Raw genomic sequence first — 57,671 nt, 5'->3', positions numbered from 1 at the left:
ATAACTCTTCTATGAGTAAATACAGCTCTTTAGGCGCCAGTAATGGCCGCAGCGGATCGACGCGTCTGTCTTGATAGCGATGTTCGACTTCTTGCAGATGGGCGCGCGCCGACTTTTCGATATCGCCTAAGGTGACGAGTTGAGTGTCCTTGGGCAAGTAATCGAATAGGGTGGCGGTGTCATCAAAAAACAGCGGTAGATAGTTTTCGATCCCCGCCGGCATCAAATTACGGCTCACTAGCTGATAAACCGATTCTGGCTCTTTGACTATGACCTCGAAACGGCGTCGGTATCTTTGCCTAAACCCTTCTATGGCCGAACTGTCTGTTGGGAATTCCTTCGCGGGCAATAGGCGAATCGAGTCAACAGGTTGCAATGAGCGTTGTGTTTCTGGATCAAAATGGCGAATGGTTTCCACTTCTTCATCGAATAGCTCGATGCGCAGTGGCATATTCATCCCCGTTGGGAAGATATCCAGAATCGAACCGCGAATGGCAAACTCGCCATGTTCATACACTTGCTCCACCGAATGGTAGCCAGTGTCGGTTAAATGCTGGCGTACATCGTGTAACTTGTAGCTATCCCCCTTTTTGAGCACAAACACGTTGGCGCTTAAATAGGCCTTAGGCGGCAGGCGTATCATCAAGGTGGTGACGGGCACGATAACGATATTTTGCTCAATCTGAGACAGCTGCGATAGCGTTTCGAGTCGCTGGGAGATTAAATCCTGATGGGGCGAAAAACTGTCGTAGGGCAAGGTTTCGCGGTCAGGGAATAATCTGACCTTAATGCCTGTTTTACTGAGCAAATAACTCAGCTCTAACTCTAAGCTTAAGGCACTTGGCGTGTCACTGGTGACGACTAAGGTCGTTCCCTTATGTTGACGCGCTAAATTGGCGAGTGTAACGGCTTGGCAAACGCCGCCCACGGTGGACAGAGTCTGAATTTGAGTGCCATTTTTGACGGCTGGCGGCGTTAGGGCTGATATGTGAGTCATTGGCGTACGATAAACTGATTCATTCACAAAGAGTTGCAGACATTGTAGAGACTTGATGGCGTAGGTGCCAGAGAAAAGTCAGCGGCTATTGACGCTCGTCTCTGGCGAGTTTGCGTAACTTGAGTTGTTTCTGTTGCACATTGAGGCTGGCTTTGACTAATTGCTCCACGTCAGATTCAAGAATTTGACTGAATTCAAAGTCGGTTTGCCATTGTAGATGTTCAGGTTGAGTATGTTGCTCTGTACTGTCATTACTACTCATATCGCCTGCGGCTTGTGCTATTTTTTGTGCTTGAGTGGCGATGACTTTGCCAAAACAGAGAATGGCAACTAATTCGTCGTGAATAAACAGAGTTATTTTATAGTGGGAGCCAATGTCTAAGGCTGTTGGGGTGAGTAATCTCAGGCCACTGCCACCAAATTGGTTACCAAAGCATTTTTCGCCCTCTTGGGTTTCTTTCTCTAATACATGTTGCAGCACTAGATCTACTTTGCGGGATTGCAGCTTTAAAAAATCCACGACAACTTTTGCCTCGTTATCTAAATGGCGCAGCTGTAGCAAGCAGTTAGCTTCGAGTGTTTTGACTTCGCTGAGCAATTGAATGCCTAATGATTGCATTGATCTCAATGCCATTTCTGAGGGTAATGGCTGGGAACTCGGCCATTGGCTTAGGTAGGCGGTAAAGTGGTGAGGCACACTAAAATACGGATTGGTGTCAGTGAACAAGGCTTGCCTCTTTATTTATAGGACCAATACCCCTATTATCGTGCCCATCTTCATGATTTAGCAAGTTCAGCACACAGGACGTAACCCTCTTTCAATGAATCCAGGATTCCCTTTCTATATTGGTTACCGTTATTGGCGGGCCAAAAAAGCGAACGCGTTCGCGTCGTTCATTACCTTATTTGCCGTTTCGGGCATTTTTTTAGGCGTTGCAGCCCTGATCGTTGTCAGTTCAGTGATGAATGGCCTTGAAGGCCAACTTAAGCAACGTATCTTAGGGGCAGTGCCACAATTAACCCTTTATAGCGAAGCGCCATTAGTCGATTGGACAAAGCAGGCGAGTGCGCTTAAAGCCTTACCGGGCGTGTTAGGCGTTACACCGAGCGTATCGACGCAGGCCATGGTGCAATCTGCGTCGAATATTCGCGCTGTGCAGGTTTATGGGGTGTTTCCCGAATTAGCGCAAAAGTTATCCTCCGTTGCGCAGCACACTTACTCAGGTGCATTTGAACAGTTGGCGAGTGGCGACTTCAAGGTGATTTTAGGATCTGAGCTCGCACGGCAACTCAAAGTCGCTCCCGGTGATACGGTACGATTATTGAGTGGTGATGGTGTGGTGTACTCCCCATTAGGCCCTGTGCCGAGTCAACGTAAGTTCTTGGTATCTGGCATTTTTGAAATGGGCTCTCAGGTTGATGCTGGCGTTGCATATATCCATTATCAAGATGCAAAGCGTTTGATGCGCCAACCGAGTGAGGCTATTGATCAGCTTAGACTCTATTTAACCGATCCCTTTAGCGCGCCCGCTTTAGCGTCTAAAGTGCAGGATGTTCTCGCTAAACAAGATATTAAGGTAACAACCAGCGATTGGCGTGATACCTATGGTCACTTGTTTGGTGCGGTAAAAATGGAAAAGAACATGATGTCACTGATGCTGAGCCTGATTGTGGCCGTGGCCGCATTCAATATCGTCTCGGCGCTGGTGATGATGGTGGTCGATAAAACCACGGATGTGGCAGTGCTAAAAACCCAAGGCGTAACCACGCCCGCCGTGATGGGCATTTTTGTGGTGCAGGGTTCGCTCAATGCAGTACTTGGTTTAGTGCTTGGGCTCGCGGTAGGTATACTTATCACTTTGAATCTGAATGGCATTATGACGACATTAGGCATTTCGATTTTAGGTGCAGGACAGAGTTTGCCAGTAAAATTGGAGTTGATGCAGTTGTCAGTGATCGTGATAGGCACACTATTGGTCACCTTGTTGGCGACCTTATATCCCGCGCTGCGTGCGGCCAGTGTGCAACCTGCAACTGCGTTGAGATACGAGTAACCCCGTGAGCTTTTACGAATAGTCGTCACCCATGGGCATTCATCCGTGAGTGATGCTTGCCAAGATGAAAATAATTTAATGCATTGATTTAATGAAATAAATCGGTGCCAAAGCATGTTTAAGAGAGAACTTCAATGCAAGACGTGTTACTGCAAGTGCAGAGTGTCAGTAAGAGTTACCATGATGGCGCCGTGACCACGCAAGTGTTGTCTAATGTCGATTTGCAGGTGTTTAAGGGCGAGCAGTTGGCGATTGTCGGCAGCTCAGGCTCAGGTAAGAGCACACTGCTGCATATTATGGGGACTTTGGATGAGCCAACCGTGGGCAAAGTCTTGTTGCTAGGCGAAGATTTATACCAAGTGTCTAGTGCGCGCCAAGCGCAGATCCGCAATCAAGATCTCGGCTTTATCTATCAATTCCATCATTTATTGCCTGAATTCACTGCGCTAGAAAATGTCGCTATGCCGGCATTTATTCAAGGTAAAGACCGTAAACATGCACTCGCCGATGCCAAAGTCTTATTGGAGCGGGTAGGGCTAGGCCATCGCATGACTCACATCCCCGCCGAATTATCGGGCGGCGAACGTCAGCGTGTCGCTATCGCAAGGGCGTTGATTAATAAACCTAAGTTAGTGCTGGCCGATGAACCTACGGGTAATTTAGATGCTAACAGTGGCGATGCGGTTTATGAGTTGATCCGCGAGCTGGCCGATCAGTTAGGTACGGCGTTTGTGGTGGTGACTCATGATCATAAATTGGCTGCCCGTATGGACCGTCAACTGATGATGAAAAACGGTTACTTGCAATTAGCGGCGGAAACCCAAGTATGAAAGGACCGTTAGCCCTATCCATTGGTTGGCGTTTTTATCGCGCCCGCCAATCCAACAGTTTTATTAGTTTTATTTCCTTTGCATCGACTGCCGGTATCGCTTTAGGTGTGGCGGTATTGATCATAGTTCTGTCTGCAATGAATGGTTTTGAGCGCGAGCTAGAGCAAAGATTACTGGGTGTAGTGCCGCAGGCGGACATTGTCGGGGTGGACGAACCTATCGTCAATTGGCAGAGTGTTGCGCAAGGTGCGCTACAAATTGAAGGTATTCGTGGTGCAGCCCCCTTTATTCGCATGCAAGGTTTAGTGCAGAAGCCTGGTGGTTTTCAAGGCTTAGCTGTGGTGGGGATTGATCCGAAAGAAGAAACGAAGGTTTCAACTTTGTCACAGTTTATGAGTGATGTAAGCTGGCAGAGTTTGAGCCAAGATGAGAATCATATCGTCCTTGGCGAGAGCTTATTGACTAAGTTGGGGCTTGAGGTGGGTGATACGCTGGCCTTATATGTGCAGGATATCGATCCCGACGCGGCAGGCAGTTTACGTGCGGCGAAGAGCCATCGTTTTGTGGTGTCAGGCACCTATCATCTGGGCGGCGAGCTTGAACTGACAACCGCTTATATTCCATTGCAATACGCGGCGCAGATCTTGAACATGAATAACGGTGTAACGGGTGTGCGTATTAGCGTCGATAAAGTGTTTGATGCACCAGTAAAAGTGCGCGAACTCGGTTATGCGCAAAAGCAGTCTGTGTATATCAGTGACTGGACCCGTACCCAAGGGCATTTATATCAAGATATTCAGTTAGTTCGTACTGTGATGTATTTAGTTCTAGTGTTGGTGATTGGTGTGGCCTGCTTTAACATCGTCTCCACCTTAGTCATGGCGGTGCGGGATAAAGCGTCCGAAATTGCGATTTTGATGACCATGGGCCTGAGTCGTTTGGCTGTGATGGGGATTTTCATGGTGCAGGGCGCGTTAAATGGTCTGCTTGGCTGTGGTCTTGGCGGCATTATCGGCGTGAGTGTGGCGCTGAATTTAAGTGCGATTGCGAGCTCAGTTGAGCAGTTACTCGGTATTCAGCTGCTCTCGGCCGATGTTTACTTTGTCGATTTTTTACCGTCTGAGTTGCATGTTTCGGATGCAGTACTGGTGATTGTGATGGCGTTTATGATGAGTTTAATCGCGACTTTGTATCCCGCTTGGAAGGCGAGCCAAATTGCACCAGCACAAGCGTTAGCGGGTAGATAACTGGATAAGTGGCTGTTTGTCCTGTTAGCCGATTTGGGCTGAAATCAGTGCAGATGTTTTCAGGGCACTCCTTTCTTCCCAATGACTATTGCTTAATTACTATACTATTTCTAAATACGATATTGTGGCGACTGAGGACTTGATGACTCGAGTACTTAAGGCTTTAGAATGAAAGCCACATAAACAAAAAGGCCAGTGGGCGCTCTTAAAGAGATTACCACTGGCCTTTTTTGTATCTATTTTATGCGTTTATTTAAAGCTAAGCGTTAATCTCGATTAACGTTTCAAGCCTTCGTTCAATAATGGACGCATGATCTTCACTAATTCTGTGGTCACCTTAGGTGAGCCAGCAACTATGTTGCCCGAAACCAAATAGTTATGGTTGCCAGTAAAATCAGTCACTGTACCGCCTGCTTCGCGGCAAATCAGATCGCCAGCAGCGATGTCCCATGGCTTTAAGCCGATTTCAAAGAAACCGTCCAAACGACCCGCGGCAACATAGGCTAAATCTAATGCGGCAGAACCTGCGCGACGTAAGTCAGCACATTGGCCGAAGACTTCGCCGAAAATAGCCATGTAAGTTTCAGTGTGTTGACGCGCCTTGAATGGGAAGCCAGTACCAATCATGGTAGGCGCTAATTCATTCACGTTGGTAACACGCAGACGGAAATCATTGAGTTTGGCGCCTTTACCACGTACAGCGGTAAAGAGTTCTTCACGGACAGGATCGTAAACAACGGCAACTTCAGTCTTGCCTTTATATTGCAGAGCGATAGAAACCGCGAAGTGGGGAATGCCTCTAACAAAGTTGTTAGTGCCATCCAGAGGGTCGACTATCCAAACATAGTCTTTATTCTCACCGCGGTTTTCGCCTTTCTCTTCACCCACGATAGTGTGATCAGGGTAAGATTTACGAATTTGGTAAGTAATTGTCGCTTCTGCTTCCTTGTCTACACTGGTAACAAAATCGTTGATACCTTTTGAACTGACTTCGATACGGTCAAGTTCAGTATAGGCGCGCATAATAGTTTGGCCGGCCGCGCGGGCAGCGCGTACAGCAATCGTCAGCATCGGATGCATTGCAATCCCCTGGATGTTAAAGAACGTTAAAATAGCGGGCGGTATTATACTCGATTTGATAGTTATATCAAATACCGATTTTCATATAAGCATTCGGCAATGGCTGTGATAATATTCGTCCCCAACGTTTTATGAATTAAATTAAGTTGTTTCATGCTAAGTAATATTCGAGTGGTTTTAGTGGGGACTTCGCACCCCGGCAATATTGGTTCTACTGCCAGAGCGATGAAGACTATGGGTCTGTCTACTCTGTATCTTGCAGAGCCCCGGGTTGAACCCGATGGTCATTCCATAGCATTAGCCGCGGGTGCATCGGATATTCTGAAACATCTTGTGAAAGTGGATTCACTTGCTGAAGCGATTGCCGATTGCAGTCTAGTGATTGCAACCAGCGCGCGCAGTCGCACCTTAGATTGGCCCATGTTAGAGCCAAGACAAGCTGGGGTGAAATTAGCGACCGAGGCACTTAAAGGCCCTGTTGCGATTGTGTTTGGCCGTGAAAACCATGGTTTAAGCAATGAAGAGCTGCAACAGTGCACTTATCATGTGGCTATCCCTGCAAATCCAGAGTACAGCTCGCTTAATCTGGCGCAAGCCGTACAAATCATTTGTTATGAAACCCGCGTTGCCCATCTCGCGCAAAAAGACCTTGCCGAAGAAGAGCTGACTGAGTATCCCTTGGCTGCCGATCAGGAACGTTTTTTCGCACACCTTGAAACGACACTGTTATCAACTGGATTTATCATTAAGAACCATCCTGGACAAGTGATGATGAAACTTCGCCGCTTGTTTAGTCGTGCACGGATTGAGAGTCAGGAAATGAATATCCTCAGGGGTATTTTGACGTCAATTGAGAAAGTGGCGGGTTCTAAAGAAAAATAGCCAAACCTTAATAATTAACACTAATCGCGAAGGATAAACAATGGGCGTGATAGCTAGGCTAAAAGAAGATATTGAATCTATATATCACCGTGATCCTGCGGCGCGTAGCGCGTTTGAGATCTTGGTTAACTATCCAGGCATGCATGCCATTTGGTTGCATCGGATAAGCCATAAGCTATGGAAGCGCGATTGGCGCTTAACGGCACGTTGTTTATCGACGTTTTCCCGTTGGTTGACAGGGGTTGAAATCCATCCTGGGGCAACCATAGGTCATCGATTTTTTATCGACCATGGTATGGGCGTTGTGATAGGTGAAACGGCTGAGATTGGTGATGATTGCACCCTTTATCACGGTGTCACGCTCGGTGGAACCACCTGGCAGGCGGGGAAACGTCACCCGACGTTAGCCAATAACGTGGTGGTGGGCGCAGGGGCAAAAATCCTCGGTCCTATTACCATGCACGATGGTGCGCGTGTGGGTTCGAATTCTGTTGTGGTGAAAGATGTGCCCAAAGATACCACGGTTGTGGGGATTCCTGGGCGCGTGGTGGCTACACCGTCACCGCAATCGAAAGAGAAAACTGAACGCCGCAGCGCGATGGCAAAAAAATATGGCTTCGATGCGTACGCGGTATCACCGGATAATCCCGATCCGGTGGCCAATGCAATAGGGCAGATGCTGGATCATATGCATTTGATGGACTCGAAAGTTCAAGAGTTGTGTCAAGCCATTCAAGGGCTAGGTGGTAATGTCTGCACCGAAAAACTGCCAGAGCTTGATATGGGCGAGTTTAATGATGCAGAAAAAGCGGCAGCGGAAAAACGCCATAGTGCATTAGATGAGTTTGATCCGAGTATCTAAGTTTCAAGAAATGGTTCAACGAAATGATTTAACTTAGTGGTCTAACTTGCTTAAGGGCTGACCCTCACAAGGGTTTCGTTTAGCGTTTTACTTTAGCTCATCCTGTTGTAAAGGCGCATATTGCGATCAAACCTGAGTTTGATCGCGCCATAGTACCGAGATCACTTTTATCCTGCGTTTATATCGTGCTAGATGTCGATTAATTGGCGCTTTAGCATTGAATCTTAGGCTAGAAAAAGGTTAAATACCCCACCAAGATGAAAGGGTATTGGTTATGTGCACACTCATATACTTGAGTGTTTTAGTAGGTTTTAATACTTGACTGAATTACTCGGGTATGTTGAAATAATGCATACCTGTTCGGGAGCTATGGTAGTTATGAAACTTACATCAAAAGGTCGTTATGCAGTAACCGCTATGCTAGATGTGGCAATACACTCAGCATCGGGACCAGTTCCCTTAGCGGATATCTCTGAAAGACAAGGGATTTCGCTTTCCTATCTGGAACAACTCTTCGCTAAGCTAAGAAAACACGGTTTAGTTGCCAGTGTACGTGGACCGGGCGGTGGTTATCGCTTAGGTCTAGAAGCCAATGATATTTCAGTCGGCATGGTTGTCCATGCTGTAGATGAGTCTGTCGATGCGACTCGTTGCCAAGGACTTGGCAATTGTCAGAGTGGAACTCGCTGTTTAACCCATTCACTTTGGGGCGATTTAAGCAAACAAATTTCCGATTTTTTAGATGGTATCAGTCTTGCCGGCTTGATGCAGAAGCGAGATGTGCAATTTATCTCACTTAAGCAAGACACTATGCAAAAGGAACAAAGAGTCAGTTTATAGCGGCACTTTGTTATATATAAAAATAATTTTTGTACGTTGTATGTAGCCTCTACCAGAGACTGCTCAGTACGGAGTGTGTTATGAAGCTTCCTATCTATTTAGATTATGCCGCCACCACGCCTGTTGATCCTAGAGTCGCGGAAAAGATGTTCCAATGCATGACAATGGACGGCATCTTTGGTAATCCGGCCTCACGTTCACACCGCTACGGCTGGCAAGCCGAAGAAGCGGTGGATATTGCTCGCAACCAAGTTGCCGAGTTAATTAACGCCGATCACCGCGAAATTGTGTTTACCTCTGGCGCGACGGAATCGAACAACTTAGCGATAAAAGGTGTTGCTCATTTCTATCACAAGAAAGGTAAGCACATCATCACCAGTAAGACTGAACATAAAGCGGTTCTCGATACTTGTCGTCAATTAGAGCGTGAAGGTTTCGAAGTGACTTACTTAGAGCCTGCTGCAAACGGCATCATTCCGATGGAACGTTTAGAAGCAGCGATGCGTGACGATACTATCCTTGTCAGCATTATGCACGTGAACAACGAAATCGGTGTTATCCACGATATCGATGCCATCGGTGAGCTATGCCGTTCAAAGGGCATCATTTTCCACATGGATGCGGCACAAAGTGCAGGCAAAGTACCTATCGATGTGCAAGCCACTAAAGTGGATTTGATCTCGATTTCTGGTCACAAAATGTATGGCCCTAAAGGTATCGGCGCACTATATGTTCGTCGTAAGCCACGCATTCGCTTAGAAGCGCAAATGCACGGTGGTGGTCATGAGCGTGGCATGCGTAGCGGTACGTTACCAACGCATCAAATCGTAGGTTTAGGTGAAGCGGCTGCAATCGCAAAAGCGGAAATGGCCTCTGATGATGCCCGTATCGGTGCATTACGTGACAAATTATGGAATGGCATCAAGCACATTGAAGAAACCTATATCAATGGTGATGCGATTGACCGTGTTAGCGGTAGCCTCAACGTCAGCTTCAACTATGTTGAAGGCGAGTCGTTAATGATGGCACTGAAAGATTTAGCGGTTTCATCGGGTTCGGCTTGTACCTCAGCCAGCCTAGAGCCTAGTTACGTATTACGTGCACTTGGCTTAAATGATGAAATGGCACATAGCTCGATTCGTTTCTCAATCGGCCGTTTCACAACCGAAGAAGAAATCGATCACGCTATCGAAGTTATTACTCAATCTATTGATAAATTAAGAGAAATGTCTCCTTTGTGGGAAATGTTTAAAGATGGGATCGACCTGAACCAAGTTCAATGGGCACATCATTAATTCTGACCTTTACAATAGATAATTTTGGAGCAGTACCATGGCTTACAGTGAAAAAGTGATAGATCATTATGAGAACCCACGTAACGTTGGTTCTTTTGATAAAAACGATCCTTCGGTCGTGACCGGTATGGTAGGCGCGCCTGCTTGCGGTGACGTGATGAAACTTCAGTTGAAAATTGGTGCTGATGGCATCATTCAAGACGCTAAGTTCAAAACCTACGGTTGTGGTAGCGCGATTGCGTCTAGCTCACTGGTAACTGAGTGGGTTAAAGGCAAGACTATCGAACAAGCTGCGGCGATCAAAAACACGGATATCGCTGAAGAATTGGCATTGCCACCAGTGAAGATCCACTGTTCAATTTTGGCTGAAGATGCCATTAAAGCTGCTATCGACGAGTACAAATCGAAACAAGCTAAGTAACATCTGGAGTTAAGATGGCGATTACAATGACCCCAGCGGCAGCCGATCGTGTCAGATCTTTCTTAGTCAACCGAGGCAAAGGTGTAGGCCTGCGTCTCGGCTTAAGAACATCAGGCTGTTCTGGTATGGCTTATGTACTTGAGTTCGTTGATTCTTTAAATGATGATGATGAAGTGTTTGATATCGAAGATGTGAAAATCATCATAGATGCCAAGAGCCTTATCTATCTTCAAGGGATCGAGCTGGATTTTGTTAAAGAAGGGCTGAATGAAGGCTTCCAATTTAATAATCCTAACGCAAAAGGTGAGTGTGGTTGTGGTGAGAGTTTCACTGTTTAACCGCTAAAGTTGACGCATGAATTATTTCGAGCTGTTTAAATTTTCCCCTGCCTTCGATATTGATACCGCCTTACTTGCAGAACGCTATCGCGAACTGCAACGGGCGGTTCATCCCGATAAATTTGCCAATGATACTGATCAGCAAAAATTGCTGTCGGTGCAGCGCACGGCGCAAGTCAATGATGGTTTTCAAACCTTAAAAGATCCCATTCGCCGCGCCGAGCATATGTTGTCGCTGCGTGGAATTGAATTAAGCCATGAAACCACGACAGTGAAAGATACTGGCTTCTTGATGCAGCAAATGGAATGGCGCGAGGCGTTAGAAGATATACGCGATAGTGCCGATCCTCAAGCGAGTATTGACGAGCTATATCAATCGTTTGCGCAGTACCGCGCGCAACTCACTCAGCAATTGACTCAACTATTAACCAGTGAGCAGGCTGAAGACGCATTGTTAGCGGCGGATCAAGTTCGCAAACTCAAATTTATGGCAAAATTACACGACGAGTTGACCAGAGTCGAAGACGCTCTGTTAGATTGATTTTCCGTGTTTATGTTACTTTGCTGACTCAAGTACGCTTGGGTTGGCATTACTAAGTTGGATATATATGGCCCTTTTGCAGATAGCTGAGCCCGGTCAAAGTGCCGCGCCGCACCAACATAGACTTGCCGTTGGCATAGATTTAGGTACGACCAATTCTTTGGTGGCGGCCGTTCGAAGTGGAGAGACGGCAACCCTGCCGGACGAACTTGGACAGCATTCATTACCTTCTATCGTGCGTTATACCCAAGATTCAGTCGAAGTCGGCGCGCTTGCAGCGTTGAGTTCGGCGCAGGATCCGCAAAACACTATCGTTTCGGTAAAGCGTTTTATGGGCCGCAGCCTGGCTGATATCAAAGCCGGCGAGCAATCATTCCCCTACGAGTTTGCCGAAAGCGAAAACGGTTTACCTTTATTCGTGACTCCCCAAGGCCAAGTGAATCCCGTGCAAGTGTCTGCGGAGATTTTACGTCCGCTGATCGCCCGCGCTGAAAAAACCTTAGGTGGCGAACTGCAAGGCGTGGTGATCACTGTGCCTGCGTATTTCGACGATGCTCAGCGCCAAGGCACAAAAGATGCCGCAGCTTTGCTGGGTGTTAAAGTGCTACGTTTGTTGAATGAACCGACGGCTGCTGCGATTGCCTATGGCTTAGATTCTAAGCAAGAGGGCGTTATTGCCATCTATGATTTAGGCGGCGGTACTTTCGATATTTCTATTTTGCGTTTGAATCGCGGTGTATTCGAAGTGTTAGCCACTGGTGGTGATTCAGCGCTTGGCGGCGATGATTTCGATCATTTACTGCAAGCACATATGCAACAAGTGTGGCAGCTTAGCGACATCGACTCACAATTAAGTCGTCAGTTGTTGATTGAATCGCGTCGAGTCAAAGAAGCCTTAACGGATGCAGCAGAAACTGAAGCAAAAGTGATCCTTGCCGATGGTACTGAACTGACGCAAATCGTTACTAAAGCTGAATTTGATGCCATGATTGCGGCATTGGTGAAAAAGACGATTGCCAGCTGTCGCCGTACCCTGCGTGATGCGGGCGTGACGACGGATGAAGTGCTTGAAACTGTGATGGTTGGCGGTTCAACGCGCGTGCCATTAGTGCGTGAACAGGTCGAAGCTTTCTTCGGTAAACCACCGTTGACATCTATCGATCCTGATCGTGTTGTCGCCATTGGTGCGGCCATTCAAGCCGACATTTTAGTGGGCAACAAACCCGAATCGGATTTGTTATTGCTCGATGTGATCCCTTTGTCATTAGGCATAGAGACCATGGGCGGCTTAGTGGAAAAAGTGGTATCGCGTAATACCACGATTCCGGTTGCACGGGCGCAGGAATTTACCACCTTTAAAGATGGTCAAACGGCCATGGCATTCCATGTGGTGCAGGGGGAGCGTGAGCTCGTTGCCGATTGCCGCTCATTAGCGCGTTTTACCTTAAAAGGTATTCCGCCGTTAGCTGCAGGCGCTGCGCACATTCGGGTGACCTTCCAAGTGGATGCCGATGGTTTACTCAGTGTGACCGCGATGGAGAAATCCACCGGCGTACAGTCTAGTATTCAAGTTAAGCCATCTTTTGGTTTATCGGATACTGAAATTGCCACTATGCTGAAAGATTCGATGAAGTATGCCAAAGACGATATTGGTCGTCGTATGCTGGCCGAGCAGCAAGTGGAGGCGGCGAGGGTACTCGAGTCTTTACATGCCGCGTTAGCGAAGGATGGCGATTTGCTGAATGCCGATGAGCGTGCTCAGATCGATGTTACTATGGCCAATGTGGCGCAAGTAGCCGCGGGCGATGATGCCGATGCGATTAAGCTCGCGATTGAAAAACTGGATGAGCAAACCCAAGATTTTGCTGCCAGACGTATGGACAATTCTATTCGAGTGGCATTCAAAGGCCAGTCGATCGACAACATATAGGTGATGTAATGCCCCAATTAGTCTTTCTTCCCCATGCCGAGTTGTGCCCTGATGGCGCTGTGCTTGAGGCGAATGTTGGTGAGACCATTCTCGATGTTGCGCTGCGTAATGGCATCAATATCGAGCATGCCTGTGAAAAGTCCTGTGCTTGCACGACGTGTCACTGTATCGTGCGTGAAGGCTTTAATGATCTTGAGCCAAGTGATGAACTAGAAGATGACATGTTAGACAAAGCATGGGGACTCGAGCCCGAAAGCCGTCTATCTTGTCAGGCTAAAGTGGTCGACACTGACATGGTGATTGAGATCCCTAAATACACGGTTAACATGGTTAGCGAAGGCAATTAATATTGCTTCGATAATGATTAAAACCAGTCCACGTGACTGGTTTTTTGCTTTTGGCGTTGAGCATTTGTGCAACTAATCTTGTCTATGCCTCTAGTTGTTTGATTTATCCTTGCGCAGGCGTATTATGCGCTCAAAATTAATGGTTGCCGGAGACCAAATGAGAATAGCGATTTTATCGCAAGGGCCAGAGTTATATTCAACGAAGCGACTCGTTGAAGCGGCTCAATTACGTGGTCATGAAGTACACGTAATCAATCCCCTTGAATGTTATATGAATATCAACATGCGGCAATCGAGTATCCACATTGGCGGGCGAGAGTTACCTGCATTTGATGCCGTGATCCCCCGTATTGGGGCGTCTATTACCTTTTATGGTTCGGCGGTGTTGCGCCAATTTGAGATGATGGGCGTCTATGCCTTAAATGATTCAGTTGGAATTTCCCGCTCACGGGACAAATTGCGTTCTATGCAGCTGATGTCACGCCGCGGTATTGGTTTGCCTATTACCGGTTTTGCCAATAAACCGAGTGATATTCCAGACTTAATTGATATGGTGGGTGGCGCGCCTCTGGTGATTAAATTACTCGAAGGCACCCAAGGCATTGGCGTGGTATTGGCCGAGACCCGCAAAGCGGCTGAGAGCGTGATTGAAGCCTTTATGGGCCTGAAAGCCAACATCATGGTGCAGGAATATATCAAAGAAGCCAACGGCGCAGACATTCGCTGTTTCGTGCTCGGCGATAAAGTGATTGCCGCCATGAAACGTCAAGCTATGCCCGGTGAGTTTCGCTCTAATTTGCACCGTGGTGGCACGGCGAGTTTAGTCAAACTGACTCCTGAAGAGCGCTCTGTGGCTATTCGTGCGGCGAAGACGATGGGATTAAATGTGGCAGGGGTTGATTTGTTACGCTCAAACCATGGCCCAGTGATCATGGAAGTGAACTCTTCACCAGGGCTTGAGGGGATTGAAGGTGCCACCACGAAAGATGTGGCGGGTGCTATTATTGATTTTGTTGAAAAAAATGCGATTAAAGTAAAAAAGGTGACGCAAGCACAGGGTTAACACCCTTGGTGTCGAGTATTGACTACGGAATATCAACACTTGATTCACCTCCTTATGGGTAACGGCGCTAAGCACTAGCTTACCCATTCAAGCGAACCGAATAGGGGAAAACGATGACATTAACTTGGATAGATTCGTTAGATATTGCGTTGGAATTACTCGAAGCACACCCAGAGGTTAATCCTACTCAACTGCATTTCACCCAACTGTATGAGTGGGTGTTAGCTTTGAATGATTTTGCTGATGATCCTAAGCATTGCAATGAAAAAATACTGGAAGCAATTCAGCAGTGTTGGATTGATGAAAAGTAGTGAGCACAGTTGTGGTACGGCTTTTTATGTGAGGCATCTTGTCCTTCAGAAAATTAACTAAGGTGATTTACCTCACGTATTTGCAGTGGCGCAGAGAATATTTCGCGAGAGTTTGATCACAGTCAAGTTCATTTTCAGTGGATATCGTAATTTGTTGTATATTGGTTAAGGCATTTATATGGCTTAACTTTATTATCGCAACTGCAAGGATGTTCACATGAAACTTTTGCTTGTATTGTTATGTATGCTTGTCCCTTCAATGGCTTGGGCTCATCCAGGTCATGGCGGTGTCGGTTTATTCCATCACTTGTTAGATCTTGCACCCGCAGTCATTTTAGTCGCTTTGATTGCATGGGCTGGTATTTGGGCAAAAAATAGAAAATAATCCCATTTTTTAATGAGTTAATGAACCCTGCTAAGGATTTATCCTCCTAGCGGGGTATTTTGTGTGATCAAACTGATTACGAATAAAGCGAATGTGCGCAATATCTCAGACTAATTTGCTATAAAGATAGGATTTAGCTTTTAAATTTCGTATAATCCGCGCGAATTTTTTAAACTTGCTGACAAAGGAAGCTAGTTATGGCGATCGAACGCACATTTTCTATTATCAAGCCAGATGCTGTTGCAAAAAACCACATCGGTGCTATCTACAATCGTTTTGAAACTGCTGGTCTTAAGATCGTTGCAGCTAAAATGTTACACCTGACCAAAGAACAAGCTGAAGGTTTCTATGCTGAGCATAGCGAGCGCGGTTTCTTCGGTGCTCTGGTTGCATTTATGACTTCTGGTCCAATCATGGTCCAAGTATTAGAAGGCGAAAACGCTGTTTTAGCTCACCGTGAAATTTTAGGTGCAACTAATCCTGCTCAAGCAGCTCCTGGTACTATCCGTGCTGATTTCGCAGAAAGCATTGACGAAAACGCGGCTCACGGTTCAGATGCTGTTGAATCTGCTGCTCGTGAAATTGCTTACTTCTTCAGCGCTGAAGAATTGTGTCCACGCACTCGTTAATTCGATGCTAAGACTGAAAAAGGAGCTTAGGCTCCTTTTTTATTGGCTGCAATTTAGCGAATATAGATTTCCATATTGCAATGATGCTAATCCCTTTATACAAATCATACGTCAATTCAAAGTGTTAAAACTTAATAAAATTTTGTTTTTATTAGTCTTTTTAAATTTCGCACATTTTTTTAATTTTCTTGCTTGAAATTTTCTCTCCCGTCCTTATATCTATTTCAGGATCGCTCGATGAGGATCCTAGTGTGAATTCTGTGCCGTAAGGACAGAAGATTTAACTCGGCAGACTCTACAAGCGTTTTCATCGTGAAAACCGTCCGCCAATTCTCCATATTGCTTAAGACAAGGATATGAATATGCGTAATTATGATCTAGCTCCCCTGTACCGTAGTGCCATTGGTTTTGACCGTTTAGCTCAGCTGGCAGAACATGCCGCCGCTAATAATGGCAATACTGGCTATCCCCCATATAACATTGAATTATTAGGCGAAAATCGCTATCGCATTACTATGGCAGTGGCCGGATTCTCAATGAATGAACTTGAGATCAGCAGTGAAGGTGAGAAATTACTGGTGAAAGGCAACAAAGCTGAAAGCCAAACCGAGCGTAAATACTTGTACCAAGGCATAGCGGAACGCGGTTTTGAGCGCACTTTCCAACTGGCAGACTATGTCACTGTGCTCGGCGCAAGTTTAGAAAATGGCTTACTCAATATTGATTTAGTGCGTGAAATCCCTGAAGCATTGAAACCACGCAAAATTGAGATCACTTCATCGCGCTTGCTAGACAGCCAGTCATAATTGACACTGTGGTAACCACCTAAAAACAAGGGGAGCATTATGCTCCCCTTGATGTTTTTGTGTTTACGCAAAAAATGTCCGCGAGATTTCCGTGAGAAAGTTACGCTTTCATGGCCTTTTCGCCGCGAGCCAAACCCACCACACCGGAGCGAGAGACCTCGACCAATTTAGTCACTTCACCTAGCGCATGGATAAACGCATCGAGTTTTTCTGATGTGCCGACCATTTGGATGGTATATAAATTGGCGGTGACATCGACAATTTGGCCGCGGAAAATGTCCGCCATCCGTTTAACTTCTTCCCTAAACTCGCCTTGGGCGCGGACCTTGATAAGGGCTAATTCGCGTTCAATATAAGCAGACTCGGTAATATTCGAAACTTTTAACACATCGATGAGTTTATGTAGCTGCTTCTCTATCTGCTCTAACACCATTTCATCGGCAACGACCGTAATGTTAAGCCGCGACAATGTGATATCGTCCGTTGGCGCCACCGTTAAACTTTCAATGTTATAACCGCGCTGTGAAAACAAACCGACCACACGAGACAGGGCGCCGGATTGGTTTTCTAATAATACAGATATAATTCGACGCATTAGCATTTCTCCGTCTTAGTCAGCCACATTTCATTCATCGCACCACCGCGGATCAACATGGGGTACACGTGCTCAGTTTCATCCACCATGATGTCGATAAAGACCAGCCTGTCTTTCATCGCTAGCGCTTCTGCCATTTTTGACTCAAGTTCGGCGGGATCGCTGATCGTCATACCTACATGGCCATAGGCCTCGGCAATTTTGGCAAAATTAGGTACTGAATCCATATAGGAATGTGAGTGACGGCCAGAGTAAATCATGTCCTGCCATTGTTTAACCATGCCAAGGAAACGATTGTTTAAGTTGATAATTTTAACCGGCGTATCATATTGCAGCGCGGTCGAAAGCTCTTGAATGTTCATCTGGATTGAACCATCACCCGTGACACACACAACGGTGGCATCAGGCATGGCCATTTTTACGCCCATTGCGGCGGGTAGGCCAAATCCCATTGTCCCTAGGCCACCTGAGTTGATCCAGCGGCGCGGCTTATCGAACGGATAGTACAAGGCGGCAAACATCTGGTGCTGGCCAACATCAGAGGCGACATAGGCATCGCCATTGGTCAGCTTATACAAGGTTTCAATCACTTGCTGTGGTTTGATGCGACCACTGTTTTTGTCATAGGCCAGACAATCGCGGCCGCGCCATTGCTCAATATCATTCCACCAAGTGGCGATGGCATCGTTGTCATTGTGCTCGTTCGATTCATCTAACAGTGTCAACATGCTGTCTAAAATACTGTCGGCCGACCCTACGATGGGAATGTCGACGTGGATAGTTTTCGAAATAGACGAGGGGTCGATATCTATGTGCAAAATGGTCGCGTTCGGACAGTATTTTTCCACATTATTAGTGGTTCTATCGTCGAAGCGTACACCAATACCGAAGATCAAATCGCAGTTATGCATTGTCATGTTGGCTTCGTAGCGACCGTGCATCCCTAACATGCCTAGGCTGTTTTTGTGGGTACTTGGAAAAGCCCCGAGTCCCATAAGTGTGCTGACGACGGGAATATTTAATCTCTCAGCTAATTGTAAAATTTGCTTATCACAACCCGAGATAATGGCGCCTCCACCGACATAGAGCACAGGCTTTTTAGCCGCTAATAGTGCCTGTAGTCCACGACGGATCTGTCCTTTATGCCCCGAGGTTGTCGGGTTGTATGAGCGCATTTTCACGCTTTCGGGATAAATATACTCGTGCAGCAGCGCTGGGTTTAAGCAATCTTTTGGCAGGTCTACGACAACAGGCCCAGGGCGGCCGGTAGAGGCAATATAAAAGGCTTTTTTTATCGTTTCAGGGATTTGAGTGGGATCTTTTACTAAAAAGCTGTGTTTGACCACTGGACGAGAGATGCCGATCATATCGCATTCTTGGAAAGCATCATTACCGATAAGGTTGCTCGGTACTTGACCCGATAATACGACGAGGGGAATAGAATCCATGTAGGCGGTGGCAATACCGGTAATCGCGTTGGTGGCACCGGGTCCTGAAGTGACTAATACCACGCCGACTTTACCTGTGGCACGGGCGTAGCCATCGGCCATGTGTACGGCGGCTTGTTCGTGGCGAACGAGTATGTGTTCAATACCTGGGATAACGTGCAGGGCATCGTAGATATCTAAAACTGAACCGCCAGGATAGCCAAAAATGTGCTTTACGCCTTCATCAATCAAAGAACGCACTATCATGCTGGCGCCGGATAACATCTCCATGTGGAACTCCTATTGCTTAGTACCGTTACGGTAAACAGTATTTTGTTACAGCGACGGTAATCGCTCTAAAAATTAAGCCTGAAGGGTAATTCAGACTCCGAAATGCTGAACTGACTTCGTAGAAGACAAGTGATTCATCCTTAGGATGCAGCAACTGTTGCAATGAACAGAATTTCATCATATTCAAAAAAAACAACATTTCAAGCCTTTTATGTAAAAAATAACCAACTTGAAACAATTTCACGTTTGAATGGCTGGATAACTTGCTGGAATCGCTAAGTAATCTAGGCTGATTTATGGGCTTATTTTATATTTTTCAGATTGTTAGATGCTTAAAAAGCAAAAACGGCACTAAAAGTGCCGTTTTGGTGTGGGACGTTAGATAAGCAGATACTTAACTGTTGCGATTAAATATTACTTATTTGCTACATCTGTGAAAGCCAATGCGCTGTTTTATGCGATCAAACATGTGTTGCCGATGTGGCATTGGTATCCATGGCTCTTAGAAATAGACCCTTAAAAATAGATCCTTAAATCGTCGGCTGTATTTGATGCTTTGGACGATTAAATTGGCAAATACCGACTAACACAATAGAGCCTAACATGAGGGCAGAGAAGGGCACTGCTGTGCCATCATAGAACACCGCTAATAACGGCCCCGCTAACGCGCCACAGCCAAATCTTAAGGTGCCAATAACCGCCGTTGCCGTTCCGGTTTCTTGTTTGAACTTCATCAGCACTATCGCATCGGCGTTGACCGACATCACCCCTAGGCTGCCCATTAAAGGAATAAGCATGATCACGGTAAAATGATAGCTCATATCCAGTAGGTTGACGGTTAATAAACCAGCCCCCGCAATAGCGCCAAAAAAGGTCGATACGTGCAACATACGCAGCGAACCATAGCGGCCGACAATGCGAGTATTAATGATATTGGCCAACATCAAGGCGCCAACGTTGGTGCTAAACAAGATGGCAAAATAGGATTTATCTAAGGCAAAGACTTCCATATAAACGAAGGGTGATGCGGTGAGATAACAGAAAAACGCAAAAGACGTTAACACGCCGCTGGCAATGTTTAACTTAACGCCAGATCGGGAAAATACGGTCGCATAGGCACCAAGAAACGATTTTTGGCTGCGGGTATCCATATCTTTATCGCTGGGCATTTTTAGCGCAAACAGCACGAGTAATAACAGGGTTGCGGCATAGGCAGATTGAATGAAGAAGATTAAATGCCAATCACCGAGTTCTAAGATAACGCTGCCAATGTTAGGTGCCAGTAATGGCGCTAACATCATGATTAAACTCACGTAAGACATACCTTTGGCGGTATTGTCGCCATAGACTTCTTTGATGTATCCCGGTACCACCACAGTCGCTGCTGCGCCGATAAAGGCCTGCAAAAAGCGTAGCCCAAGAAAGACTTCGACTTGACCAGCAAAACCAATCAGTAAACTGGTTAGCATAAATCCACTCAGCCCCATTATCACCATAGGGCGACGGCCAATGCGGTCAGCTAAGGGGCCAAAACACAACATGCCCAGTGCATAGCCTGCTAAGTAGATACTTAGGGACTGTTGCACTGTTGTAATATCGGTATGAAAACTAAGGGCCAATGTCGACATCGCAGGTAAGTACATGTCGATGGCCAATGGTGTGATCGCGACAATCGCCGCTAGCATGGGAATAAGCAGTGCTAAATTCGGTATACGTCTACCGTTATGGGCAGAAGGTTGTGATTGTGGGTCCACTGTTACCTCGGGTGGCGAAAGAATTGAAAGCGTATTTTTCAGGGTTATGCGGCGTGGTTTAAATTGTACTAGGACAATTCACTCTAATCCGTCCATTTTTAGCCAGCATCTTGCGCTAATTGGCAGTGTTTTGGGGAAAAGTGAATTGTGCTTCGATCAATTTTCACGGTAAGGCATTAAGCAATAGCATAGTAAAGCGCTAGGACAAATAAACCAATCTTTGCGATGATTTCTTTACCGTATTTTACCGATTAAATTGTAACTAAGTAGCAAGTCTCGACAATCGAGGTATAACCTTGGCGGCTCGAGCCGTTATCCTCCAATATGCTTCATTCAAAAGTGTTAGTTGTCATCTGAGTGTCACTGCTTTGTCATCTAGGTGTCTTTTATGCTGACTAATTTAGTGGGCTTTAGCTTCACCCTACTAAAAATAAAATATTCAGGAATGACACGATGAAAACACAACGACTCCCGCTTGCAGCCGCCATTATGGCGAGCTTATTACTCGGTGCTTGCAGCGGTGATGATGGCGCTGCAGGTGATAAAGGCGACAACGGCTTAAATTCACTGGTTAAAGTGACCGCATTAACTATTGGTGATGCAAATTGTCCTGCCGGTGGTCAGCGTATCGATACCGGATTAGATGCCAACCATAATGGACAATTGGATAACAGTGAAATTGCAGTCGCGCAAACCCAATATGTTTGCCAGCCACAAACTGCAAGCTTAAAAGCAGAGTTAATTGGTCGTCATCAGACTGGCGTTTATGGCTTAAGTGCCGCCGAAATCGTTGAATATCACAGTGCATCTAACCGTATTTTTGTGGTTAATGCGATTAGCGGCAAAGTTGACATCATAGATGGCAGCTTATTAGCGACTGCATCAAACGCCACAGATCCTTTAGCATTGAATAATCTCGACAAATTAGCAGAACTCGATGTTGCTAAGGATGTGGGTCAAACCTTTATGGGTAGCGTTAACAGCGTGAGTATTTCAGGCAACTTGTTAGCGGCTGCCATTGAGCGTGGTGACGCTGCAGGCAATAAAACTCAAGCCAATGGTTTTGTAGCTTTTTATCAGCTTAATGGCACAGATGCTCCACAGTTTATCAGCGCCGTCGAAGTCGGTGCTTTACCCGATAATGTAGTGTTCACCCACGACGGTAAAACCTTACTCGTGGCCAATGAAGGCGAACCTAATCCTGCTTATACCTTAGATCCTGAAGGCTGTGTTGCGTTGATTGCGATTACTGACGGTAAGCCCGCAGCTACTGCGACCATCATAAATTTTAGTGCGTTTAATCAGGGCGGTGCGCGTGCAACTGAAATCACCGCTGACATTAAAATTAATGGTCCAATGGCGAGTGTGGCGCAGGATTTAGAACCTGAATATATCGCCATTAGCCAAGATAACCGCCGTGCATTTGTCAGTTTACAAGAGAACAATGCTATTGCCGTGATTGATATCGCCAATGCGAAAGTCTTGAAGATTTTACCGCTAGGCCTCAAAGATTACGGGCTTGATATGAATAAAATTGATGCGAGTGACAAAGATAATCTTGTTAACCTGCAAAGCTACACAGGGGTGTACGGCATGTATCAACCCGATACCCTTGCTAGCTACCGTTGGAATAACACTGACTTTATTGTGACTGCGAATGAAGGTGACTCCCGTGACTATGCGGCTTTTTCGGAAGAAGCCCGCGCAGGGGATTTAGTGCTCGACCCGAATCACCCACAATTTGCCGCCGCAAAAGATAAAACCCAATTAGCGCGTCTTAAGGTAACGAAGAGCATGGGGGATGATGATAAGGATGGCGACTACGACAAAGTCGTGAGCTTTGGTGCTCGTTCATTCTCGATTTGGAATACTGATGGTCAGCAAGTGTTTGACAGTGGCAGTGATTTTGAGCGTATTACCGCCGCACTACTGGGGGATAAGTTCAACAATAACAACGAAGAAAATAAAGGTGATAGTCGCAGCGATGACAAGGGGCCAGAGCCAGAAGCTTTAGCCCTAGGCCAAATTGGTCAACGACTATATGCCTTTGTTGGTTTAGAACGTACCTCTGGCTTTATGATCTATGACGTGACTAATCCTTTTGATGTGCATTTTGTCGACTATGTTGTGAACCGTGATTTTGAAGCTGACTTCGTTGTCGATACCGCTACAGGTGCAGTCAAAGGTGATGCAACATTGGCGGGTGATTTGGGACCAGAAGGGATGAAATTTGTCAGTGCCGATAAAAGCCCTAACGGTAATCCTTTGTTAATCATAGGCAATGAAGTTAGTGGCACCACGAGTGTTTACCAACTCAAGATTAAATAGTGGTGCACTAGTAAGCTATAGCTAATGGTAATGGCTCACTGATAGTTCATCAAGCTTGTCAGTAACATCAGCGCCAGTAGCATGCATGCTACTGGCGCTTTTTTTATTCACTTTTCTACAAAATTCGCCATTTTGTGTGAATTAACTTCATCTTAAATGGCGCATAAAAATTGGCTGAGCTTAATGGTCCTTTAAGCGCCTTTACACTACGGAATAGGCATTTTGTACGAGGGAGTGAATCGTTGCCTCGATACACTCAATTGCATGCTGAAATTGAGTGTCGTTTTCGGCGCCACCAAGGCTCAAGCGGATAAAATTATCATGGCAATTAAAGTCATCACCATTACGGACTAATATGCCTTTTGCGGCCAGTGCGGTAACGAGATGATGGGCTTTGATATCTTCTGGCAGTTGTATCCAACCGTTTAACCCTCGCCAAGTTTGGGTTAATCCCAGCCGTTCGCCCATAGCGATACAGTGACGTTGGCGTTGACGTACGAGCGTATCTCGTTCTGCAGTGATATGACCTTTCTTTATCAACTGACAGGCAATTTCAATATTCAGCGGCGACACCATCCAGCATTGGCTATGAATAGCGAGTCGCACTTGGGCGATAAGGGGGTCAGGAACCAGAATAAAACCTTGCCTTAAGCCGCCAGAAAACAATTTTGACAGGCTGGAAATATAAATCACCCGTGGTATCGCCAGCTGTTTTGCTAATTGCCACAGGGGTGAATGCCATTCTTCAGGTAAACAATAATTCACGTCATCTTCAATGATATAGAATTGATATTGCTCTGATAATTCAAGGATTTTCTGCCGCTGTGATTCACTGTACTGAATGCAAGTGGGGTTTTGATTATTCAGTGTGAGATAGGCTAATTTAGGGTTGTGGATCTGTAATAGGGCTTCAAAGCGCGGTAGATCTAATCCTTCGTGGGTAAGGGGCACACCAACGCTAGTGACGCCAAGCTGTTTAGCACAAATTCTCACGCCTGGATAACTGTATTGCTCGTGTAACAGTACATCGCCTGTTGATAAAAATGCGCTCAAACAGGCAAAAATGGCTTGCTGGCCGCCATGGGTAAAGACCAGTTGCTCGGGCGTTTGCTGTATGCCGCGTTGGTTTAACCATTGGTGGAACACTTGTTGGTGTTGATCTAATGGACTGGCGCGATAACCGAGTAACTGACTCAACTTAGTGGGGTCTTTCGCTAATTGGCTGAGGCAATCGCTTAGGGTGCTGATTTGATCTGTGAGTGGCTGCTGACAGGTCGCCATATTCAATTGTACGTTACCCATTTCAGGTACAGGGGAGGCGTTGACATAGGTGCCATCTCCCACTCGTGCTTCGACGTAACCCCTTTGTTCCGCCAATGCATAGGCGCGGGTCACAGTGCCAATTGTGATGCCTAAGGCATCAGCTAAACGGCGCTGTGGTGGCAGTTTACTACCTTGGGTTAACACCTTCTGCAAAATGCCTTTTTCTATGGCACTGACTAAGCGCTGATATTTCGGGCCTGAAAAAGTCGTTAGGTCTGGTGTCCAGATTGTACCCATGACAATAAATCCATTGATCTCTAATATTCTGCGTATATTATTTATTGCATCTTTTTATGTCAACAAATGTATGCATACAATTTAAGGCGAATATGAATACTGCACTGCTTTATGACCCACAATTATGGACTTTAATGGCCTCGACCGCGCTGTTTTGCGCTACTATGACAATGACTCCCGGACCGAACAATATTCTCTTAGCTAGCTCTGGAGCGCATTTTGGTGTGCTGCGTACCGTGCCACATATTGCAGGGATCCGCTTGGGTTCGACCTCTTTACATCTTGCGGTATTATTCGGCCTCGGTACCTTGTTTGAAGCATTACCGGTATTGCACCAAGTATTGAAATATTTCGCTTTAGCATATTTGCTGTATCTCGCGTACAAATTAGTGACGTCGCCAGTGCAGAGCACGCATTTGGATGATGGACGAAAACCTATGACGCTCATTGAAGCTGCATTATTTCAATGGATTAACCCTAAATCTTGGATGTCGACGATTACCCTGTGTAGCGCTTTTACATTAAGTGGCGATGGCTTTTGGTTGAGTGCGTTTCTTGGCGTATTAATGTTCAACATAGTGGGATTTCCTGCATCATTTACTTGGGTATTTGTCGGTGCCGCGATCAGTAAGAAACTCAATACCGATAGACGTAAGCGCCATTTTAATTGGTTTATGGGCAGCTTGCTCTTAGTGTCATTACCTATGATATTACGCTAGCTTGGCTTGAATTAAGTGCCTAAGCCTATAAATATTCTGAGGAAGACACTCGCGTAATGATTGGCTTTATGCCATAACCAACATACTATTGATGGCTTTTTAGGTAATGACCTTTTAGCTGAACATTTTCAGTCTCAGTTATACTTGTTGCTTATCTTGATAGTGTGTATATGGAGGTTGCCGAGTGAAGTTCCCTAGTTTGATTTCGTTTATGCCGGGATTGGCGCAATTATTACAATATGAAAAGCAATGGCTTAGGGATGATGTGCGCGCAGGCTTATCCGTTGCCGCTGTGGCATTACCCGTAGCGATTGCTTATGCCCAGCTCACAGGTGTGAATGCTGCCGTGGGTTTGTATTCCTGTGTATTACCAATGTTGGTATACGCACTATTTGGCACCTCAAAACAATTAATCGTGGGTCCAGATGCGGCGACTTGTGCTGTTATCGCCGCGGTTGTCACGCCCCTAGCTGCAGGGGATAGTATGAAGCACTGGCAGTTAGTGATGACCATGACGGCCATGACAGGCTTTTGGTGCTTGATTGCGAGTCGTTTTAGGCTAGGGGTTCTCGCCGATTTTCTATCAAAGCCGATTTTGATGGGACTGCTTAATGGTGTTGCAATTACTATTATCGTGGGACAGTTTTCAAAAATATTCGGTTTTACCTTCGATGAGCGTTATCTAATCGAACGCCTCAGCGGTGCGCCTTCTTACTTATCCAAAACCCATTGGCCGACATTGACGATGGGGATTGTTACGCTAGCGACTTATGCCTTAGTGAAACGGTTTCGTCCTCAATGGCCTGCTTCTATGTGCGCAATGGCGATGGCGGCTTTCCTTGTTTGGGTGTTTAACCTGACGAGCTTTGATATTAGCGTCGTCGGAGAAGTGACCTCAGGATTACCTTCATTCCAAGCGCCTGTATTTGATTTAGGTATCGCCCGTGAGCTTGTGGTACCAGCGCTTAACTTAGCCATGGTGAGCTTTGTGAGCATGATGTTGACGGCTCGAAGCTTTGCGGCAAAAAACGGTTACGATATAGATGCCGATAAAGAGTTCAGGGCGTTAGGTATAGCCAACATAGCGTCAGCCATATCTCAAGGTTTTGCGGTGAGCGGCGCGGATTCCCGCACTGCGGTTAATGATGCCAATGGTGGTAAGAGCCAGTTAGTGTCTATCATTGCGGCGGTATTGATTGGTGTTGTGGCGCTATTTTTCACTGCGCCTTTGAAGTTCATCCCCAGTGCCGCTTTAGGTGTGGTGCTGGTGATTGCCTCAATCTCGCTTATCGATTTAAAGTCACTGTGGAATCTACGAGTGCGGGATAGGTCTGCTTTTTTACTTGCCTGTATCACCTTGTTCTCTGTGTTGTTTATTGGGGTTATCCCTGGGATAACCTTGGCTGTATTACTGGGTTTATTCCAGTTCCTCGCTACTGTGATGCGGCCTACGGATCAAGTGCTTGGTTTAGATCATAAGGGCGTTATCCGTAGTGTCGATGAATCGGGTAAAGCTAAATCGGTTCCAGGAGTATTTATATATCGCTTTAATTCGCCGTTAACTTACTTTAATGCGACGTATTTTAAGCGCCGTTTGCTGGAAAAGTTTATTCGGGAATCTGAGCCTGTTGATTGCATCATTATTGATGCAGTGCCTTGTTTTACCCATTTGGATTTAAGTGTGATGGCCATGTTGGCTGATTTGCATCAACTGCTTAAAAAACGTGGCGTTCGTTTAGTGCTTGCGGGACGTAAACGGCAGATGCTGAGTTGGTTTGAGCAAGCGGGTATGCAGACAGGGGAAGGTGGTATTTTGATCCGGCCAGATTTGTATCTCGCCCTTAAAATGAATCAAAGCTATAAACAAGCCTTGGCTGAAGGGCAAGCACCTGTGATCCAAAAAGTTCCTGATGACTCGGTATTGTTGCACAGTCATTTGTAGTTAACTGTCATGCCTTGTTTGATTAAACTGGGTCGTAAAAATAGCGCAGCTTAAGGTTGCGCTATTTTTTGTCTTAATTTGATAAGTAAATCAATGGTATGACTAGTTTTTTGAAGGTATTCAGTTTTACCGTTTAGTCTTTGAGAATTCTATCTAGGGGAATAAAACCGTGAAAGCCATAATAACCCATAGGGCCGAGTATCAGACTCAGTAGGCACCATAAGCACTTTTTGTTGGTGCTGAGATCCACTTTACTTTTGAAGGCCCGAAGGGCAAATAGACAATGCAATAGCACCAGGCCCCCAAGCATAATAACGATATTAATATCCATATTTTCCAACTGTCTTATCCTTGTGTTCTATCATTCACGTCCTTGAGTCTTTAGGCGTGGTTACTTTTCTTGAGAAGATTGTCTAGCTACGATTAGCTAAATTAGTTACCTAGTGGCAAATACCTTACTCGAATATTTTACCGATGGCTATAACATAAAATAAAAATAATCTTTAAATCTTATTGGCTTACACGTCTCCTAACAAGCAAATTGGAGAATGGCTAGCGTCCCAGATCACATATTTTTCCATCGCACGAATAAATATTTCACTCGAAATAAGTCGATTTAGCCAAGCGTCGACTCGCGGAAAATCATCACTAAGTGCACATTTAAGATCCACTGCGGCAAACTGGCGTACAAAAGGTATGATTGAGTAGTCGGCAAGGCGAGGTGTATCGGCGACTAAAAAGGGGTGTTGCCCTAAGCATGTTTCAAGTTGCAGGAGGAAATGACTCGCCTGCTGATAATAATAAGCTTGCGTTTGCTCAGGGTAACGGTCGGCATATTTATAGCGGTCAAGCCATGGTTTAAATTGTTGATCATTTTGCGTGATAAGCTGTGCCATTTTATCTTCAATAGCAGGATTTTGCTGACACAATAGATCTAAGGGGTCTGCTTGCGTGAGTGCCCAGCGCATGATCTCAAGACTTTCGGCAATCACCTCACCGTTTGCTAGCACTAATACCGGCACAGTACCCTTAGGTGAGGCAGCTAGCATTTGTGGTGGTTTGGCTTTAAGGGCGATTTCACGGACTTCAACATTGTATTGGGCTAACAAGAGTCCTAAACGTGCTCGCATTGCATAGGGGCAACGGCGGAAGGTGTATAAGACGGCAAGAGTCATTCGGATTTCCTCTACTGTACGGCGCTAATGCGATGGAAGTTGATGCAATGAACACTGATGTCGGCTTGTGTCTTCTACATGTAAATGCTTATTGACGACGCGAGTATGCCAATGCGAATGTTGTGTGCCAATCATGCAATGTTCAAAGGGCGCAGATGGTAACGCTTTCATACTGGGATTTCTGCTTAATTTGCCATCATAGAATGATTTTTCTCACCACTTGCGTAAAGAATTAAAGACCCTGTATTTTATCTGTGTTTATCTTGCTGTGACTCAGGTAGAATTCCGCGCTATTTTTGGGATCTGCAGCAAGGCTGCAGATGATTGATTTGTTTATGCACTGGAAATTAAGTTCCAGCCAGCAAAGAGGGTGTTATGGCTAAAGTTGTCGTATGTGCGTTATATAAATTCGTGTCGTTACCGCATTTTGAATCTATCCGAGCGCCATTGCTTGCTATGATGGAACAGGCCGAGATCAAAGGCACTCTGCTCCTCGCAAGTGAAGGGATCAATGGCACAGTTGCTGGCACTCAAGAAGCTATTGAAGCGTTATTAGTGTGGCTTAATAGCCAAAATGGCCTAGATAATATCGTTCACAAGTTATCATTTGACGATGAAATGCCGTTCTACCGCACTAAAGTCAAACTGAAAAACGAAATCGTGACTATGGGCGTTGAAGGTATTGACCCACTTAAAGTGGTTGGCACCTATGTGAAGCCTCAAGATTGGAATGCGCTGATTTCTGATCCGGACGTGATTTTAGTCGACACCCGTAACGACTATGAAGTGCAAATCGGCACTTTCAAAAATGCCATTAATCCTGTGACTGAAACCTTCAGAGAATTCCCTGAATATGTGAAGCAGAATCTTGATCCTGCTAAACATAAGAAGGTCGCCATGTTCTGTACTGGCGGTATTCGCTGTGAGAAATCAACTGCTTATTTAAAAGAGCAAGGCTTTGACGAGGTCTATCATCTCGAAGGTGGTATTCTTAAATATCTCGAAGAAGTGAAAGAGGAAGAAAGCCTGTGGGAAGGCGAGTGCTTCGTATTCGATAACCGCGTTGCAGTGAACCATGACTTGAAGAAAGGCCAATACGATCAATGTAATGCTTGTCGTATGCCAATCACCGAAGCTGAAAAACAGAGCCCTGCCTATGTGCAAGGTGTCAGTTGCCCACATTGTATCGATAAAATTTCTGACGAGCAGCGTAAACGTTTCGTTGAGCGTGAGCGCCAAGTTAATCTGGCAAAAGCCCGTAACGAAGCGCATATCGGTAGCGATGTAAATCAAGTGATTGAAGCGCGCCGTGAGAAAAAAGAAGCGCAGCGTCGACTCGCCGCCGAGAAAAATAACGCGAAAAAATCGCAAGCGCTTTAACTTTATATGCCATTAGATGAGTAGTGAGTTAGTCATGAGTTCGCACTGAGCTCATTTCGTACTTAGGCAGCTCGCACTCTGGCCCGACTCGTTCGGGCCATTTTTTTATGCCGATTTTAGTTTTAGTGTGAATATGCTTTAACTCATTTTTAAACCATTATTTATCATAGCGCTATGCCGAAAACCTTAAATTTATGATAACTTTCAGTCGCTAGTATTAAAAACGCTAGCATTTCAAAAAAGTCGAGTGCTATAACGCGAAAGGAGCGATTCAGTGCAAGGTAGGCAAAGCGCATGAGCATTTGGAAAGAGCTATACGATATTTTCGATAAGGAACGCAGTCGCTGGCAGCAATCAAGCGCCAGTAAGCAGGCGATTGCCTTTGAGTTAAAAGCCAATTTGGGTTTTCTGGCCGATGCGTTAAGCAGCGGTTTATCGCAAAGCGCGATCGCCAGCGGTTTAGAATGCAGTATTTTTGAGGCAAAACTGAAAGAGGGCGCTGCACTCACTGCGTTAAATAACCGTAAAGTGACACTGAAATTTATTGGTGAATTTGCCGAATTTAATAAATATGTCGGTAAAGAGAACGACGCTTTAGTCGAGAATGCTTACGCTAGAATTAAATCACTGCAGAAGTTAGTCGCGGCTGAGTCCAATAAAAATCATGATCTTAAGATTAAATCCCTGTTTCGCTTTTTAGTCTTTTTAGTGGCGCACCTTGAGGAGCAGCCATTGAGTCGCACATCAGCGAAAAAAGCCTAAGGCTGATGAGTGGCATTGACTAGCTTGTTATTTGAGAGACAAAAAAGGCGCCTGTGGCGCCTTTTCTATGTTTGTGAACGTCATTCTCAGTGTTTATAGCGCAGTCTTTAAAAGACGTGTTCAAGAGCCATCTTTAGACTCACTCTTTAAAAGCCGCCATTGAATTTAGCGCTTAGGTGGTTCAGTTTCGCTTTGATCTGCTTTATTGGGCTCTGAGTCCGCTGAACTTGGCTTGTTTGAAGCCGCATCGTCATCATTGTCTGCTGCCGAAGGCTTGGCAGTATCTGACTTTATCTGCTTATCTTTACCATGTTGACCGAACTGCGGCAGTTTGAACTTAGCACTGTACTTCAACGCAGCAAGATTGCTGGCGATGACACCGACGATCAAAATAATAATGATCCAGACTTCTAAGGTCGACATACTCAGCTCCTGTTTCGAATTGACTCGCGCACACCTAACGGGCGATTAATCAACCGCTAAACGTTGCTCACATTTACGAATGTCTTCTGGCGTATCAACTTCAATAGAATCAAAGGCGCTAATGGCGATTTTGATCTTATGGCCGTACTCTAATGCACGTAATTGCTCGAGTTTTTCCAGATCTTCTAGACGACCTAATGGTAGGGCGGCGAAGGCCTGTACGAATTTGCGTGTATAAGCATACACACCTAAGTGCTTATAAACGGGGTAATCTTGAGTATCGCGGCCAAAAGGAATACGTGAACGAGAGAAATACAAGGCGTAGTTGTTGTTATCGAACACCATCTTCACATGCATAGGATCGTCAAGCTCGGCTTTATTGACGATTTCAAAGCCTAAGGTGGCCATTTCAAACTCACCAGGGTGACGCTCGAAGAGGCTGATGACTTGCTCGATAGAGGTTGGGTCAATAAGAGGTTGATCACCCTGTAGGTTGATCACTAAGTCGTCATCTTTCAGGCCCAGTTGGTTTATTGCATCATTGATACGATCTGTACCCGAGGCTGCATCTGGGCTGGTCATGACCACTTTGCCGCCAAAACCTTCAACGGCCGCTTTAATGCGGTCATCATCGGTAGCGACATAAATATTGGTGAGGCCTTTGGCTAACGACGCGCGTTCATACACGTGTTGGATCATTGGCTTGCCGTTAATCGGGGCTAAGGGTTTGCCCGGGAAGCGGCTTGAACCGTAACGAGCCGGGATTAACAGAGTCACATTCATCAAATTATCCTACTTTTATCAAAGATATACAGTGTAGATATACAATGCATATAGACAAAAGGGCTCACAATTGAGCCCTTTTAACATGTGTTAGAGCTTAGATACGACGGAACAGCGTAGTCAACATTTCATCTGTGACTTTCTCTTCCCAACCCGCGCCGTAAACGTTAGCCCATAGTGGACCCATGCTCTTAGTCACGGCAACCATTTTTGCTATGGTTTCGTCTGGCAGATCTTTACAGATGTTCTTCGGCAGCGTGATGTTATGTTTCTTCATCATCAGACGGAACTCTTCAACACCTTCTGGATAGAATTCTTCTAACACATCAAAGGCGATACAGTTGCCGATACCGTGGTGGTAACCCAGGATATAGGACAGACCGTAAGAAACCGCATGACAGGCACCCACTTGGCTATAAGCTATGCTCATTCCGCCCATGAAAGACGCCATCATTAGCTTGTCGTCTTTTTCTACGTGGTCGTCTAAGTACACTTGGCGACATAAATCCATGGCTTTTTCAGCGTAGGATTTAGAGAACTCGTTTAAGAAGGTACCTTGTAACGATTCAACACAGTGGATATAGCAATCCATACCTGTATAGAACCATTGGTCCGTTTCCACGCCTTCGATTAACTCAGAATCCATGATGATTTGATCGAATACTGTGTAATCTGAGTTCAGGCCTAGCTTACGTACTGGACCACATAATACTGCGGTGCGTGACGCTTCTGCACCAGTACCAGAAATCGTTGGGATACCAATGTGGTGTACCGCTGGGTTCTTGATTAAGTCCCAACCTTGGTACATGGCAGAGCCACCTGGGTTTGTCAGCATCAGTGATACCGCTTTAGCCACGTCCATGGTTGAACCGCCACCTAAACCGACGACGCTCACTGGCAGTTTGCTATTGAAAGCTTGAACTTGTTCAGTCAGGGCATCGATTTGAATTGTGCTTGGCTCTTCATCAACGTTAACCCAAATTACCATGTCTTGTGCTTTAGCTGGAATGCGGCCCTCAAGGGCTTTGCCTTGATGCACGTCATCGACTAAAAACACCACGAAATCGTCGGCGGTTTTACGTTCAGCAGCTAACACTTCATCCAATTGGACGAATGAGCCACGGCCGAAGATCATTTTTTCAACTACTTTAAAATTCTTAAAACTCATTGCAACAAACTCCCGTAGAATTATTGGGCAAATGCTTTCTTGATGTTTTCGATACGCTCGGCGATCTGAGCATCGGTCCAAGACAACTTGATGAGCATAGAAATCGTGCGGCTCATAATGGCATCGGATTTAGGCACAGAAACTTGAGTATAGTCAGGTCTGTCGGCGATTAATGTGATTGGCAACGCAGCAGATGCCTTAAGCTCCTGAATGTGTTTCCAGTTTTTCAAATAATGCCAGTTGTTTACATACCAGTAGAAGCAGCCATCAACGCCGTTTTCAGCCAGTTTTTTGCTGATTTCTTGCGTGCGCGCTTCGGTTGGCAACATAAAGGTTAAGAAGCCAGCCGAGTCGCCTTCTGGATCTGGGATCTGGCGGAAGGTGACTTCTGGGATAGCGGCCATTGCATCTTTAATGGTCTTTTTGTTTTTACGTTGAATATCGATAATGGTATCGAGTTTACGTAACTGCGCTAATCCTAAGGCGGCATTCATTTCCGAAATACGGAAGTTCAAGCCAATGATAGGGTGTGACTCTGCACCGCGGTCTTTACCAATATGGTCATGGCCGTGATCGGAGAACATGTGCGCATTGTTGTAGATTTCTGTGTTGTTAGTGATCACAGCGCCACCTTCACCACAGGTGATGGTTTTGACTGAATCGAATGAGTAACAACCCACATCCCCGATAGTACCTAGGGCTTGGCCCTTGTAGCTACCACCGATGGCTTGGCAAGCATCTTCTAAAATCAGTAAGTTATGTTTTTTACAGACAGCTTTGATCTCGTCCATCTTCGCCATAGAACCGCACATGTGCACTAAGTTAATCGCTTTAGTGCGTGGGGTAATCGCGGCTTCGATACCTTCTGGAGATAAACACAATGTCTCATCGATTTCGGCAAAAATCGGAATAGCGCCTGCCATAAAAATCGCTTCAACTGAGGCTACAAAGGTAAAAGGTGGCACGATAACTTCATCGCCAGCACCAATGCCTGCAGCCATCATGGCCGTTTGCAGCGCAGCAGTACCGCTTGATAAAAGGTGAGCATGCTTCACGTTCATCTTCTCGCAAAGCAGTTGCTCCATATCGCGCGTCTTCCAGCGATCATTACGCATATGGTCGAAGTTGTAACGGAAGGTAAAACCGTTTTCCATAACGTCAGCGACTTCCTGCTTCTCTTCAGGACCAAATAATTCAAAACCGGGCATGGAAGGTATCTCCTTAGAATTTGTGGCGCATAGGTCGCCTGCAATTAACTGGCGGATTATAACTGGCGTAATAGACCCTTGCGATGTTTTATTGCTGAAAATTGTCATGGAAAAAGAAAAACCTGCACAGCGGCAGGTTTTATCTGAGCATTGATGATACTCAGCGGGGTGTTGAAAGCCGACATTCAGGCTGTTAGCGTGGATTAGCTAAACCGTATTCGCGATCGACCGTAACATCTAAATCTGTCAGTAAACCGTTATCAATGCCGTAAATCCAGCCGTGTACCGCCACTTCTTGACCGCGATCCCAAGCTTCTTGCACTATGGTTGAACTGGTCACATTAGCAACCTGCTCAATCACGTTTAGCTCGCACAGGCGATCAAAACGTTTGGCTTCGTCCATCTGTTGTAATTCTTCCTGATAAATACGATAGATATCACGTAAATGCCCGAGCCAGTTATCGATGAGTCCTAAGCGTTGCTGACCCATTGCCGCGCGCACACCACCACAGCCGTAGTGACCCACCACCATAATATGCTTCACCTTGAGCACATCGACGGCGTATTGCAGTACAGATAAGCAGTTAAGATCGGTATGGATCACCATGTTGGCGATATTACGGTGAACAAAGACTTCACCGGGCATAAGATCAATGATTTGGTTTGAGGGTACGCGACTATCTGAGCAGCCAATCCACAGGTATTCAGGATGTTGCTGTTTCGCTAATTGTTCAAAAAAATCAGGATTTTCTTGGCGTATACGTCCGGCCCAGCGGCGGTTATTGTCGAATAAAGGTTTGAGTAGTTTCATTTTAACCTATTGTTTTATTGACATATAAAATGTCTTCTCATGCTCTAATTCATGCAAGCAGCACATTTTTAGCAAGAGTATACCAGCAAATTTGGCTCTGCTGGTCTATCCAATTAAGGTTTGAATCAGGATATTGAAAAATCGAGATTATTTTTTCTTAATAGTACTGCAAATGGATAAGCCCTCTCTGAGGGTTCAAGTACCATTTGATAGTGTGTTTGTTGTTTATATCGCTAATGCTGAGTGGAAACCTTGTCCGCCACAGGTTAAGGCGGACAAGGATGATGCCGTATGGGTTAGAACTTACTGATCACTTTCACGCTGTCGTTTACTTCGCTGACGTCAACAAATCCGATCATATTGGGATTGGCGGCAATCAATGCGAGCATTTCAGCGCTGGAGTCGACGACTTTGGGCGGTTGACCTTGGCCTGAAAAGACCAGTTTTGACCAATAGGCTTTTAACTGACTCTCGGTTTTATTAAGGATCTGTTTAACAAAGGCATCACGTGCGGGCGTGCCTTCAGGTTGATCGAGTGCGACGACAGTGCCACCACTGGGGAAAGACTTGAGTTTGCCTAAATAGATCCGTGAAATATCCGCAGCGCTAATTTCTGACGTATTAGAAGGGTGCACCACGACGGCAATTTCGGCTTGAACACAGGCACTGCCAAGTAGAAGCGCACTGGCGACTAAGGTTTTTATCATCAACCGAGAACTTATTAATAGTTTCATGCTTAACTCCTTAAAAAACTAAGTCTATTGCCATACTCAGCAACTGTTCATCGGAGGACGGTTTGTCGTTACTGTAGTTGGTGTACTCTAGTTTCAGTGCGGCAGAAGGATGGAAATCCCAGCGGGTGCCTATGATGTAGTAGGCGCTGTCTTCCTGTTGTGCTTCAAGCGCCGCTTGTGTACCAAAAACAAGCGGTGCGAGTGCAGCTTGGTTTGCCGGTGGCAGACCATTGTAAACAGGTAACATAGCGTCATAGGCATCGTATTGAGGCTCACCTTTATCAATACCGTAGGTTAAGTGGAAGGTGAAATCGTGATAGCGGATCCCGCCGGAAACAAAGGCTGAATCTTGAATATTAAAGCTACTGGGATCGACATCAATTCGCGTGTATTCGGCCAAAATAAACCATTTTTCAGTATCATATTTAACGTTAGCGCCAATGAGTAACGCGCTGTCATTAATCGGTAAAAGATCATCAACTACTTGCTGAGTAAAGAGTCCTGTTTGAGAAATTGCATTACCTAAGCCAAGCAGTGCGGGTAATTCGTAGGAGAAATCGGTAACTATGCCAATATTTAAACCGTACTCAAACCCTGAGGTTACAAAGTTAAAGTTCATTATGTGGCCCTCGGCGGAGAAGGGCGCAGGAGGTGTTGATGAACCTGTAGGCGAGTAGTCAGAAACTGAAGTGGTAATGTATTTATAGGTCAAACCTACTTCGGTATCGCCCCATAAATCGGCATAAACTAAGCCTACACCTTCACCTGAATTAAATGGCAGGGAATAAACTCCGCGGGGCGGAGTGATCCAGTGATAGGCATAGCCTACATCAATATAATCGGAGTATTTATAGAGATTAAAACGTTGGCGACCTGCCATAAGCATAAGTTTGTCGCTGATGTCATAGGAGATATAAGCCCATTCGAATTCAGCGCTATAATCGTTACTGCCTCTGGATAGCACTTGTGCAGTCGCTCTTAAGCCACTACCAAGATCGGCGGTAAATTGTAAGGCAACTTTGGAATCATTATTAAAATCGAGTTCTTTATCGTAACCATAATAGCTTTTATCGTCACTTAGACTTGAGCCCGCGACAATAGAGGCAAATCCATTTATTTGAACATCGGCATAAAGAGACGGCATATAAAGTGTGCTGAATACGCAGAGGGCAACTGTACTTTTTCTCATGGCATAATACCTTGTTGAGGGAATACAGTATAAAGGTAGTTGATAATTAGTAGATTTCACCTTTGTGCAACATTTTTTAAGCCGCTTGGAACAAAAACAACGTCTTTACTTGTTAATAGAGGTTTCACAGATGAGTTTAATGAAACGAGGCGTGCTCAATAACAGACTTTAATAAAGTAAAGCCTAATGTATTTATCCATAAAATAGGAATTAAGTATGGGTGAGCAATATTGATATAAGCATATCTTAGTAACATGTGCTAAGTAGAAATACTCATCTTCAAGATGCGAGTTTTCGCACCTTGAAGCGTAGATTTAGCGATTGATTAATAATGTTTAGCCAGAAAATCGGCTAAATGTTGGTTAATAAATTCCGCTTGTTCGAGAGTTGATATGTGTCCTGCCGCAGGAATATGCACAAGTTGGCTGCCGTCAATGGCATCACTCATCAGGTAACTTTCCAATACGCTGCGGGCCTTATCTTCCACGCCAGCCATGATGAGGCAGGGTAGCGTCAATTGCTCGGCGTATTCCATGGTATCGCGACGACCAAAAATCATTCGTCCAAGTTTAACTATCGTGGGGATTTGCTCCGCTGTGATACTGGCAAGTGACTGTTCAAAGCCCGTAACTAGTTCGGGAGTGTTATTTGCGGCATCATTGGCGAAGAATAAAGGTGAAATCGCACTGATCAGCGGCGCAGGGATCGCCTTAGCGGCGGTAATCATATCCAGCATGCCATCATATTTCGCACGGGTGACTTCGGGTTCGAAGCCGATAAAACTGTTGAGCATAACGAGGGTTTTAACTCTTGTTGGTGCTTTCAGTACCAATTCTGCGCCCCACATAGCACCGACAGATTGTCCGACAACACTAAAGTGAGTTATCTCAAGAGCATCCATTAGCTCAAGCATTTGATCGGCAATATCGAGTAGCGTTTTGCAGTTATTGGGCAGTAAATCTGACTGACCATGGCCCCAAAGTTCAGGCACTATGCAGCGATACTGGGCGCTTAAGGTGGCAATTTGAGGCGCCCACATAGCGCTATCCCATAAATAACTGTGCCCAAACAACAATACAGGGCCTGAGCCGACATCAAGATAACTTAATTTTCGATCGGCAATAACAAGCTGCTGACGGTGTGAAGAAAAATCCATAAAACCTACTTTATCAAATATATCATTGTGTTAAACCGCATTTTGGCGCCAATTTTGACGATATAGCGCTATGCTTAACCTGTGTTGACTGATCTTGGCGAGTATTTCGTGATTAGGGCTGAGCGATACGCAGCACGTATTCATCTATTAGATTGTCTAATCGGGCGAGCACTGCACCTTTTAGCAACATATCACTGTTTTCTAACAGGATTGCCAGTTCGGCACGATCGAATTGTGGCAACAATAACTGTGCTACAGGGAAATAGCTGATGTGCCAAGGCTCAGGACTTACCGCACTTTGTCCCTGCTGAAACGGGAAGTAAAAGCCAAAATCATGGGCATTTTCTACCAGCCAAGCATGCAATTTAGCGCAGGGACCATCCTGAATATATTCAGCTTCAACAAGGCGCAGGGCTTTGACATCAATTTGAGCCGCATCGAACACATCGAGATCGGTACCCCAATGGTGGCGTGAAGCGCCGGGCAACGCCGACCAGAGCAAAATCAAGTCAACTATGGCATCGTCACTTAAGCCCTGAATATTGACCGGTAACTCATTGGCATCCAATACCGCGCGTTTACCGCTAGCCTTGGCATTCCAAATTGCCAGTTGCCGTTCAAAGGGACGATGAGCCGAGCAAATCGCGAGTTTTATGCCCGCATCTTCAGCTTTTGCCGCCATAGACTTAAAGGCGATAGCTGTGTTCTCCTCTAACCCAAAGCTATGATAACCAAGGTGATACGGGCTTAAATAATCCACCAATTCAGGGGAGCTTAAGCCGTAAAGCTTTGCGGTTTCGGGACGGATCTTCAGATGTGCTAACACAGTAATTGTTCCAAAATGACTTCATAACACAGAGCTAACTGCTCAAGGTCATCCACTTTAACGCATTCATTCACTTTATGAATGGTGGCGTTGACAGGGCCAAGCTCTAACACTTTGGCGCCCGTTGGCGCGATAAAGCGACCGTCTGATGTGCCGCCTGTGGTTTGCGGATCGGTTTCATAACCTGTGACTTGGCGGATCGCGATACGGGTAGCATCTAATAGCGGACCATCACCGGTTAAAAATGGTAGGCCATTGAAAATCCAGCTGATATCGTAATCTAGCTCATAGGCTTTCAATAGTGTTTCAACTCGCTCAATCAAGATTTCGGCGGTCACTTCGGTGGAGTAACGGAAGTTAAACATCACTTCCAGTGCGCCAGGGATCACATTTGATGCACCCGTGCCGCCATTAATATTGGCAATTTGGAAGCTGGTGGGGGGGAAAAACTCATTGCCATTATCCCAGTGCATTTGACTCAGCTCGGCTAAAAAAGGCGCGGCTCTGTGGATTGGATTATCGGCAAGGTGTGGATAGGCCACGTGGCCTTGAATGCCTTTCACGGTTAAGTTGCCGGTTAAACTGCCGCGGCGACCATTTTTGACCACATCACCCAGCTTTAGGGTTGATGAGGGTTCGCCGACTAATGCCCAGGTGATCTTCTCGTTGCGCGCTTCTAAGGTATCAATGACTCGCGTCGTGCCGTTGATGAACGGACCTTCTTCATCACTGGTGATCAAAAAGGCGATAGAGCCATGATGATCGGGATGTTTAGCCACAAAGCGTTCGGTGGCAACGATCATAGCCGCCAGTGAGCCTTTCATGTCCGCTGCGCCGCGGCCATATAAGTAGCCATCAATGATGGTGGGCACAAAAGGTGGCGTGTGCCAGCGGCTCACATCACCCGTTGGCACAACGTCTGTGTGACCCGCAAAACAAAAAACGGGGCCTTCACTGCCACGGCGAGCCCACATATTGGTGGTGTCTTCAAATACCATAGGTTCGATATTAAAACCGATGGCGCTGAGTCTTTCAGCCATTAAGGTTTGGCAGCCTTCATCAAGCGGTGTCACCGAAGGGCGGGCGATCAGCGTTTTTGTTAGTTCTGTAACGGGATAATTGTCGGCAAGCATCATACTGAGAATACTCTTTTATAGGCGGCTTCATCAAAACCAATCAGCACTTGTTCACCGACGACTAAGACGGGGCGTTTGATCAGTGTCGGTTGCGCCAGCATAAGTTGAATGGCTTTGGCTTGATCGATATCGGTTTTATCTGCGTCACTGAGTGCACGAAAGCTCGTGCTGCGCTTATTGAATACGGTTTCCCAGCCAGCGGTGTGACACCATAATTCGAGGTCTTCTTGACGTAGGCCGTCATCTCTAAAATCATGAAAATGAACTGGAAGTTGATGATTCTCAATCCATTTGCGTGCTTTACGCACTGTATCGCAATTCTTAATTCCGTAGAGGGTCAAAATGATGCTCCAGTGTGGATGGACGCTTGGCTTGCAAGCATTGATTTTGCTGGCATTGTGGCATTGTGCGTCGCATGTCACAAGTGGGATGTGTTGCTGAGATAGTGTGAGCATAAAAATGTCAGTGTATCCGTCTTTACATGCCTGCTGTTGTGGGCTAGCAAGCATTATCTGAGCATGGTGGAAGTCTCTTGGTTTGTATGAAAAACAGGCTAAAGGCATAAGCGTCGCTTAAGTTTTCCGCTCTAATGTCTAATAGTGTAATTGTTGTTATTAGTCGAGGGAAATCATCATTAATATCGCCAATGTGGGTCAATCATCTGCGAGCATGCAGTCATCATCGATACAAGCTCAACAGAAACAGACCACTATCTCGCCTCAGAAAGTAGAGGAAATGAATGAGTCATCCCAAGAGCGTGTGAAAGAGGCGGGCGTCGACACTTTTGCCTAAAGTTGAAATAATGATATTTACTATTTAAACCTCTAATTGTTGCGCTTCATATTGCAGTCAAGATTGCACTTAAGGGCGATAATTAGAGCGGCAGTCAATTGTTAAATGTTTCTAACCCTATATATTTCGCTAGTTTAAATAAAACGAATCTTAATTAGAACTCCCAATTTAAATCAAAATCATAGCGAATGCCTAAGGCGATAATAGTGTCATCTTCGCGTTGATCATTATTTTGTTGTAAGTATTCTAAATGTGTACGGACATTTGCCGCAATTTGCCATTCTAAGGTGAGGTTATAGCCATCATAATCCTGACTGCTAGTATCTTCTATCCCATCTTTAAACCAAAAATACCCTAATTTTAGCTTATAGGCGTTAGCAAAAGGGATAGCCAGTGCACTGTCAAAAGTACTACCAGTGCGGTTGATTGCAGTTTCAAACTCGTAATCTTTAGCCTGATAGCCAACAGCAGCATATATACCAGAGCTAAATTCATATGAGATAACCGCGCCTGTCAGTTGTTCTTTTCCAGTTCTATTCGCGTTGGCATAGACATCTTGTTGTAAATATGCGGCGCCTAAGTGTAATCCATTCTTGTCAAAACCGGCTCCGACATTAATAGTATCAGCGCCGCTGCCACCAGAGTTGCCATCAAAAATTGCAGAGGCCATTACAGTAACGGGTTTGAGTTTCAGTTCGTATATCAAAGCATTATTAACAAAGAATGGACTCTCTTGGTTGTAACTAAACGGGCTGTTCGCATTGTTAAAAATATCAATGTACTCAGCGACTAAAGTGTATTGCACTGGCCGTTGACGTCCAAAGGTTATCTGACCAAAGGGAGAGCCTATTCCGGCGAATGCGAGGCGCGCCTCACCGAATCGACCATTATCATCGAGGCGAATCTTCCATTCTCCTTGGGCAATAGCATGCCAATTTGGGGCAAACTCGGTATCAGCTTTGACCCCTAAACGAGAGAGGGCATCACCTATATCCCATACATCGTCTGCTTTGTCTTGGTATTCTAAGGTTGGACGCAGCGAGCCGTAGAGAGAAAAGTGACTATTGCGTAAGGAGGATTGCATTGATGAACTGGTTTGTGCAGCTTTCGCTTGTTGCTCCAATTCCTTCACTCTTTGCTCTAGTTGCTGCAGTCGATCTGACTCTTCCGTTTCTTGGGCATTAGCCTGTAGCGGTATTTGAAGAATAGTGCCTAGTACGAACAATGCGATTCTGCTCATGATGAGTACCTTTATTAAGATTTCCACCGTAAGTCATGGACGAATCCATGACTTACTATACCTAAACAATGAATTTATTAAGGATGGTATCTTGCTCTTTGATGTGCTGAGTTTGCGTATGCATAGCCGTATTTGCATGAATCACAGTGTCTGATACTTGGACAGATAAATCTTTAATTCTAATGGTATTATTATTAATTTCTTCGGCAACTAAACTTTGTTCTTCGGCTGCAGAAGCAATCTGTAGATTCATATCGCTGATCTGCAATATTGCTTCACGAATTTTGTCTAACGCGGTATTCGCACCTTGGGCGAGTGTGACCGCATCTTTTGCATTATCTTTACTTTGACTCATGACCTCTGCAACAGCCCTTGCTCCTGTTTGGAGTTGCTCTATCATGGTACGGATTTGAGTTGTAGATTGTTGAGTCCTTTGGGCGAGGGTTCTGACTTCATCTGCGACCACAGCAAAACCACGACCAGAATCACCAGCTCTTGCTGCCTCAATGGCTGCGTTTAAGGCTAATAAATTCGTTTGATCTGCAATGTCATTAATGACTTTCAATATAGTGGCAATGTTGTCTGTTGCTGACCCTAAGGTGTTTACTTCAGCGACAGCCATATCGATTTTTGATGACAGAGCGTTAATAGCATTTGTGGTATCACTGACGACTTTGGAACCCACATTTGTCGCTTCATCAGCCTCTTTTGCGGCGGATGAAGCCCCTTGAGCATTACGGGCCACGTCTGAAGACGTGGTGGCCATTTCGTGCATCGCAGTTGCAAGTTGTTCTAGTTCATGGAGTTGCGAGTTCATGGCATCAGTAGATTGCTGTAATTCTAACGATGTCATTTCTGAGCTTTTGTGTATGAGTTGCCCAATTGACTTAGATTGAATGATCAGTTGCTGTAGATTTGCAGTGAAGGTGTTGAATCCTATTGCCAATGCTGAAAATTCAGTGTCTGTTTTAGTATTTAAACGTTGAGTCAAATCACCCTCGCCGGAGGCAACATCTTGAATAGCATCATTTAAGGTTTGTAATGGGCGCATTAAACGGATAATCAAAAATAGTAGTACTGTGATACTGATGATTAAGGCAATAACGGAATAGATAATAGAACTATTGCGTAGGTTTGTGACTGCAGCATAGGCTATATCTTCATCTAAGATAACGCCGACATACCAGTCCTCTCCTGAAACTCGAGAGAAATCTAAGGTATAATTTTTACCATCTATGCTGACTTTTTGTGGCTTCTCCGTCACTTCAACATCTGGTAAATAGTCGCTCATTGGCGCGCCATTTCGTTTTGACTCTGGGTGCGCGATTGTCGTGCCATCTCCTGAAATAATAAAGACATACCCTGCATTAAAGAGCTTAACCTCATTGACGAGTTTGGCTAGACCTACGAGGCTGACATCGTAGAAAATAGCCCCAATGAACTCGCCATTATCTTTTACTGGTGTTGCAATTGAGACGAGAATTTCGCCAGATGCTGAGTCAGGATAGGGCGCAGTGATAATCAGCTTATCGGATTTTTTTGCATCTATGTACCAAGGACGAATTCGTGGGTTCCATCCGGCGCCAGGGTCCCAACTAGGATTGTTATTTATGTTGCTACCATCTTTTTCGTAGCCGAATCCGACAAGTATGAAGGTGTTTTTAACAACTGGACGAGTAATCACAGAAGTAATATGTGTGGGGCTGAGATCTTGCTCCAATAGACTTGTCGTGTAAGCGGCCATTTGTTTACGGGATTCAATTTCCGACGAAACAGTATTTCTAACCCCATCGACAATTTCGGTAACACTGGCTTCAACCTGTGACTTCATTTCATTTTGAATTGAAGAGTATTGTTTGGATGTTAACAGCGTTACTGTGACTAAAAGTAATATAGAGGATGCAGCTACAATCTTATGACTAAATTTCATTGTTTTTCCTCTTGAATATCAAAAAGCTTTCTTAGAGGTATAGTCATCATTTCATTCTAAAACAAGTCGTCATATTTATTTTTAAGTTTTTGTGATCAACAAGTGTTTATGGTCCCATTTTAGGTTGCAAATTTTGTCGAATTATTACCCATGCCGTTGCTGTATTACTGGATGAGTTATCCCTTGGTTACTCCGTATCTCCCTTTACACTTGTTTAACTTAAGCGGTCTGTTATATATTATTTTCTTATTAAAATCAGTTTGATATCTGGCGTTGACTCTAGCGCGACTTTTAAAGGATTAAAATGCACAGCGATGTTTCATTGCAGCGATTTAAGCAATTTCCGCGCTTGATGTGGATATTTTTGTTTGGGTCTTTTATCACCCGTGGCAGTTATTACATGGTGTGGCCATTCTTAGCCGTTATTTTATATGAGAAATTTGCGCTAAGTGCCACTGAGGTCGGCATGGTCTTGTCCAGCGCCGCGATTATTTCGGTATTTACGAGCTTTGTTGGTAGCTCATTGTCCGACAGAATCGGTCGTCATAAGCTGATGTACCTGACGGGCATCCTCTATATCATCTCGTTTTCGTTATTGGCTGAAGCCAATTCTGTCGAGGGGTATGTGGTCGTGATGACTCTGTGCTCTATGGCCACTTCACTGTGGCGACCGCTGACATCCGCCGCTATTGGCGACATTATTGCCGATCCTAAGACACGCGAATTGGCGATGCAGTCGCTGTATTTTATCGTCAACGTTGGCTGCGCCGTTGGCCCTATGCTGGGGGTATGGCTTGGTCTTACGGGCAAGCAATCCAGTTTCTACCTTACTGCAGTGGCCTTTGCCGTATTGTTGGCCTTGTTATATTGGGGATTTAACCATCAAACCCGTCAGGAACCTGCTATGGCGGCTGGCGCCTTATCGAGTGACAATTTAAGTGGCGATACGAGTGGCAGTGAAAGTGACTTTGTAAATGACATGACAAGTGATGGTGTTAATCGTGGTGTGAATAGCTTATCGACTGATGTAGAGGCAAGCACGAAAAAAGCGGCAGTCGTGAGCCGTAAGCAAATTATCGCCATTCTATTGCAAGATAAATTGCTGCAATGTTTAATTTTTGCCAATATTTTGTGTATGTTCATTTATGCCCAAATGGACAGTTCGTTGATCCAATATCTTACTCGCGCAGGTGCGCCTGATTTGCTGACGTTAATTTCTGGCATGATTTTCACCAATGCTATGGTGATTATCTCCACCCAATTTTTGCTATTGAAACTCATGGCCCGTTTTCCGCTCGTCAAACGGATTCAAATCGGATTGCTATTACTGATCGGCTCACAAATCTGGCTGGCATTTAATCCGCTGGATCTATTTTGGGGCTGGATAGGTGCGATTGTGGTGATGAGCGTCGCCGAGACTATTTTGTTCCCCACTATGAATGTGCATATCGACCGCTTAGCCCCAGATCATCTTCGCGGCGCCTACTTTGGGGCTGCTTCATTCTATGACTTAGGATTTGCGCTCGCACCCCTTGGAGGTGGCATCATATTGGATCATTTTGGCGGTCAGTGGTTGTTTTTGACAGGCGCTTTACTCTCGGTATTGGTGATTTATCTGTACAGTATTTTAGATAAATTGCCGCGCCCCGATTTTGCCATGTTTAAAGCAGATTAATGTACTAGAGTCATGTAGCCGTTATTCACAAGGAACGTGATGCTTAGCGTGAGAACGGCCGAAATAGATTCTCTTAAGCCTGTGTATCGGTGCAGCTTGGCGAATTCAAATATCGTGTATAGGCTTGGTTTTCAAAAACTTAAAAGGCTGGCTCATGATGGTGAGTCAGCCTTTTATTATTCAGAAAACAATCGATAAATGATTTATTCGAAATGGTTAAATTAGAGCTGTACCGTAAAGATCACGTCTTTGCCTGCGGTGACACTGCCTTGGGCTTTGTCGAGGTATTTGACATCTTCCATGTTCGCCAAAACGACAGGAGTGAGTAGGCTGTCGACTTGGTCTTTTAGATAATCAATATCGAATGACAGGATCGGATCGCCGACTTTCACTTCTTGACCTTCCTGGGCCAAACGTTTAAACCCTTTGCCTCTCAGCTCGACTGTACCTACACCAAAGTGAACAAATAGCTCTAAACCTTGGGGAGACTCAATACTGAACGCATGATTTGTCTCAAAAATTTTACCTATAGTGCCGTCGATAGGCGCCAGAATTAATTCGCCTTTGGGGGCGATAGCGATGCCATCACCGACAATCTTTTCAGCAAAAACCACGTCGGGGACTTTTTCAATGGCGACGATATCCCCGGAAACGGGGGCATATACCATGATACCGCCAGCTAATTGAGTCTGGCCCGATACCAAGCGCCTTATTCGGCTTAAAAATCCCATAATCTAGAGCCTCTTTTGCTTGTTTTTGTCATTGTTTTTGTTCTGTAATGCAGCATAACGAATAAATGTCTCTATTTATAGCTTGTTATACACTGCTGTAAGCTTGCAATTCTATCTTGTTGTAATGCTGTGTGCGCTAATGCCGAAAATTGTGTGATGCTGCCTTGGCAAATGGCCGCTTTCACTTCTAAGAGTGAGCTTAAGTTAACACTGAGTTCGTCCAACCCCATGCCGATTAACAGTGGCGCAATTTGTGGTGAACTGGCGAGTTCACCGCACAGAGAAACTTTAACATTAGCGGCCTTAGCTTGGGTTATTGTCATGTTAATTAAGGCTAAAATGGCAGGCGAAAGGGACGGATAGTCACGGGTAAGCTGCGGGTTTGTCCTATCGGCTGCCATTGCATATTGGGTCAAATCGTTGGTGCCAATGCTGACAAAATCGAGTCTTGGCAGCATAGCGTTGAGGTTGAATACCGCAGCAGGGGTTTCGACAACGATACCGTAGCTAAGTTCGCCATAGCCTTTCTCTTCTTCTTCCAAGGCATCTTGGCACTGGGCAATAAGTGCAAACACTTCGTCCAATTCTTCGACTTGATTGACCATAGGGAACATCAAACGGATCGGGCCATGGTTGGCGGCACGCAAAATTGCCCTCAATTGGGTTTTAAATAATTCTGGGTGCGCCAAGGTGTAGCGAATGCCGCGAAGACCCAAGGCAGGATTATCTTCAATTTCTTGGCATAAACAGGGGAGTTCTTTGTCTGCACCTATATCTAAGGTGCGGATGGTAAAGGTTTTACCGCCTAGAGCGTGCAATGCATCACAATATAAGCTGTATTGGGCTTTTTCATCGGGCAGGGTGGCGACGTTCATCAACATAAATTCGGTGCGAAACAAACCTATTCCATCGGCGCCGACATCGCTGACATGGGTGATGTCGTTGAGATTACCCACGTTTGCCATGAGTCCCACAGTATGACCGTCTTGGGTTTGCGCTGGGACATCCTTGTAAGTTTGAAGTGCTGCGCGTCTTGCTTGTTCATGGTGAAAGGTGACTGTGAGTCTTGCCTGTTGGTCTGGATTGGGATTGACACAAAGTTCACCCGCGAGCGCATCGAGCACTAAGGGCGTACCGTTGGGAATAGAGTCTGCGTCGAACTGACAACTTAAGATGGCTGGAATGCCGGCTGCTCTGGCTAAAATGGCCGTATGGCTCGTTAAACCGCCCGTTTTCAGTACAATACCGCAAAGGTTTTCCCGCGGCAGTAAGGCAAATTCGGCGGGGGTCAAATCCTGCGCTAATAAGATAGTGGGCCTATCGAGTTTTTCGAGCCCTTGAGCTAAATGGCCGTTTATCGCCGCAACGACTCTTTGGCCTAAACAGCGCACATCTTGGGCTCTATTGGCTAAATAGGGATCATCTAAGGATTGTAACTCATTGGCCTGATGGGCAAAAATACGTTCCACCGCCACACTTGCCGACAATTGTAAGGTGCGAATGGCATCGTTCACTTGCTCGATTAATTCATCGTCTTCTAATAACAATAAGTCGGCTTCGATCAACTGATAATTTTCGGAGTCACTATCGAGTGCAGCTTGGCTGTGGGTCAGTTGTGCCTGTAGTTCTTGCAAGGCTTTGGCAAATTTACCCTGTTGTTGAGGGATTTTAGACAGGGGAATAGGGCGATAATCGAGGTGATGTTCGGTGTGGAGCAGGTGAAGTGCCTGTCCAAAGGCAATTCCCGATGACACTATAATCCCCGTTATTGACATATCCCTTCCTAAATTAACCACTGAACTGAGTGTCCGTTAGCGATAGCGAGTCTAGTTGAGTGACGCTAAGCTTGTAAAGCGTTTGTATGTAAAGCATTAGCATGTCAAGACGGTCAAGATGAGTTTTTTTCGTGTCGGTTAAACCTGCAGATAAACGCATTTTAGCGTAAGAAAAGGCCTAGCTTAGGGTAATGAGCAGCTCAGAGACTTTCTCAACCGCGGCCTGAGCCTGTTCACCTTCGGCAAACACTCTTACCGTGACGCCAGAATATAAGCCTAAGGTTTGTAGCTTAAACAGACTCTTAGCACTGGCTTGCTTACCATTACACTCGACCATGACATCACAGTCAAAGGTTTTGGCTTCTTTAACCAGTAAGGCTGCTGGACGGGTGTGAATGCCATGTTTGGCGGTAATGGTGACTGTTTTTTCGTACATAGTAGATGAACTCATATTTAAAGGGGTATTACATTTCGTCTTTCGATTCTATGATGTGATAGCCCTGTTTTTTCAAGGCGGCGACGGCACTTTTGAGGCGATTATTTTTTACTAAAATGTAATCGGTATCAAAGGTCGAAATCGCAAAAATACTGATTTGTTCGTCCGCTAAGGTGCCAGACACTTTAGATAAAATGCCTGTCATCGAAAATCCCAGTGGCCCGAGTACTTCAAAGCAACACCAGCCCGGTTCTTGCTCTAGGCTGTCGAGTTCCATTTCACTGGAAACGACTAAAGATAAACCTTCTTGGGTCTTACCAATGAAATACATGTCCTGTGCAAAAACCTCACTGGGCAATACGGCATTCGGGCTAAAGCTATGAATTGTGTACTGTTCAGGGTGAACGGCTAAGGTCATTCGCATGGCAGTGTCTCGGTTGGATTTTTAAGGCTAAAGCATACCGCATATCAAACGTTAGCGTGACAGAGAATTTGTGGTTAATGGGATTTTGTCGTTGAAATTCATTATTGGTGAGATAGCGGTTAACAAGCGTTACCAGCAGGTTTACCCAAAGAAAAGGGCGCCCTATGGCGCCCCAATCGACAAGTCATGCCGTTCTCATACACTTTAGTTAGATCTTAAACTGGCCTAAGGTGCGGGACATGTCTTGGCTAATGTCTTGCAGTGACTGAGCTGCATGGCTATTACTTTCGTTAGCTTTTACTGAGACTTCGGTTAATTCCGAAATATTACAAATATTTCGATTAATTTCTTCGGTCACCAGTGATTGCTCTTCAGTGGCGCTGGCTAATTGTGTGTTCATGTCACTGATATGGGCAATCAATTGCAGAATCGCCGCCATGGCTTTACCCGCTTCGTGGGCTTGAGCCTGCAGCTCATCGGATTGCAGTTGAGTTTGATTGTTGCTCTTCATCACTGAGCCTACACCGGATTGGATCTCGCTAATGATTTTTTGGATCTCATTGGTCGAGTCTTGGGTGCGAGTAGCAAGGGCGCGGACTTCATCGGCAACCACGGCAAAACCACGGCCGTGGGTCCCTGCTCGAGCAGCTTCAATGGCGGCATTGAGGGCGAGCAAGTTGGTCTGCTCGGCAATGCTGCGGATCACATCGAGAATGCTACCGATTTGCTGTGAGGCGACGCCCAGCTTTTGGGTGATGACTTCAGAGGCTTTTAATTCTGCCACCAGTTTTTCTGTATTGCTGACGGTGTTGTCGATCACGACTTGGCTTTGCTGCGCTTGTTCTTTTACGCTGTTCGCCGCATCGGCCGCTTGCTGGGTGTTGCTCGCCATTTCATGGGTGGTCGACAGCATTTGATTGACGGCTGTGGCGACGCTGCCTGTTTCTCTGTGGATATGTTCAGCACTCTGATTGGACTCTTCAACTGCAATCAAAAGCTGTTTTGCATCTTTATCTAATGCTTGGCCTAAAGGTTGTAAATGGCCGACCATGTCGCCAATTTTTTGGGCGAACATGTTGAAGGCGCGGGCGAGATGGGCAATCTCATCTTTACCTTGAGCATTAATGCGCTGACTTAAGTCGCCTTCGCCTTGGGCAATATCTTCAAGGGCATCAATAGCATCATTTAATGGTGAGGTGATGGAATGGTTAAGCACAAGGAAGAAGGCAAAAATCGGCACTGAAATCAAAAACATGATAATCAGATAGTCGATAATGACTGACTTTAAGCTCGCTTTGACATCGCTGAGATAGGCGCCAGTGATGACTGTCCAGCCCCATTGCGGGTAGTAACGGGCTTCAGCAAGCTTGTCTTCTATTGCGCGGGTCATAGGATCGGCGATAGGGTATTCGAGGGTTGTTTTCGATTTAGCACGCGCTAATGGCAGCATAGTGGCTAAGGGGTTTGTGCCATTAGGTAACTTGAAGGTTAATGCTGAGGTGCCAATAAGATTTGCGCTATCCCCGTGGGCGAGGATTTGATTATTATCATCAATAACAATGAAGTAGCCTGAACCTGAATAGCGAGTTTGATTGATTAAATCCGCGGCGATTTGTTTAGCTTCTGCTTCGCTAAACTTACCTTTGAGCGCATCCTGACGGTGCACATCTATCACACTTAACATGCTGGCGAGCTGACCGTCTATCTGCAACCATTTCTGCTCAATTAAATTGCTGTACTGCTCTTTAATTGAAAAACTGGCAAAACACACAGTCCCTATCGCGGCCATAAGGAGCATCATCATTAAGCGTTGCAAAATGGTAAACCGGCGCAAAAACGTGATCATTTGGATTCCTTAAGGACTTATTATTGTGCATCAATATACCTGCGAATCAATCTCAATTGAATCGTCTGTGACATAAATTAAGTAAAAGCCGTTATAAAATATGAGTTTCTTTGATCTAAAGCAGGGAATAGTGATAGGGAACTTTAATCTGTTGCATTATGGGGCATGTTCTTATTAAGTTAGGCCGTTTTATAAGTCGCTTTATGTTGAAGGTTTTATCTGATCTATTAAATATCAATAAGTTAGCATTATGTTAATTTTGCCATCTTGCTATATTAGGCTAATCAATTGTTTTAATTTTGATTTTTTACGCTTTTACGCGCAAGATTAATTCATTATTCAGTTTGAGAATCGATTATGACCACAAATACTATCGTAACGTCGGATGATATTTTACTGAAGTTATGCCACTCAGTCGCCCACGTCCTTTCTAGCACCAGTGCCAGCAATGTTACCCATGCGGGTATGGTACAAAGTATTGCGCGTACTCGTCTTAAACCTGATCTCGGTTGTTTCTCGATTTTTGATGGTGGTTTTTCAGGGCTGGTTGTGATCAACTTTTCAGCTTCGGCGGCGATTGAAATCTACCGTCGCTACATGCTGAACATGGGCATGCCTGAGTCTGAGCTCGCGTTTTCGCATACGTCAGATGAAGTGAGTAATGTGATGGGCGAACTGATGAACCAAATCTTAGGGGATTTTATTAATAAAATTTCAAAAGAATTGCAAACGTCAATCAGCCAAAGCCAGCCAAAAATGTTGACGATTAATAAAGAGCTAACCATATCAATCGACGCTAACTTAGACGATGCGGTTGCCCGTAGAGTGTCGTTTAGAACTGAAAATAACCATATTTTTTACCTCGAGTTTGCCATGGACAAAACCGAATTCATTCGCTTAGATGAATTTGTCTACGATGAAGAATTCGATCCCGATAGTCTGTTAGAGCAGCACAGTTCGATTGGGGGAAATAACGACTCAAATTCGAATGTTTCGCCTTGGGTTAAGATGGCCGATAAACCCGCCATTGCGACTCGTGCCATTGATAATGAAGCCGATGATTTGCTCGATCAGCTCGGCATTTAAGCAGAGTCTCTAATGTAAGACGGATGTTAACGCATTCGTCTATACAAGTGGGTGGAACTGTTTTAGTATCGACGCAAAATAATAACTAAGGTTAAATCCTCTTTATGGCATCGAAAGCAACCTCGATTGATATTGCTTATCGTGCTGGCGTATCCCAGTCAACGGTTTCCCGTGCCCTTAGAAACAGCCCGTTAGTCAATTTAGAAACTCGCCAACGTATTCAAACCATTGCCAAGGAGCTGAATTATAAGGTCGATAAAAATGCCAGTAATCTTCGCACCCAAAATAGCCATACCTTAGCGCTGTTATTGTGTGAAGACCCCACCAACGATGACTCGTTAATCAATCCTTTTTTCCTGTCTATGCTTGGCTCCATTACCCGAGCAACGGCGCAGCAAGGTTATGATTTATTGGTTTCGTTTCAGCAATTGTCCAGCGACTGGCACGCCGATTATGAAGACAGTAATAAAGCTGACGGCATTATTCTGCTTGGTTACGGTGACTACATGGACTACGAGCAAAAGCTGGAGCGATTGCTCGCGCAGAATACTCACTTTGTGATCTGGGGTGCTGAGCATAACAATAAGTCAGTACTTTCCATTGGTTGTGATAATCATCAAGGTGGCTTGATTGCCACAGAGCACTTGATTTCCCTTGGTCGTAAAGCTTTTGCCTTTTTAGGCGATGCCTCGAGCCACAGTCCTGAGTTTAGGGACAGATATTTAGGCCATGTGAAGGCGCTGCAAATGGCGAATATTGCTGTCGATCGCACTAAGCAAGTGTCGGCAATTAGCACTGAAAGTGCTGGTTACGATGCGGCTATGGCATTGATGGCCAAAGGCGCACAGTTTGATGCTATTTTTGCTGCTAGCGATCTGATTGCCATTGGTGCTATTCGTGCGCTGAAAGAGAAGGGCATTTCAGTCCCAGAACAAGTTGCAGTGGTGGGATATGATGATATTCCTGTGGCGAGTTTTGCCAATCCGCCATTAACGACCATTAAGCAGAATACCCAATTAGCCGGTGAAATCTTAGTCGACAGTGTACTCAAACTTATCCGCGGACAAGAGGTGAGTGCGCAGCTTATTCCGACAACCTTAGTGGTTCGCAGTTCCTGCGGCATTGATAGCGCGCCGCTTAAGCCGTTATAGATGGGCCGTTATTACTAGGAGCTTGCTGTTTTTTGCTGGCAAGTCGTTGAGCACTTAATTTGCTTATTGAAACATCGCCGATAATCCTTGGATTTATCGGCTTTTTGCTTTTTGAGTTCACTTGTCTGAGTATTGGCGTAAAAACTTCGGCACATCTGCTTTGGTTTTCTTGGCGATTTTTTGTAGTAACTCGAAGGTGGGAGCATTGAGACCGAACTCTTGCTGAAGGTCTGCCAGCATTGCCAGCCACAAATGGCCAGTCATTTCGGCATCGGCTAAGGCGCGGTGAAAGGTGCCATCGCTTGGTAACTGTTTATAGCGCACTAAAGTACCTAATTGATGATTCGGTGCCGCTTGATATAAACGTCTTGCCACCAGCAAGGAGCAACCAAATTGCCCTCGATAGCGATGGCGAATTTGGCCAAATTCCGCGTCTAAAAAGCGCTGATCAAATGCCGCATTGTGGGCGACTAAGTTATGATCGGCGATAAAGTCGGCAAAACGCGCCATCACTTCATTGCAGGGCGCTGCATCCCTGAGCATTTGATTGCTGATCCCTGTGTAGTCCTCAATAAAACGACTTATTCTAAATCCTGGGTTCATCAACTCTGAAAATCTTTGGGTGATCACGCCGTTTTCAATTAGCACAGCTCCGATTTCAATCGCGCGGTCCCCTTGATTAGGCGATAGCCCTGTGGTTTCAAAGTCGAGCACGACCAAAGTGTTAGCAGCAGATGTAGGCATAGATCTTATGTGGACTCTATAAATGATGTGTCAGCATTGCCGTCTTTGACAGTACAACGCTTTTAGATAAGCCGATTGTAATTCAATACGTTAGTAAATTCACTATCACATTGACGCTGATAAAAGACTTAATGCTTTGTTGATCCGGTCGAGCTTTCTTGGTTTCGCTTCCTGTTAGCATTTACCTCTATGAATAACAGTTTGGTTTGTGAGCGACCCATGCAACTCGATATTAATGGCTTAACACCCGCGCAATTTTTAGCAGAATATTGGCAGAAAAAACCTTTGGTTATCCGCCAAGGATTCAAACATTTTCAAGATTTAATCTCGCCCGAAGAGTTAGCTGGGTTAGCCATGGATGAGCTGGTGGAATCTCGGCGAGTGTACCAACAGGCTGGGCAATGGCAGGCTGAATTTGGCCCTTTTGATTCCTACGATCATCTCGGTGAACGGGATTGGACTTTGATCGTGCAAGCCTTGAACAACTGGGTGCCCGATGCAGAAGCCCTGATCCAATGTTTTGATTTTATTCCGCGATGGCGTTTAGATGATGTGATGGTGAGTTTTGCCACTCCTGGCGGTGGCGTAGGACCGCATATCGATCTGTATGATGTGTTTATTTGCCAAGGCTCGGGACGTCGCCGCTGGCGCGTAGGCGATCTGGGACCGCACAAAGAGTTTGCCGCGCATCCCGCTTTGCTGCACACAGAAGCTTTTGAACCGATTATCGATACTGAGTTATTGCCCGGCGACATCCTTTATATTCCCCCAGGATTCCCCCATGACGGCATAACCTTAGAACAGTCTTTAAGTTTTTCAGTAGGTTATCGCACTGCTTCCGCCAAAGATATGGTAAGTGCTTTGGCTGATCATCTGTCTGAGCAAGATTTAGGCGCACAGCAGATTGAAGATCCAGACCGCGAGCTGACAACGCGCAGTGGTTGTGTCGATAATCGCGATTTAGCGCGGTTACGTACGCAACTGACTAATATGTTAACCGATGAACTGGTGAGCGAGTTTTCGGGCCGCTATTTAACTCAGTCAAAGTGCGCTCTCGATTTACCCGATGAGCCATTGGACATCACGCAAGATGAAGTGCTCGCTTGGCTCGATGAGCAGCCGCTTATTCGCCTCGGCGGACTGCGTTGTTTGTATTTTGATATCAATGTGGGACAAGGCGTTGTGTATATTAATGGTGATAAGTATCTGCTTTCAGCCGAATTGGCCGAGGTGATCCCACTACTATGTGATAGCAATCAGTTAGATAAAACCGCCTTAGCCCCCTGGTTAGCCGATGCCGACTTGCTTAAGCAGCTTACTGAGTGGGTGAACCTCGGTTACTGGTACTTTGAAGACCTGAGTGATGAAGAGTGTTAAGGCTGAGATAATATGCAAAGCATGATGGATGTTGATACCATTTTAGCGCTAACGCCGATGGATTTTAGTGTTAAGTCGGTTTTGCAATCGTTGGATTATAGTGTTGGATGCATTCTAGTGTTAGTTGAGATTTAAAACAGAATGATGTTGAAAGCCGCATCTATGTTTAGGGCAAGCTCATGCTTGCCCTTGCTTATCTTTTTAAGATCGCGAAGGCTTTGCAAGTTTGCGTTATTGCCTTAGTCGTCTCTCTACGGCGTTCATTGCCTTGTCATTTTTAATGTTAAACATTGGTTTTTAAAATTATTTTACCAAGCGAGATGAGTTTTGCTGGCACAGTCTTAGTGAGATGAGTTTAGGCCGATAAGCCTATTCTGATTAATGTCGTCAGGAGTGGAGCGAGCTTCAATGAATAACCAATGGCTAGAGTATTAAATGCGATTCGCAGATGGTCATTTAGCCACTGGAGCTGCTGATTATGTCACTATGGGCAATTGTGCCCATTGGGTGGTGTAACGAGGGGAAAGCTGTTCACGTTTTATCCCCCAAGTTGGGTCAATACCTTGTCCTGCAAACCAAATTTTTCCGCGGCCGCTGTGGTTCACTTTATCGAGTAATTGCATCAGCTCTTTGCTTTTAGGCCTAGGCGTGACGTCATCGAATAATCCGAGCTGAAACACGCCTGCACCAAAAAAAATCCCCTAACATGACACCGGCCTTTGCATAGGCATGACCTTCTCGCCAAATACGTTGCAGTAGGCTTTGGCCAAGGGTGACAAAATCCCGCGTATCATTGCTGGGGCGAACTAAACTGTCCGACAGCGATTTGCTGTACTGGGGAGTCGCATCGCTAAAAGGGCTAGTACGCACAAATACCGACATCGCTTTAGCGTATTGGCGCTCGGAGCGCAGTTTTTCACAGGCCCTAAAAGTGTATTCATTGATTGCCTGTTGCATCGCTTCTAAATTATCAATACGACTACCAAAGGAGCGGGAGCTGATAATTTGTTGCTTAGTGGCGGCGACCTCTTGTATGTCATCACAGGCAATGCCGTTAAGTTCGCGTACCGTGCGCTCAACGGTGATCGAAAAGGTATCGCGGATAAGTTTGGGATGCGCATCCGCCAATTGCAGCGCGGTATTTATGCCCATGATGTTCAAGCGTTTCGTAAGCCTACGGCCTATTCCCCAGACTTCCTCGACAGGGATAAGCGCCATGAGTTGTCGTTGGCGTTCTCGGTCGCGCAAATCAACCACGCCCCGGGTTGCTGGATAACGCTTAGCAGCATAGTTTGCCAGTTTGGCGAGGGTCTTTGTCGGCCCAATGCCAACGCAAACACTGATCCCTGTCCATTGCGGTATTCGCTGATAAATATCTAATGCAAGCTGATGAATATCGGTGCATTTATCGATGCGTGATAGATCTAAAAACGCTTCATCAATACTATACACTTCTACTTTCGGCACCATTTGCTCTAAGGTGGTCATCACTCTGTTTGACATGTCTGCATAGCGCTCATACAGTTGGCTAATAATTCCTGCTAAAAATAGACGAGTAAGTGATCATCCTTTCTGCTACATAGGTTGCTGGCGTCTAACACCTGAAAAATCACCAAGCTCAATTTGCTGTCTATTTTTTAGTAGGGATTCATCCATATGTCTAATTTTGAAATCAATTTGATCGCTAAGGAATTAATAATTTGAATACCGAGGAAGACTGACAGACAAATTGCCTAGGGACAATCTTCACTCGACACAAACAGGTTCAAGTGACTCAGTAATCACATGTCATCTGCCTGTTGCTTCCTAGCTCACTTTGGGACAAAACCTTGCTAGATTTTTTACTCTAATTCATTGGTTTCGGATTAATATTTGTAAGGCAATTATTGAACGTTAGTATTAAACCCGATGAAAAAGCCATCCTAAAGCGAATGCTCTTCTAAAACTCGCAGCAGACTGAGCAGCTCAAAGCAGTAGAAGTGATCACCCATAAACAGCAGAAGCGATCAATTGTGTCAGTGCCATCAGTTGGTGGCGCTGCCCCAAACTGCGGCCCCTGCTGGCAAAGGCTGCACACTTCTACTGGTCAAATTGCTTAGTTTCAGGTAAGAAAAAGCCCCAATAAAATCTGTCTCTTCTACACAAATCCCTCAGTTTGCCCCGGGGGATTTTTTTGAACCATTTTCAATTACCCTGATCTGATCCTGACCTTTTGTTTCAGATACCACATACCATGTTT

General features: G+C 45.4%; 56 protein-coding genes (1 of these 56 running past the window's edge). 26 read left to right on the top strand and 30 right to left on the bottom strand.

Going from position 1 to position 57,671, the window contains the following annotated elements:
• Positions 1-997, bottom strand: partial view of a transcription-repair coupling factor gene (gene mfd, locus KO531_RS14940; RefSeq protein WP_219251606.1) — the beginning only. 2,489 nt of this gene lie to the left of the window's left edge; only the first 997 of its 3,486 coding nucleotides appear in the window; it begins with the start codon at positions 995-997; the stop codon falls past the left edge of the window.
• Between the two features lie 85 nt (positions 998-1,082).
• Positions 1,083-1,724, bottom strand: a complete 642-nt coding sequence (locus tag KO531_RS14935) for a hypothetical protein (protein ID WP_219251563.1) — start codon at positions 1,722-1,724, stop codon at positions 1,083-1,085.
• 94 nt (positions 1,725-1,818) lie between these two features.
• On the opposite strand from KO531_RS14935, the gene KO531_RS14930 reads away from it, so the two are divergent.
• The 3 genes from KO531_RS14930 to lolE all read left to right on the top strand — a co-directional run bounded on the left by KO531_RS14930 (position 1,819) and on the right by lolE (position 5,128).
• Complete coding sequence (locus KO531_RS14930; RefSeq protein WP_028759812.1) at positions 1,819-3,051, top strand: lipoprotein-releasing ABC transporter permease subunit; 1,233 nt, start codon at positions 1,819-1,821, stop codon at positions 3,049-3,051.
• 134 nt (positions 3,052-3,185) lie between these two features.
• Positions 3,186-3,881, top strand: a complete 696-nt coding sequence (gene lolD, locus KO531_RS14925; protein WP_131524486.1) for a lipoprotein-releasing ABC transporter ATP-binding protein LolD — start codon at positions 3,186-3,188, stop codon at positions 3,879-3,881.
• Positions 3,878-5,128, top strand: coding sequence for a lipoprotein-releasing ABC transporter permease subunit LolE (gene lolE / locus KO531_RS14920; protein WP_219251562.1), 1,251 nt, complete (start codon positions 3,878-3,880; stop codon positions 5,126-5,128). Before lolD ends, lolE begins: the two co-directional genes overlap by 4 nt.
• Positions 5,129-5,404: 276 nt before the next feature.
• On the opposite strand, the gene suhB is transcribed toward lolE, so the two are convergent.
• On the bottom strand, positions 5,405-6,208 hold the full coding sequence (gene suhB, locus KO531_RS14915; protein ID WP_028759815.1) for an inositol-1-monophosphatase: 804 nt from the start codon (positions 6,206-6,208) through the stop codon (positions 5,405-5,407).
• 153 nt (positions 6,209-6,361) lie between these two features.
• On the opposite strand from suhB, the gene trmJ reads away from it, so the two are divergent.
• From trmJ to KO531_RS14845, 14 genes are all read left to right on the top strand, one after another.
• Complete coding sequence (trmJ, locus tag KO531_RS14910; protein WP_219251561.1) at positions 6,362-7,090, top strand: tRNA (cytosine(32)/uridine(32)-2'-O)-methyltransferase TrmJ; 729 nt, start codon at positions 6,362-6,364, stop codon at positions 7,088-7,090.
• A gap of 40 nt (positions 7,091-7,130) precedes the next feature.
• Positions 7,131-7,952 (top strand): serine O-acetyltransferase, encoded by an 822-nt coding sequence (gene cysE / locus KO531_RS14905; RefSeq protein ID WP_028759817.1) that lies wholly within the window; start codon positions 7,131-7,133, stop codon positions 7,950-7,952.
• A 378-nt stretch (positions 7,953-8,330) separates the two neighbouring features.
• Complete coding sequence (iscR, locus tag KO531_RS14900; RefSeq protein ID WP_006081858.1) at positions 8,331-8,792, top strand: Fe-S cluster assembly transcriptional regulator IscR; 462 nt, start codon at positions 8,331-8,333, stop codon at positions 8,790-8,792.
• 80 nt (positions 8,793-8,872) lie between these two features.
• Complete coding sequence (locus tag KO531_RS14895; protein ID WP_028759818.1) at positions 8,873-10,087, top strand: IscS subfamily cysteine desulfurase; 1,215 nt, start codon at positions 8,873-8,875, stop codon at positions 10,085-10,087.
• Between the two features lie 37 nt (positions 10,088-10,124).
• Positions 10,125-10,508 (top strand): Fe-S cluster assembly scaffold IscU, encoded by a 384-nt coding sequence (gene iscU, locus KO531_RS14890; protein ID WP_006081856.1) that lies wholly within the window; start codon positions 10,125-10,127, stop codon positions 10,506-10,508.
• 14 nt (positions 10,509-10,522) lie between these two features.
• Positions 10,523-10,846 (top strand): iron-sulfur cluster assembly protein IscA, encoded by a 324-nt coding sequence (iscA, locus tag KO531_RS14885; protein WP_006081855.1) that lies wholly within the window; start codon positions 10,523-10,525, stop codon positions 10,844-10,846.
• A 16-nt stretch (positions 10,847-10,862) separates the two neighbouring features.
• Complete coding sequence (gene hscB, locus KO531_RS14880; protein ID WP_113940596.1) at positions 10,863-11,387, top strand: co-chaperone HscB; 525 nt, start codon at positions 10,863-10,865, stop codon at positions 11,385-11,387.
• A 67-nt stretch (positions 11,388-11,454) separates the two neighbouring features.
• Complete coding sequence (gene hscA / locus KO531_RS14875) at positions 11,455-13,317, top strand: Fe-S protein assembly chaperone HscA (protein ID WP_219251560.1); 1,863 nt, start codon at positions 11,455-11,457, stop codon at positions 13,315-13,317.
• Between the two features lie 8 nt (positions 13,318-13,325).
• Positions 13,326-13,664 carry an ISC system 2Fe-2S type ferredoxin gene (gene fdx / locus KO531_RS14870; RefSeq protein WP_006081852.1) on the top strand — a complete coding sequence of 113 codons (339 nt, stop codon included), beginning with the start codon at positions 13,326-13,328 and terminating at the stop codon, positions 13,662-13,664.
• Positions 13,665-13,821: 157 nt separating this feature from the next.
• On the top strand, positions 13,822-14,727 hold the full coding sequence (gene rimK, locus KO531_RS14865) for a 30S ribosomal protein S6--L-glutamate ligase (protein WP_006081851.1): 906 nt from the start codon (positions 13,822-13,824) through the stop codon (positions 14,725-14,727).
• Between the two features lie 113 nt (positions 14,728-14,840).
• Entirely contained in the window at positions 14,841-15,038 is a 198-nt protein-coding gene (gene iscX / locus KO531_RS14860; protein WP_028759821.1) for a Fe-S cluster assembly protein IscX, read from the top strand.
• A 217-nt stretch (positions 15,039-15,255) separates the two neighbouring features.
• Entirely contained in the window at positions 15,256-15,423 is a 168-nt protein-coding gene (locus KO531_RS14855) for a hypothetical protein (RefSeq protein ID WP_006081849.1), read from the top strand.
• Between the two features lie 197 nt (positions 15,424-15,620).
• Positions 15,621-16,052, top strand: coding sequence for a nucleoside-diphosphate kinase (gene ndk, locus KO531_RS14850; RefSeq protein WP_011789197.1), 432 nt, complete (start codon positions 15,621-15,623; stop codon positions 16,050-16,052).
• Between the two features lie 362 nt (positions 16,053-16,414).
• Entirely contained in the window at positions 16,415-16,858 is a 444-nt protein-coding gene (locus tag KO531_RS14845) for an Hsp20 family protein (protein WP_028759822.1), read from the top strand.
• A 100-nt stretch (positions 16,859-16,958) separates the two neighbouring features.
• On the opposite strand, the gene ilvN is transcribed toward KO531_RS14845, so the two are convergent.
• From ilvN to KO531_RS14830, 3 genes are all read right to left on the bottom strand, one after another.
• Positions 16,959-17,453: an acetolactate synthase small subunit gene (gene ilvN / locus KO531_RS14840; protein ID WP_028759823.1), complete on the bottom strand. Its 495-nt coding sequence runs from the start codon at positions 17,451-17,453 to the stop codon at positions 16,959-16,961.
• Positions 17,453-19,171: an acetolactate synthase 3 large subunit gene (locus tag KO531_RS14835; RefSeq protein ID WP_105252618.1), complete on the bottom strand. Its 1,719-nt coding sequence runs from the start codon at positions 19,169-19,171 to the stop codon at positions 17,453-17,455. The genes ilvN and KO531_RS14835 overlap by 1 nt, the downstream gene beginning before the upstream one ends.
• A gap of 530 nt (positions 19,172-19,701) precedes the next feature.
• The gene (locus tag KO531_RS14830) at positions 19,702-20,925 is read right to left on the bottom strand and encodes a multidrug effflux MFS transporter (protein WP_219251559.1); all 1,224 of its coding nucleotides are present in this window, start codon (positions 20,923-20,925) and stop codon (positions 19,702-19,704) included.
• A gap of 453 nt (positions 20,926-21,378) precedes the next feature.
• Between KO531_RS14830 and KO531_RS14825 the strand changes: the two genes are divergently transcribed.
• On the top strand, positions 21,379-23,253 hold the full coding sequence (locus KO531_RS14825; protein WP_219251558.1) for a choice-of-anchor I family protein: 1,875 nt from the start codon (positions 21,379-21,381) through the stop codon (positions 23,251-23,253).
• Between the two features lie 201 nt (positions 23,254-23,454).
• Here the strand turns inward: KO531_RS14825 and KO531_RS14820 are convergent, their stop codons facing one another.
• Positions 23,455-24,813, bottom strand: a complete 1,359-nt coding sequence (locus tag KO531_RS14820; RefSeq protein ID WP_219251557.1) for a PLP-dependent aminotransferase family protein — start codon at positions 24,811-24,813, stop codon at positions 23,455-23,457.
• Between the two features lie 92 nt (positions 24,814-24,905).
• On the opposite strand from KO531_RS14820, the gene KO531_RS14815 reads away from it, so the two are divergent.
• Together KO531_RS14815 and KO531_RS14810 are read left to right on the top strand one after the other, a co-directional pair.
• Positions 24,906-25,532, top strand: coding sequence for a LysE family translocator (locus KO531_RS14815; RefSeq protein ID WP_028760074.1), 627 nt, complete (start codon positions 24,906-24,908; stop codon positions 25,530-25,532).
• A gap of 184 nt (positions 25,533-25,716) precedes the next feature.
• On the top strand, positions 25,717-27,474 hold the full coding sequence (locus KO531_RS14810) for a SulP family inorganic anion transporter (protein WP_105252613.1): 1,758 nt from the start codon (positions 25,717-25,719) through the stop codon (positions 27,472-27,474).
• Between the two features lie 133 nt (positions 27,475-27,607).
• Here KO531_RS14810 and KO531_RS22440 read toward each other — a convergent pair whose 3' ends face one another.
• Positions 27,608-27,805, bottom strand: a complete 198-nt coding sequence (locus KO531_RS22440; protein WP_028760072.1) for a hypothetical protein — start codon at positions 27,803-27,805, stop codon at positions 27,608-27,610.
• A gap of 187 nt (positions 27,806-27,992) precedes the next feature.
• Positions 27,993-28,649 carry a glutathione S-transferase gene (locus tag KO531_RS14805; protein WP_219251556.1) on the bottom strand — a complete coding sequence of 219 codons (657 nt, stop codon included), beginning with the start codon at positions 28,647-28,649 and terminating at the stop codon, positions 27,993-27,995.
• A 375-nt stretch (positions 28,650-29,024) separates the two neighbouring features.
• On the opposite strand from KO531_RS14805, the gene KO531_RS14800 reads away from it, so the two are divergent.
• Together KO531_RS14800 and KO531_RS14795 are read left to right on the top strand one after the other, a co-directional pair.
• Complete coding sequence (locus KO531_RS14800) at positions 29,025-30,029, top strand: rhodanese-related sulfurtransferase (protein WP_219233652.1); 1,005 nt, start codon at positions 29,025-29,027, stop codon at positions 30,027-30,029.
• A 294-nt stretch (positions 30,030-30,323) separates the two neighbouring features.
• On the top strand, positions 30,324-30,791 hold the full coding sequence (locus tag KO531_RS14795; RefSeq protein ID WP_212601078.1) for a hypothetical protein: 468 nt from the start codon (positions 30,324-30,326) through the stop codon (positions 30,789-30,791).
• Between the two features lie 165 nt (positions 30,792-30,956).
• Here the strand turns inward: KO531_RS14795 and KO531_RS14790 are convergent, their stop codons facing one another.
• From KO531_RS14790 to KO531_RS14730, 13 genes are all read right to left on the bottom strand, one after another.
• On the bottom strand, positions 30,957-31,214 hold the full coding sequence (locus KO531_RS14790; protein WP_219251555.1) for a DUF2897 family protein: 258 nt from the start codon (positions 31,212-31,214) through the stop codon (positions 30,957-30,959).
• 45 nt (positions 31,215-31,259) lie between these two features.
• Positions 31,260-31,997: an 8-amino-3,8-dideoxy-manno-octulosonate cytidylyltransferase KdsB gene (kdsB, locus tag KO531_RS14785; RefSeq protein WP_012197229.1), complete on the bottom strand. Its 738-nt coding sequence runs from the start codon at positions 31,995-31,997 to the stop codon at positions 31,260-31,262.
• A gap of 97 nt (positions 31,998-32,094) precedes the next feature.
• Positions 32,095-33,165: a 3-deoxy-alpha-D-manno-octulosonate 8-oxidase KdnB gene (gene kdnB, locus KO531_RS14780; RefSeq protein WP_219251554.1), complete on the bottom strand. Its 1,071-nt coding sequence runs from the start codon at positions 33,163-33,165 to the stop codon at positions 32,095-32,097.
• Positions 33,166-33,185: 20 nt separating this feature from the next.
• Complete coding sequence (gene kdnA, locus KO531_RS14775) at positions 33,186-34,373, bottom strand: 8-amino-3,8-dideoxy-alpha-D-manno-octulosonate transaminase KdnA (RefSeq protein WP_028760065.1); 1,188 nt, start codon at positions 34,371-34,373, stop codon at positions 33,186-33,188.
• A 193-nt stretch (positions 34,374-34,566) separates the two neighbouring features.
• A complete protein-coding gene (gene can, locus KO531_RS14770) occupies positions 34,567-35,184 on the bottom strand; it encodes a carbonate dehydratase (protein ID WP_168827515.1) in 618 nt (205 codons plus the stop codon).
• A gap of 296 nt (positions 35,185-35,480) precedes the next feature.
• Entirely contained in the window at positions 35,481-35,918 is a 438-nt protein-coding gene (locus tag KO531_RS14765) for a phosphate ABC transporter substrate-binding protein (RefSeq protein ID WP_028760063.1), read from the bottom strand.
• A gap of 10 nt (positions 35,919-35,928) precedes the next feature.
• The gene (locus KO531_RS14760; protein WP_219251553.1) at positions 35,929-37,107 is read right to left on the bottom strand and encodes a porin; all 1,179 of its coding nucleotides are present in this window, start codon (positions 37,105-37,107) and stop codon (positions 35,929-35,931) included.
• Between the two features lie 325 nt (positions 37,108-37,432).
• Positions 37,433-38,263, bottom strand: coding sequence for an alpha/beta hydrolase (locus KO531_RS14755; protein WP_028760061.1), 831 nt, complete (start codon positions 38,261-38,263; stop codon positions 37,433-37,435).
• Between the two features lie 112 nt (positions 38,264-38,375).
• Positions 38,376-39,089, bottom strand: coding sequence for a M15 family metallopeptidase (locus tag KO531_RS14750; RefSeq protein ID WP_219251552.1), 714 nt, complete (start codon positions 39,087-39,089; stop codon positions 38,376-38,378).
• Positions 39,083-40,222 carry a succinyl-diaminopimelate desuccinylase gene (dapE, locus tag KO531_RS14745; protein WP_219251605.1) on the bottom strand — a complete coding sequence of 380 codons (1,140 nt, stop codon included), beginning with the start codon at positions 40,220-40,222 and terminating at the stop codon, positions 39,083-39,085. The genes KO531_RS14750 and dapE overlap by 7 nt, the downstream gene beginning before the upstream one ends.
• The gene (locus tag KO531_RS14740; protein WP_219251551.1) at positions 40,222-40,566 is read right to left on the bottom strand and encodes an ArsC family reductase; all 345 of its coding nucleotides are present in this window, start codon (positions 40,564-40,566) and stop codon (positions 40,222-40,224) included. The genes dapE and KO531_RS14740 overlap by 1 nt, the downstream gene beginning before the upstream one ends.
• A gap of 605 nt (positions 40,567-41,171) precedes the next feature.
• The gene (locus KO531_RS14735) at positions 41,172-42,257 is read right to left on the bottom strand and encodes a porin (protein ID WP_219251550.1); all 1,086 of its coding nucleotides are present in this window, start codon (positions 42,255-42,257) and stop codon (positions 41,172-41,174) included.
• A 61-nt stretch (positions 42,258-42,318) separates the two neighbouring features.
• The gene (locus KO531_RS14730; RefSeq protein WP_219251549.1) at positions 42,319-44,187 is read right to left on the bottom strand and encodes a methyl-accepting chemotaxis protein; all 1,869 of its coding nucleotides are present in this window, start codon (positions 44,185-44,187) and stop codon (positions 42,319-42,321) included.
• A gap of 304 nt (positions 44,188-44,491) precedes the next feature.
• On the opposite strand from KO531_RS14730, the gene KO531_RS14725 reads away from it, so the two are divergent.
• A complete protein-coding gene (locus KO531_RS14725) occupies positions 44,492-45,862 on the top strand; it encodes an MFS transporter (RefSeq protein ID WP_219251548.1) in 1,371 nt (456 codons plus the stop codon).
• Between the two features lie 221 nt (positions 45,863-46,083).
• Here the strand turns inward: KO531_RS14725 and crr are convergent, their stop codons facing one another.
• The 5 genes from crr to KO531_RS14700 all read right to left on the bottom strand — a co-directional run bounded on the left by crr (position 46,084) and on the right by KO531_RS14700 (position 51,074).
• Positions 46,084-46,593 carry a PTS glucose transporter subunit IIA gene (gene crr, locus KO531_RS14720; RefSeq protein ID WP_006081821.1) on the bottom strand — a complete coding sequence of 170 codons (510 nt, stop codon included), beginning with the start codon at positions 46,591-46,593 and terminating at the stop codon, positions 46,084-46,086.
• 71 nt (positions 46,594-46,664) lie between these two features.
• Positions 46,665-48,368 (bottom strand): phosphoenolpyruvate--protein phosphotransferase, encoded by a 1,704-nt coding sequence (gene ptsP, locus KO531_RS14715; RefSeq protein ID WP_113939609.1) that lies wholly within the window; start codon positions 48,366-48,368, stop codon positions 46,665-46,667.
• Between the two features lie 178 nt (positions 48,369-48,546).
• Positions 48,547-48,804 (bottom strand): HPr family phosphocarrier protein, encoded by a 258-nt coding sequence (locus KO531_RS14710; RefSeq protein ID WP_028760055.1) that lies wholly within the window; start codon positions 48,802-48,804, stop codon positions 48,547-48,549.
• Positions 48,805-48,832: 28 nt separating this feature from the next.
• Positions 48,833-49,228, bottom strand: a complete 396-nt coding sequence (locus KO531_RS14705; RefSeq protein WP_219251547.1) for an ACT domain-containing protein — start codon at positions 49,226-49,228, stop codon at positions 48,833-48,835.
• A 208-nt stretch (positions 49,229-49,436) separates the two neighbouring features.
• Complete coding sequence (locus KO531_RS14700; RefSeq protein WP_028760053.1) at positions 49,437-51,074, bottom strand: methyl-accepting chemotaxis protein; 1,638 nt, start codon at positions 51,072-51,074, stop codon at positions 49,437-49,439.
• Positions 51,075-51,431: 357 nt separating this feature from the next.
• Between KO531_RS14700 and KO531_RS14695 the strand changes: the two genes are divergently transcribed.
• Both KO531_RS14695 and KO531_RS14690 read left to right on the top strand, forming a co-directional pair.
• On the top strand, positions 51,432-52,160 hold the full coding sequence (locus tag KO531_RS14695; RefSeq protein WP_028760052.1) for a DUF3334 family protein: 729 nt from the start codon (positions 51,432-51,434) through the stop codon (positions 52,158-52,160).
• Between the two features lie 104 nt (positions 52,161-52,264).
• Entirely contained in the window at positions 52,265-53,311 is a 1,047-nt protein-coding gene (locus tag KO531_RS14690) for a LacI family DNA-binding transcriptional regulator (protein ID WP_113939612.1), read from the top strand.
• A gap of 117 nt (positions 53,312-53,428) precedes the next feature.
• On the opposite strand, the gene KO531_RS14685 is transcribed toward KO531_RS14690, so the two are convergent.
• Entirely contained in the window at positions 53,429-54,055 is a 627-nt protein-coding gene (locus KO531_RS14685; RefSeq protein WP_173245102.1) for a 3'-5' exonuclease, read from the bottom strand.
• A 219-nt stretch (positions 54,056-54,274) separates the two neighbouring features.
• Here KO531_RS14685 and KO531_RS14680 point away from each other — a divergent pair, with 219 nt between their 5' ends.
• Positions 54,275-55,432 (top strand): cupin domain-containing protein, encoded by a 1,158-nt coding sequence (locus KO531_RS14680; protein ID WP_173245099.1) that lies wholly within the window; start codon positions 54,275-54,277, stop codon positions 55,430-55,432.
• 476 nt (positions 55,433-55,908) lie between these two features.
• Here the strand turns inward: KO531_RS14680 and KO531_RS22435 are convergent, their stop codons facing one another.
• Both KO531_RS22435 and KO531_RS14675 read right to left on the bottom strand, forming a co-directional pair.
• The gene (locus tag KO531_RS22435) at positions 55,909-56,112 is read right to left on the bottom strand and encodes a DUF4113 domain-containing protein (protein WP_346345250.1); all 204 of its coding nucleotides are present in this window, start codon (positions 56,110-56,112) and stop codon (positions 55,909-55,911) included.
• Positions 56,087-56,935 carry a hypothetical protein gene (locus tag KO531_RS14675; protein ID WP_251068970.1) on the bottom strand — a complete coding sequence of 283 codons (849 nt, stop codon included), beginning with the start codon at positions 56,933-56,935 and terminating at the stop codon, positions 56,087-56,089. Before KO531_RS14675 ends, KO531_RS22435 begins: the two co-directional genes overlap by 26 nt.
• Between the last annotated feature and the right edge of the window lie 736 nt (positions 56,936-57,671).

The sequence above is a fragment of the Shewanella sp. NKUCC06_TVS genome, assembly GCF_019345515.1.
Classification (GTDB): Bacteria; Pseudomonadota; Gammaproteobacteria; order Enterobacterales; family Shewanellaceae; genus Shewanella; species Shewanella oncorhynchi.
Note: the sequence above shows the minus strand (reverse complement) of the source record. Positions and strands in the feature narration are given on the sequence as shown.

Bases quoted from the DNA above. Each gene is read 5' to 3' on its own strand.
- KO531_RS14795 (WP_212601078.1), top strand. From the start codon at position 30,324: ATGAGCATTTGGAAAGAGCTATACGATATTTTCGATAAGGAACGCAGT.
- KO531_RS14725 (WP_219251548.1), top strand. From the start codon at position 44,492: ATGCACAGCGATGTTTCATTGCAGCGATTTAAGCAATTTCCGCGCTTG.
- KO531_RS14835 (WP_105252618.1), bottom strand. From the start codon at position 19,171: ATGGAGATGTTATCCGGCGCCAGCATGATAGTGCGTTCTTTGATTGAT.
- KO531_RS14695 (WP_028760052.1), top strand. From the start codon at position 51,432: ATGACCACAAATACTATCGTAACGTCGGATGATATTTTACTGAAGTTA.
- KO531_RS14675 (WP_251068970.1), bottom strand. From the start codon at position 56,935: ATGTCAAACAGAGTGATGACCACCTTAGAGCAAATGGTGCCGAAAGTA.
- KO531_RS14805 (WP_219251556.1), bottom strand. From the start codon at position 28,649: ATGACTCTTGCCGTCTTATACACCTTCCGCCGTTGCCCCTATGCAATG.
- crr (WP_006081821.1), bottom strand. From the start codon at position 46,593: ATGGGATTTTTAAGCCGAATAAGGCGCTTGGTATCGGGCCAGACTCAA.
- ptsP (WP_113939609.1), bottom strand. From the start codon at position 48,368: ATGTCAATAACGGGGATTATAGTGTCATCGGGAATTGCCTTTGGACAG.
- trmJ (WP_219251561.1), top strand. From the start codon at position 6,362: ATGCTAAGTAATATTCGAGTGGTTTTAGTGGGGACTTCGCACCCCGGC.
- lolD (WP_131524486.1), top strand. From the start codon at position 3,186: ATGCAAGACGTGTTACTGCAAGTGCAGAGTGTCAGTAAGAGTTACCAT.
- can (WP_168827515.1), bottom strand. From the start codon at position 35,184: ATGAAACTACTCAAACCTTTATTCGACAATAACCGCCGCTGGGCCGGA.
- KO531_RS14685 (WP_173245102.1), bottom strand. From the start codon at position 54,055: ATGCCTACATCTGCTGCTAACACTTTGGTCGTGCTCGACTTTGAAACC.
- dapE (WP_219251605.1), bottom strand. From the start codon at position 40,222: ATGCTTGCCGACAATTATCCCGTTACAGAACTAACAAAAACGCTGATC.
- KO531_RS14815 (WP_028760074.1), top strand. From the start codon at position 24,906: ATGAATACTGCACTGCTTTATGACCCACAATTATGGACTTTAATGGCC.
- KO531_RS14800 (WP_219233652.1), top strand. From the start codon at position 29,025: ATGGCTAAAGTTGTCGTATGTGCGTTATATAAATTCGTGTCGTTACCG.
- ndk (WP_011789197.1), top strand. From the start codon at position 15,621: ATGGCGATCGAACGCACATTTTCTATTATCAAGCCAGATGCTGTTGCA.
- ilvN (WP_028759823.1), bottom strand. From the start codon at position 17,453: ATGCGTCGAATTATATCTGTATTATTAGAAAACCAATCCGGCGCCCTG.
- KO531_RS14730 (WP_219251549.1), bottom strand. From the start codon at position 44,187: ATGAAATTTAGTCATAAGATTGTAGCTGCATCCTCTATATTACTTTTA.
- KO531_RS14705 (WP_219251547.1), bottom strand. From the start codon at position 49,228: ATGCGAATGACCTTAGCCGTTCACCCTGAACAGTACACAATTCATAGC.
- kdnB (WP_219251554.1), bottom strand. From the start codon at position 33,165: ATGAGTTTTAAGAATTTTAAAGTAGTTGAAAAAATGATCTTCGGCCGT.
- KO531_RS14680 (WP_173245099.1), top strand. From the start codon at position 54,275: ATGCAACTCGATATTAATGGCTTAACACCCGCGCAATTTTTAGCAGAA.
- cysE (WP_028759817.1), top strand. From the start codon at position 7,131: ATGGGCGTGATAGCTAGGCTAAAAGAAGATATTGAATCTATATATCAC.
- KO531_RS14690 (WP_113939612.1), top strand. From the start codon at position 52,265: ATGGCATCGAAAGCAACCTCGATTGATATTGCTTATCGTGCTGGCGTA.
- KO531_RS14820 (WP_219251557.1), bottom strand. From the start codon at position 24,813: ATGGGTACAATCTGGACACCAGACCTAACGACTTTTTCAGGCCCGAAA.
- KO531_RS14760 (WP_219251553.1), bottom strand. From the start codon at position 37,107: ATGAGAAAAAGTACAGTTGCCCTCTGCGTATTCAGCACACTTTATATG.
- KO531_RS14755 (WP_028760061.1), bottom strand. From the start codon at position 38,263: ATGGATTTTTCTTCACACCGTCAGCAGCTTGTTATTGCCGATCGAAAA.
- KO531_RS14825 (WP_219251558.1), top strand. From the start codon at position 21,379: ATGAAAACACAACGACTCCCGCTTGCAGCCGCCATTATGGCGAGCTTA.
- hscB (WP_113940596.1), top strand. From the start codon at position 10,863: ATGAATTATTTCGAGCTGTTTAAATTTTCCCCTGCCTTCGATATTGAT.
- iscU (WP_006081856.1), top strand. From the start codon at position 10,125: ATGGCTTACAGTGAAAAAGTGATAGATCATTATGAGAACCCACGTAAC.
- KO531_RS14790 (WP_219251555.1), bottom strand. From the start codon at position 31,214: ATGTCGACCTTAGAAGTCTGGATCATTATTATTTTGATCGTCGGTGTC.
- kdsB (WP_012197229.1), bottom strand. From the start codon at position 31,997: ATGAATGTGACTCTGTTAATCCCGGCTCGTTACGGTTCAAGCCGCTTC.
- iscR (WP_006081858.1), top strand. From the start codon at position 8,331: ATGAAACTTACATCAAAAGGTCGTTATGCAGTAACCGCTATGCTAGAT.
- lolE (WP_219251562.1), top strand. From the start codon at position 3,878: ATGAAAGGACCGTTAGCCCTATCCATTGGTTGGCGTTTTTATCGCGCC.
- KO531_RS14930 (WP_028759812.1), top strand. From the start codon at position 1,819: ATGAATCCAGGATTCCCTTTCTATATTGGTTACCGTTATTGGCGGGCC.
- suhB (WP_028759815.1), bottom strand. From the start codon at position 6,208: ATGCATCCGATGCTGACGATTGCTGTACGCGCTGCCCGCGCGGCCGGC.
- KO531_RS14710 (WP_028760055.1), bottom strand. From the start codon at position 48,804: ATGTACGAAAAAACAGTCACCATTACCGCCAAACATGGCATTCACACC.
- KO531_RS14845 (WP_028759822.1), top strand. From the start codon at position 16,415: ATGCGTAATTATGATCTAGCTCCCCTGTACCGTAGTGCCATTGGTTTT.
- iscA (WP_006081855.1), top strand. From the start codon at position 10,523: ATGGCGATTACAATGACCCCAGCGGCAGCCGATCGTGTCAGATCTTTC.
- kdnA (WP_028760065.1), bottom strand. From the start codon at position 34,373: ATGCCCGGTTTTGAATTATTTGGTCCTGAAGAGAAGCAGGAAGTCGCT.
- KO531_RS22440 (WP_028760072.1), bottom strand. From the start codon at position 27,805: ATGGATATTAATATCGTTATTATGCTTGGGGGCCTGGTGCTATTGCAT.
- fdx (WP_006081852.1), top strand. From the start codon at position 13,326: ATGCCCCAATTAGTCTTTCTTCCCCATGCCGAGTTGTGCCCTGATGGC.
- KO531_RS14765 (WP_028760063.1), bottom strand. From the start codon at position 35,918: ATGAAACTATTAATAAGTTCTCGGTTGATGATAAAAACCTTAGTCGCC.
- KO531_RS14735 (WP_219251550.1), bottom strand. From the start codon at position 42,257: ATGAGCAGAATCGCATTGTTCGTACTAGGCACTATTCTTCAAATACCG.
- KO531_RS14895 (WP_028759818.1), top strand. From the start codon at position 8,873: ATGAAGCTTCCTATCTATTTAGATTATGCCGCCACCACGCCTGTTGAT.
- iscX (WP_028759821.1), top strand. From the start codon at position 14,841: ATGACATTAACTTGGATAGATTCGTTAGATATTGCGTTGGAATTACTC.
- KO531_RS14855 (WP_006081849.1), top strand. From the start codon at position 15,256: ATGAAACTTTTGCTTGTATTGTTATGTATGCTTGTCCCTTCAATGGCT.
- hscA (WP_219251560.1), top strand. From the start codon at position 11,455: ATGGCCCTTTTGCAGATAGCTGAGCCCGGTCAAAGTGCCGCGCCGCAC.
- KO531_RS14700 (WP_028760053.1), bottom strand. From the start codon at position 51,074: ATGATCACGTTTTTGCGCCGGTTTACCATTTTGCAACGCTTAATGATG.
- rimK (WP_006081851.1), top strand. From the start codon at position 13,822: ATGAGAATAGCGATTTTATCGCAAGGGCCAGAGTTATATTCAACGAAG.